Consider the following 57,671-nt stretch of genomic DNA (forward strand, 5'->3'; position numbering starts at 1 on the left):
CCTTTCAAATAAAAATTACCTTCTTCAATGGTCCATTTGTGGCTTGTTTCTCCAACAGATAAATCACTAAAGGTCATAAAATTATTAATCCCAGTTACAAATGTAGGCGACTGTAAAGCACTTGTGTACCAGCCTGCATCTGAAAAAGAATTGGGACTTTCATAGGTGTTATCAGAGCATCCAGCTATGATACTCGCTAATCCTAAAACGAATACTATTAAACTATTTTTCATTTTCTTTTCTTTAATTAGTTATCAATGCGGTGTTTGACGTTAATTCACTACTTGGAATTGGCCAGTACGAATGAATATTTGCATCAAAATTCTTAACAGAATTACCAAACTCATTAAAATTAGCATTTATTGGTTTAGTAGGACTTTCACTTAAATCGTGTAAAACAGACGTAAATCGTGTCACGTTTTGTCCTGTTGTACTACTTTTAAATATGTAATCAGTAGCATAATACCTTCTTGTAGACAATTCTTGCATACGTGTTTTGGTGATACCCCATCTACGCATGTCTATTGTTCGGGTTGCATTACCTTCAATTGCTAGTTCCAATGGTCTTTCAATATACATCAAATGGTTCATCAAACTCTGAGCTGTATAGGTAATATCATCGTGATCATTTGTAGGGTATTCACCAGAACCAATTGGTCCCAAGAGTTGAACTGCCGAACGTCTTCTAACTTTATTTACATACAACAAAGCTTGATCTAAGGCACTGTTATCTGTACCTCCCTTAATTAATGATTCAGCATACAACAAATAAATGTCTGCAAGGCGTATAATTCTAACGTTTATACCTGATCTAAAGAAACTTGTTGCTACTTGCTTTTCATTGGCAACAATATCCCAGTTACTATATTTTCTAAAATAAGAAGTTTCACTATTGTTGAAGGGTGTCGCATCTGCAGGAGTAGCTGACAAATAGTAAGGTGTGAACTCATCATCTACCAAGGCAATCGATTGTGAAGCTCTCAAACTATACTTTCTAGCTTTTATGGTTCCGTCTGCTGCCTTAGCGATATTTCTAAGATCTGTTTGATCTAATTTTTCGTTTTTGTAAAGCATTGTTAACCAAGACGAAGGTAGTACGGTTCTAAATCCTCCAACTGAACCAGATGCAAATTGTCCACCAATTGCCGATGATACTTGTTGAATATCATTGACACTGATACCACTTTTGTATTCTGTAGCATAATTTACTTCCAAAATCGATTCAGAGTTGTGCTCATCTCTAGATGTAAAATTACTTCCTATGTCAGTAGTCAAAGCAAATCCAAAATTTGTAATTACTTTTTTGAACAATTCTGCCGCTTTAACATAGTCTTTCTCATATAGATAACTTTGTCCTAACATGGCGTACACTGCTCCAGAGGTAATTCTACCTTTGCTCGCAGCACTCCAGCTTATAGGTAAAATATCTTTAGAATCTTCAAAATCTGCTAAGTAGAATGCTTTTACTGTTTCTGCAGGGCTCAAAGGTTTGTTGTATTCGTTTGCTGATTGTGGTACCGAATCAAACAAAGGCACAGATCCATTATTAAAACAGTTGTACAGGTAAAAATAGAACAATCCTCTTAATGCTTTTGCCTCAGCATACATCACCTTTGCAGCAGCAATATCGGTATCTTTTGTAAGCGTAGGTGCAATTCGCTCATAGGCAGCAATTACTTGATTGGCTCTAAAAACACCTCTGTACAAAGCACCCCATTTTAAATTTGATGGTGCGTAAGAGTTATTGAATATTTGTAAATAAGCAACATTGTCTGTTGTAGGCCTACCAAATCCAGGCCAAGAAAGGTCGCTGCGGTAGGTTTCATCTTTAATCAAAAGAACATTGTCTTCCTTTAAAGCATTATAAATAGATACTACGCCATAATAAAGATCTCCTGTTGTTTTCCAGAAAGTATCAGTTGTTGGTTCGTTTGGATTTGTTTGCTCCAAAAAGCTATCACTGCAGGCAGTAAATACCATTGCTATCGCAAGTGTAACTGCTATTTTTTTATATATTTTTATTTTCATTTTTCTAAGTTTAAATAGTAAACTACTTTTTTTTAAAGTTCTGGTATATTAAAACTCAAATTGCAATCCTGCTCTTACTTGTGAACTTATAGGGTAATTACCTCTATCAATTCCCCTAGTACTAAGACCATTATTCCCAACCTCTGGATCAAAACCGCTGTACTTAGTTAAAGTAACTAAATTTTGCGCTGCGATATACACTCTCAATTTAGAAATGGCTAATTTTTGCAACATTGATTTTGGGAAAGCATATCCAATTTGGATATTTTTCATTCGAGCAAAAGTTCCATCTTCCATCCAATAATCAGTATATCCTCTAAAATTGATATAATCGCGACCTCTATTAGCTGGAATATTTGAATTTGGATTTTGTGGACTCCAAGTATATACTAAGTCACGACTTGTTTCTGACTTATAAGCAGCAGCCTTACTTCCGTTAAGTACTTCTCCTCCTACCGAGGCAAACCATTGCATTGAAAAATCAAAGTTTTTATAGTTAGCAGAAAAATTCCAACCCAATTCAAAATCAGCTAATCCACTACCTGCATATTGGCGATCGTTCAAATCGATAATTCCATCACCTTTGTCTGGAATTCCGTCTCCATTTGAATCAACAGTCAATGCATCAACTAGTTTTATGTCACCTAACTGTGCCCCCAAATTAGGATACTTTGCTCTGTAATCATCCAATTCTGGTTGATTGTTGATCACCCCATCTGTTTTAATTAAGAAAAATGATCCTGCTTCATGACCAATTGCAATCGCCGAAACCAAATCTTCATTAGGAACACCCAAAACAACTTGACTGTTAGCTAAATATTGAATTTGAGAGTTTCCATTTAATTTGGTAACCTTATTTACGTTTTTAGAAAAATTCAAAGTTGTATTCCACTTTACTTTTTTCGAACCAGATTTATAACTCACTGCATATTCTAGACCCATATTTTGCATATCACCCACGTTTTGAATAAGTGTACCATTATTTGATCCACTCATTGCGCCTGTTGAGTTTGGCAATACGGTAGCCAATAATAAATCTTTCTTAACTGTTTTGTAAAGATCTGCAGTAAAAGTTAATTTATTTTTAAGGAAAGACATGTCGTATCCAAAATTGGTTTGAGAAGACGTTTCCCATTTTATATCTGGATTGGCATAATCTACCTGTGTAGCACCACTACCAAGCGTTTGACTTGTACCTGTACCCAACGGGTAATCTTGTCGCAATGTAATTGTACCTGCGTAGCTGTAATCTGGTAAACCTTGATTACCAGTAGTACCTTGACTTATTCTTAGTTTAAAGTTGTCAACGGTGCTCTTAATTGGTTTCCAAAAATCTTCGTCAGATACGTTCCACCCTGCAGAGAAAGAAGGGAAAGTTTTGTATCGATTATTTGATCCAAAACGAGAGGAACCATCTCTTCTTGCACTGATACTCAATAAGTATCTACCTTTGTAGTTGTATTGCAATCGTGCTAAATTACCAATTAAAGTATTTGTCTTATCAGATCCTGAAGTCACAACTGCCTCGTCAGACGTAGCATTGTTAATCACACCTATATCATTGCTAAAAAGATCAAATTTTTGAGCAGAAAACGTTTTAAATTTATATTGCTCTGCAGAATATACAGCCAAAGCACTAATATTATGGTTTCCAAAAGTCTTTTTATAGTTTAAGATTGCTTCTTGCGAAAAATTACTTGAATTCCCACTTGAATTATAGACCGATGATCGTATTTGAGCAGGAATAAGTGTACCTGTAACATCAAAAACTCTCACGTTTGGACTAACCGTTTCTCTATCGCTAGTGGTATATCCAAATCCAGATCTAGACGTAATTTTCAAACTCTTTGTTAGATCAAAATCTACAGTCAAATTTCCAGTAAAATTTGTTCCTTTTTGACTGTCTTTTCTATTCAAATAATTAATAAATGTAGTTGTGCTCACAGCATCATTACTAGTACCATTGGCAGCAGCTTCATCAACAACTGGTACATTTGGCAATAAATCTGCTTGATAAGGATGGTAAGAATACAAATAGGTTAACAATTGGCCAGGAACAATTTTCTTTTCATCAATACGTGCACTGAAGCCTGAACTTACTGTCCATTTACCACTACTCAATTGTGAATTTGCACGTAAATTGAATCTATCATAACCCGAGTTGATAACCGATCCTTCTTGATTGAAGTACGTCCCTACTAAACTGTATGTTGCGCCTTGCTTTCCTCCAGAAACATTAATTGTATGATTTTGAATAGGTGCATTTTGAACAAGAACTCTACTTGCAGCATTGGTCGAGTTGGTAAATTGCGATGTATTTTGCTCCAAAGGCGTAAAGGTGTTGTTAAAAAACGTTCCGTTAAGAAGTTGCGCTTTAACAAAACGGATATACAAATCTTCTTCAAAATTAGCTTTTGGTATGTCTGAATAGATGTGTTGAACGCCATAATAGCTATCAATCTTGATTTTCATCTTACCTTCTTTACCTTTTTTGGTCGTGATCAAAATAACACCACCTGCACCACGCGTTCCGTATATCGCGGCAGAAGAGGCATCTTTCAATACATCAATGGTTTCTATTTCGTTGTTACTTAAGTTAGGATTTCCGTCTTGTGGAATCCCGTCAACTACATACAAAGGTCCATTATACCCCAAAATAGAAGATAATCCCCTGATCGAAATATTAGACTCCGATCCTGGTTCACCCGAGCTAGCAGTTACACTCACACCCGTAATTTGCCCTTGTAAAGCTTGTCCCAAATCTGAGGTTGAATTCTGAATCAAATCATCTCCCTTTAATTGTGCAACAGCACCTGTAACCTCTTTCTTTTTTTGAGTACCATACCCAACGATTACGATATTATCAAGCTCATTTACCGAAGATTTTAGCTCAATATTAATAATCGTTCTACCTTCTACCTTTACATTTTTTGTTATAAATCCAATATAACTAAAGGAGATCACATCCGACTCTGATGCTCGAATTTGATAGTTACCATCTAAGTCGGTGATAGTACTTTTACCCTTGCCATCTTTTACAATGACACTTACACCAGGAAGAGACCCTCCATCACCTGATACCTTACCTTTGATAGTTAGGCCGTTTTGCGCTTGAACAACTCCAAGACTACAGAATAACATGGCTATTGCTATTCTAAGATCGAGTTTTCCACTGATTAATAAATTGATTTTCATATAATTTTGGTTACTTAAAGTTTACGACAAAGATTTAAATTAAAAGGATTTGAAAATAAAACAAATGGCTTTATAACTAGAACATATGTGTTATTTAATTTTGTTGTTTTTTAGGTGTAAAAAGGTATAATTCTTACAGATAGATAAAAAGAAAAGATAATTGATCACTATTCTAATAATTCTCTAAAAAAATGAGCTTTGAAACGATGGCTAAACTTGTAAAAAATGTTAGCAATAAAAACAAACCCCAAGCATAGAGAAAGTCAAAAAAGCAAGCTCACTTTTTACGTTACCGATACAAAATTCACCACCAGTACCGGAGTAGAAAACAAATCGAATGCCTTTACCTTTTTACTATAAATAAAGTACTGAATATAATAGCCGAAAAACTACAAGAGACTAAAGCATGTCCCTACCATAAATGTCCAGTATTACCCTTTACACTCTTGCAAAACCTAACTCAAAAAATGACTATTACAACATCAATCTTAAATATGATTATCAAACTAGGATATGCTGCTATGATCTGGCTTTGTCCTTACTTAGCTGTTGCCTTTAAAAAAGCTTTATTTTAGAAACACAATTGATAACAACTTAGGTCTAACTTTTACTGAACGGTATAATTTCTACCCTATGATTCCATTTTTTTTAAAAAAATAACATAATGGAAATTACTGACTATCAAACACCTACTTTTAAATCGTTATTTTTTTTGAATTTTATTTAAATTTATGCTTGCGCATTACACTTTTATCTCTATATTTGCACCCGCAACCACGTTATACTAACGACTGCAAAATGGCCTTGTGGCGCAACTGAATAGCGCACTTGATTACGGCTCAAGAGGTTACTGGTTTGAATCCAGTCAAGGTCACTTTACGGGACAAAGAGAAAAAATTCTCTTTTGTCCCGTTTTTTTTTAGACTTAACTCATTGTTAATCATGTATATAGACTCGATAACCTTGTTGATTCTAGTGGTTTGTACTTGCTCCCCACGAATTGTGAAATTTTCGGGATAAATTAAACCAATTAATTCCCTTGCGTCTGCTAAGCTAGCATCATTGTAGCTGTTGTTCAGTCTAATAAGATTTTCAATACCACTATTCAATAGTCCAGCTATACTTTGTTTATCGCTACTTATTTCAGATAATTCAGATTCTAACTTACTTATCTTTTCAGAATAATCAAGCTTCATCAGCCTGTAGTCTGACGGATCAATTTGCATTGTTGAAAGTAAGTCTCGCGCATTGCTTAATCTATTTTCATAATTTTTTACTTGTTCTAAAATTCGCCGCTTCATTTCTCTTGCATTATCCGTCAAATCTCTATGCGTTTCAATTAAGACGGCTGTATAGATTTTTTTCACTTCATGGAGTGGCTCATATGCTTTTAAATTCTCTACAAATAGCTCATTAGCAACTTCTGAATTTATACGATATTTGCATTCCGATACACAATGATAATAGTAATAGTATTTAGTGCGTCCTTTACATTTACTTCCCAATAATTTTTTCCCACATTTAGGGCATGTAAAGAATCCCCGTAAAGGAAACTCCTCTATAGTTTCAATCTTTGCTCGATAATTTCGGGATTTACCATCTAAAATATCTTGAACATTATAAAATAATCCTTCTGAAATAATTGCCTCATGCTGCCCTACTACAAACATACTTTCTTCATCTTTATACTTTGGAATAAAAATTTTTCCACAGTAAATAGGATTTCTGATTAGAAGCCAAAAATTACTTTTACCTCTTGTAAAACCTCTTTTTTTGGCCATAAGAAATATTTGTTCTGTACTGAATACACCTTTTGATAGTTCCTCGAATGCCCATCGCATTACTGAAGCCCTAGGTTCTATCTGACTTATATACTTTTGCCCATCTTCTTTAGATTTATTTGCGTAACCGAATGGAGCTATTCCCATATAGCGCCCTTCTTTCTTTGCTCGTCGCATACCATGAAATGTATTGAGGGCTCTACGATCATTTTCGACCTCAGGAGCCGCGAGGTAAAACGCCAGCATCATTTTATTTTCAGGAACCGCTAAGTCCAATGGTTGTTCCATTGCCTGAGGTTCTACTCCTAACTTTCGAAGTTGACTAATCATCTGATATGCATCACCCGCATTTCTACTAAACCTATCCCACTTTGTAAAAAGTATAAAATCCGTCTTATTTTTATATTTTTTTAAATTTAGTAGAAGTTTCTTCCACTGCGGCCTATTAAATGTTTTAGCTGAATGATCTTCGTAAATTACATCTCGTACCGCAATAAAATTAATATCACAATACTTCCGAAGAACTTCCTCTTGATTTCGCTGGGAATATCCTCTATCCGCCTGCTCGTCTGTACTTACACGTATATATAAATCAGCTACCTTTTTCATGTTTGTAAATATTTAGTTACCGCTATATTAGCTATTTTTTTCATAAACACCAAAATTGCTTCAGCTTCTTCAAGAGTAACACATATTCCCCCCGAATTAAGTATTTTCATGGTTTTTTTAGCAGTAATTTTTCCCTTTTCATTTAATTCATTTTCCATTATTACCCTATTTTTATTAACAAAAAAAGCCCGATAAGGGGCTTTTTATTATGTTGATACAATTATTTAAATTCTATATATATTTAAAATAAATCCTACTCCCTTGATTTCTCTTAAAAGAAGGTTCGTACTTAATATAGCCGTACTCATTTAATTCTTTGACACATTTATGATAAGTGCTTGATGCCGATATTTTTGCTATATGCATAATTTCATAGCTAAAAACCTGGATCGGACTGGTAAAACCCCTATCCCCACTATATTTTAACAATGCGGCATAAACACCGATATGCGTGATACTAATACGGTAATCCTTCTCAATAGCTGAAAAGAAATCTGATAAGGGTTTTAGACTTTCCATTATTTATCAAATTGAATTAGATTGCTTTCTTACTCTTTTCTTTACTTCCTTTGGTATATCAGGCTCTTCGTTATCTGCGCTTGCCCCTTGTTTTTTATTGCTCTGTTTAACAGAAGCCTTTTCGCCTTCCGACTGTTTTTCTACTTTAGCCTCTATATTGTCAATACGCTTCATGTTTGTATCGTATACATTCATTGTCTTGAATTGAGGATTAACTTCAATAAATTGCTTAACTTCCTCACCATCCTTCAAAAATGTAGCAGATTGCAAGTTTCCTCTCTTGAGAGAATCCATCAAATCTTCTTTGTATTTTGGAGTTTCTAGTTCTTTTATTGGCAGTTTCCTCAAGCTAGCCTCAAGATCGTATCCATAATTCTGATGGTACTGATTGAGTTTGAAATTCCCATTACTGTCCGTTTTCTTAAAATCCATTTGGAGCCAAGAATTATAAAGCTGTCCCTCTTTATTAGTTAGTTCTTTATTTACTGCTCGACCTTCCATTAGATTGTAAGCTTCCTTCATCGTAATATTACTTCCTTTATTAATATAGAAAGTTTGCCCCAGCGATTCTTTTGAATTGTCTTTCTGCAAATCAACCTTGTAAGAATTAAAAAAAAACATCTCACTCTGATCTGATTTTTTAAAGCTTAGTGTTGCTTTGGCACGATCAGCTCCATACAGCACTTCATGATTCAATGTGAAAGTAGAGGTTTGCTGCTGCATTTTCTCCTTTAATTCGCTGTCCAGTCCTTCTCCAAAACCAGTATACTTAACCTGGTTACGCAAGTATTCATAATTTTTCTCGTTCATAATTCTTATATTTAAATGATTACTATTTATAATTTAGGTAGCACCGTAAGCCGTAAAAGTTTTTCCTTTTTCAACCGAAGTTCAAGGTGCCTACTGCCATTGTTTTCCATAAGTTGGATTACTAAGTGTTTTCTACTTGGAATTGTAAACTTGGGTAGCGCAAAAACAGTGGTATTCTCTCTCTCCCCTTTTATTGAAGTTGGTTTATTATAACTGATTATTGGCACGATTTCTATCTCTTGCGAAGCGGTACGCTTTATCTTATTGCTGTCTCGGATAAAAAATCGTAACTGATCTAAATCATAATTTATTTTAGAACTGTTTACCACTCTTATCCTGTAATATAAGATGTCATCTCGTATAAAAATTCCATTTAATTGGAACTTTATTTCAAACTTTTTACTCATCGCACCAGAGATTTTATTATGATGGTAAAAAGCTAAATTAGAGTATTTATGTACCTCCTCTTCGTTCGCACCCTCCGCGGAAAAGTACATTTCTGGACTACCTGCCTTAGTTGTATGCAAACTGAGATTTAATTGCGGTGATTCTTCATCGTAGCTTATCACAAACGAATACAGCTTAGCATCTGCAGTGATGACCGTAAGGTTGGTTGGGATAAACCCTTGCTGTGCCGCTTTAATATGCAATACATTCTCTAGTCCTTTCGCTTTCTGTACTAATACATCTTGACTCCCTCTGTCTACGGTTTTAATAGTATAAGGAAATACGATAGTCGTAGTTTTCGAATACCCTATAAAAAGCGAGTCCGATGCTACTTCTTCAAAATAATTTCCTTCCGTTTGCTGCGCAGCAGCCAAATTGGAAAAGATCCATAAAAAAGCCACTAGCAATACATTAATTTTTTTCATGTTTTTAAGTTTTAGATTTTAATTAGAATCATTTTGTTTCTGGTTGCCATCGAGAAGCAATACTTGATAGCCAGCTTTTACAACCACTTTAACCAACTTAACTTTCTTGCTTAGTAGGCTTTTGGCAGCCTCTATTCCTGCTCCCGCAGCCTGCGCTCCCCAGGAATCGTCAAGAGTTCCCATTCCGATGCTCTGCATCGAACGATCTGCAGTTGTTTTTGCAACATCTCTATTAATAGTGCCTGGAATATAAATTCCATCCAATCCATCCATATCGTAGACTGAAAGTGCTACTGGAAACAAAGAGTTACTATATCTAATGCTATTAATTTTAATATTCAATCGCTCTCCTTGTAAAGAAGCTATTCCAAATAGAAAATGATCTTTTGGTATCGCGACTCCATTTATATAAATCGCATTGGTTAGCCTCAGCTTTACTGTCGCCCCAGTAACGATGGTTTGTGTTTCATGAATCACAGCCGATATCGTATTTTGCATATCGACCGTACTGGTATTTTCATCAAAAGAATAAAATCCATTACGCCTGGATTGTCCATCAGTGCCTAACGGATTTTCAGGACTGCTTTGTAATAAAGAAACCATCCCTTCCATCGTTTTGGTACTAATCGTAAATACTTGTCCCCGATTTTCTTTCGAAACTTTTCGCAGTCTCTCTTGCACTCTTTCAGGATGCTGAATATCAAGTATGTTTTCTAACATTCCACCGAGCTGCTTCAATTCAGGATCCTGCTCTTCTTTTCGTCCATCCATAGAACTTATCATGTATTCTAACCTATTAATATCTTCAGAATGCATTTCTGAAGTAGTGGGTTTTGCATATTGATTCGAACTAGGATTCTGTTCCTCAACTATAGTTGGGCTATTAATAGCCTTTTGAAGTGCTTCCAGTTTTTTATGAATCTTTTCTTCATTTGAATCTCGATAAACCGATGTATTTAATCCACCGTTTCCATTGGTATAACTACTTCCTTTAAAAGTGGTATCCGTATCGGTTTCCGTTCCAGCATCCTGAAAAGATTGGCTCAGGTAATTTGGATCATTTTTGATAAGTTCATCCAGCTTTGCCGAATCGATTGCAGCTTGTTCGTAATATTTCATCTTATCTAAGAAAATAGCTTCTCTCCCATTTGCATCTGGAAGCTTTGTATTAAAGCCTGTTTTTTCGACTGATTCTAAAGTAACGGCATCCATTTTACCTCCTCCTAGAATCCAAAATAGAGCTGTAATAAAGGGAAGGACCAAGAGCGGCAATACCATAAACATCTTGCGCTGTCTTTGCATTTTTAATGATTCTGTTTTTCGTTCCATACTATTGATTTTTAAATTGTGAGCGATAATAATTCTCTACGATAACAAGGCTGTCTAGTAATCCAGGGCGAGATCTTAGTATACTGTCCTGTATTAGCTTTCCGGTAGGACTACGTCCCAAACTATCCATGTACATCTGAAAACGAGCCATTCTTTCTAATTCAGTTTTACTTAATGATGTATTAAATGTTTTATTTTTAGTATCGAATGCTGCTGCAGTGGTAGACCTACTGATGAGACTGCGCTCTATCTTGTTTGAGTTTCCATTTAGGCCATCTACAATTAAATAAATGTTCCCTCCGACCGTAAATACTATAAAACAAAATAGGATTACGATCCAGCTTTTTGCAGATAGATGTGCAGTCTTCTGTTCCAGCCACTGAGCGCATTTATGCTGCAACAAAAAAATGACTTCGTTGCATCGTTCTAGTAGAAAGCGTTCTTTGTACTTGACACTTTCAGGATTATTTCTGCTGTTTCTTTTAAATGTGAATTTCATAATCTGTTTTTTATCATTTTCTGTTTTTTGAACTTAAATCTCTATTTTCAATAGTGTTCCACCGCTCAATTAAAAAACCATGTGGATTGTTGTCGCTTCTTGAAACATTGCGAAGATTGCCTTCCGTTATTAGACTTCGATAAGCAATACTTGTGGGTCTTATGATATTTTGAGTCGCATAACAACGGAACTGATAGGGATATTCATTGATGTTAATTGTTACACTATCCACAGCTATCGTTTGGCTGACATTACCGGATATAATCCCAGAATAATATCCGTTTTCCTTTAAATCGTCATATATTCTTTTTGCGCTATCATCCGCCAGATAAAGCGCCTTGGTTACATTTATTTGTATCACTTTATCATCGGGATCAAGACTAAAAAACAGTCTATGAAAGGTCTTTACATGATCCTTTGCTTCAACTGAAATATTATCCTTTCTATCCGATGCGAATGCCTCCAATGCTTTACCGTTAGCCAGTATATAAACCTTATCCTGCATTTGCGAAACCAGACTAAAACTTTTGTAAAGAGCAAAGCAACAGAGAATCACACATCCAATTATAACTAGCATCGTAAAGCCTCGAACATATCGAAAAGCCGTGTCAATATTTTTCATTTTACTAAACATGATATTTCAATTTAGAGATTAAGAATTGCCTTTTAATTTATCACCCATATGACTATTCTTGTCACTGAAGTACGGAGTGGAAATACTAGATCCCGACATGCTTTCAGACATACGACTTGCTGCATTTCCCATCGCATCCGCCATCATACTGGCACCAGTACCCACGCTACTTACTGCAGAATTTGTAGTATTACTAAAAATGGTGGTTACCTTTTGACTCAATGCTCCGCCACCGCCGGCATGAACTATGTAATTAGCTACTGAGGGAACTGTAAAATAACCTACAATCCCAATAATCATGAATACCAGATAGGCCATATCGGTTCTACTAAAAAAAGTATCTCCATAATCATTTACCTGAGTAATGTCCAGTTGTAACATCTTCTCCTGTATTTTACCGATGATACTACCAAAAATATTAGCAACAGGAAGCCACAGATAAATATTGATGTATCTTGCCAGCCAAACGGTCAAAGTATGTTGAAAACCATCAAATACAGCGATACCAAATACTAAGGGCCCTAATACGGAAAGAACCACCAGTTGAAATGTACGCAGAGTATCGATACAAAGTGAAGCTGCTTCAAACAATACTCTTAGTACTTCACTCATCCATTCCTTGACCGAATTGCGAAAATTAAACGATGCCTTCGCCATAGCAAATTTGACATCGTTTCCGATCCCTTCAAGCATTCCTTCATTATCAGGATTAGCATTGTCGTGTGTATATTTATACCATCTGTCCTGATCACCACTTCCTGATTCTCCTACATACATCTGCCAAGAGTTGCTACTTTTAATAGCTTCTTCTTTCTTTTGCAACAACAATCCAATAGCCTTGTTGGATCCTTCTACCATCGCCGCTGTTGCTGTAACGGTAGGTTTCATTACTCCGTTAATCAAGTCCAAGACCGAAGGAAAAATCATAATACAGAAACCAATAACAAAAGGCCTTAGCAGCGGATAAAAATCTATTGGTTCTGCACTGGCAATATGCCGCCACACTCTTGAGCCGATATACCAAATAGCTGCAAAACCAGCAATTCCTTGACCTACGCCCAATAAATTATTACATAAAGGCATCATCTCCTCGTAGAGTTGGTCCAGTACACCATGCAAGCTATTCATGTCGTCCGCTACACTTTGCGCCTGACTCGCAAAGGGCAATAGTATTCCTAGGGCAGTAAATAATACTTCCTTACTTGTCTTTGCCATATCATTCTTTGTTTAGTTATTTGCCTTGTAAATGTTACGCATTACACGCACATCATTATGCTCTTTTGCACGCTGGATCGCTAGTACAGTAGTATTGTTATTAAAGCTTCGCAGAAATAAAACTTTGTCCTGCATATCTGCATAAATCTTATCAATCGCGGTAAACCTCTCCTCATCATTCATTCTTAATGTATTAGCGCTAATAACCGTGATCAATTCGTCTAAATTGCGTAAGCTCTGTTGCAGCAAATTATCATATACTCTTGCGCAATAGGCTATTTCATCGGGACTGAAATTGCCACTCTTTCTAAATCCTTCAAATGCAGATTTGTATTCTTTTACTAAAAGCAATTGGTATTTCACAATGGCACCTACCCTTTTATAATTCCGTACCGTTGGACTTACTTGCATCAATGCATCAAGGAATGTTTCATGGAGGCTAAAATTACCCTGAGACAAATCTTTGATCGTGTTGTACCCTCCACTAACAATTTGATACCCTTTTTTCATATCACTAAGTATCTGTTTGAATTGCGCCAACTTCTCTATATTGAGAAGTAGTTGTTGCATTTCCTGTGATTGGGCTGAAACCCGAGGGGGGCAAAAGAAACCCATCAAAAGAACAGCTATAATTATTATCTTTTTCATTAGAAATTAGAATTAATACCATACATGCTACGACTTATTTTCAGATCATTCTTCTCTTTTGCTCTTGACAAAGCCAATAATTTTGTTTGCTTATTAAAGCTTTCACCAAAACTGTAATTTTCTAACATATTAAGATATAATGCGTCAATGCGCTTGATTCGCTCCTCTTCTTTCATTTCAACTTGTCCATTCATTACAATAGTCAGGAGCTCCTCCATATTAGCTTCACAATTTTCAATCAAACGATCTACTACTCTTTTGATATACGCTATTTCATCTCCGTGAAATAAATCGTCCCCCTGCACTTGCTTAATAATGAAACGGGAACTATGAATTATCTTTAGCTGTAGCGCAATAATATCGGCCACCTTGAAATAGTTTTTTATTTTCGGATTAACTGTTTTTAAAGAGCTGAAATAATTGCTGTGAAGATTAAATTCCCCTCGCTTGAAATCTCCTATTGTCGTTAGTCCATTTTTGACTACAGAATACCCCTTTTGTGCATAATCCGTATAGATCCTTAAAGCAGCAATTTGCTGCAGCAACACTTTTCTTTGCTTAGCTTGTCCCTGTAAATTATTGGTAAGCAAGCTTATAAATAGTAGATATAAAAATATATTTTTCATGGACTTATTATTTTAGTTAGGAATTCCGTAAAGCTTCTTAATCTTTTCTACATCATGCTTCGTTTTTGCTCTTTGTAAGCTGAGTTGCCTATTTTGACTATTGAACAGTCTAAGGTCATCATAGTTAGCATCAATTTGATCAGCGGCGGTATTGATGATTTCCAATCTTTTGGCGTCACTCATTTGGATCGTAAAAGAATCCAGAATTAGAAAAATCTGGTCTATGTTTTTTAGGCTCTCGTTTAATATACCTGAATACACTTTATGCATATACTCTAGTTCTGCCACATTAAAATGTGGGTCTTGTTTAATGAGATTCCAAGCTCTGTCATATTCATCTACTAGCCGTACTTGCTTCTGCGTAATATCCCTAATGCGCTGGTAATAACTAATTATTGATTTGACTTTCATCAACTCCTCGTAGTAATTCTTATACAAGTCCTTTTGCTTCTGTGTCCATTGAGAAATCTCTCCTAGTTTTAGTTTGGAAAGCGTATTCTCCAGTTTCTTGTGTGCATTTTGAAGCCAGATAGTTTTATTTTGCAACCGCTGTATTCGCAAGTCTATCGCCAAAATCACTTTTTTAATTGCGGCAGTTATCACTCCAACTATAGGCAAAGCAACGACTGCTGCAGGCCTTGCTGGACTACTGACAAGCAGTAGACAAAGCAAACACAAGCTTATTTTTCTCTTTGTTTTCATAATGCATTTAATTTAGGTTTGTTTTTCTCCTCTATTAGAGCGTTATAGTCTCTTTTTCATCCTTTTGCTTCCCCCCGTAAGTCAGCTGCTAATGCAGCGATTCCTTTTTGAATATCGCCTCCAAACATTTTCGAATAGGCTTGGACTTTTAGTTTTTCCGTTTCCTCGGTGGTATAAGCGAGATACTCTTCTAGCGAAACTTCTGTTCGGTAAACTTTAGATAGCATTCCTCCCAGTGAGATAAATACTTCCTTGTATTTCTTGTCTGGATCGTTGGATTTATTTACTGATAATACTAATGCTTTTTCCTTTTCTGTGAGGCCTAATAGTTCTTGAATTTGCTCAAATTTATTTTGATACTTACTCTGGTCCAGTAATATCTTGCAGTCACTATTATTGATGATAGCTTGCTTCACTACAGGTGACGAAATGATATCTTCCACTTCTTGAGTAACTACGATTGCCTCTCCAAAAAACTTTCGAACGGTCTTAAATAAATACTTAATATATTCTGCCATACCCTCCTTAGCAATAGATTTCCACGCTTCTTCTATTAGTATCATTTTACGAACCCCTTTTAGCTTCCGCATTTTACTGATAAACAGCTCCATTATAATAATAGTAACCACTGGAAAAAGAATCGGATGATCTTTAATATTGTCTAATTCGAATACTATAAATCGCTCTTGCAACAAGTCTAAATTTTGAGTAGCATTGAGTAAGTAGTCGAATTCTCCTCCTTGATAATACGGACGCAGTACGTAGAGAAAGTTATTTACATCAAAATCCTTTTCTTTTACCTTATCCCCTTCCAATACTTTTACAAAATCCTCTTTTAGAAAATCATAAAATGTATTAAAGCTGGGAAACAGTTGCGGATTTACAGCTAGTTTCTCATAATACAATTGTAAAGCATTCGATAAGGCTACATATTCAATCCGATTAAAAGTCTCATCGTCTTTTTTCCAAAGTGCCAAGAGCAAGGTCTTTATACTTTCTTTTTTCTCTGTATCTAAAGTATCGCCTTCACTGATATAAAAGGGGTTGAACTTGATTGGATTCTTTTCATCATAGGTGAAATAGTATCCATTGACCATATCACACAACCCTTTGTAACTATGACCTACATCGACAAGTACAACATGGGTTCCTTGTTCGTAATAGCTTCTAACCATATGATTGGTGAAGAAAGATTTTCCGCTTCCAGAAGGTCCTAGTATAAACTTATTTCGATTAGTGCATATCCCCATTTTTATTGGTTCATCGCTGATATCTACATGTACTGGCTTTCCAGTCAAACGATCTCCTAGTCTGATCCCAATGGGACTTAGTGACGAACGATAGCCAGTTTCCATATTTAGAAAGCAGCTTGCTTGCTCCACAAACGTATCAAAGCTATCATTCATCGGAAAATCAGCGGCGTTTCCAGGAATCCCAGCCCAATAAATCTGGGCTGCTCCCACTGTTTCTTGTTTTGCTGCTGCATCCATTTGTACTAACGCAGAAGAAACCTTGTTTTTAATATCTTTCAATTCTTCTTTTTGATCCGTCCAAACCAAGACATTAAAATGCGCTTTGACAGGGAGCCGTTGCTGACTAATGGCTTCATTAAGAAAATCATTTGTAGCATCGCGAGCAATTAGATTTTCCCTGCTATATGCTGATAGAGATTGTAGTCGCAGTCTTTTACTTTCTAACTTCTTCAAGGTTTTTTGGAAATCTTCTATAAAAATGTACTGATTATAAATGTGATTACACGAAAGTAACTGGCCTAGAGTAGAAGCAAAACCAATGCTAAATTTGGTCCTATCGGTTGAATACCGATCATAGTTAATTCTAGAACCACATAACGCAGGCAAATCGGCTGCATCTCCTAGAGTATAAATCTGGCAATGTTTGTCTCCCACCTGTAAACTATCCTTGAAAGCAATGTCATTTAATACAAAGGATTCCGGTTTCTCAGACAAGGAACAATAGCGTTCTATAATACCAATCTTTCTGCTGTGACTTCGTAGCTCATCATCGCTAAGACGCTGTAACTTTACAAATCCGCTGTCTTCCAATATTCGTCTGAATTGCCCTGTGCTATCGACAAAATCTTGACGCACTTGTTCTTTTAAGGTTTCCTCAGGGACAATTGAAGACCTAATTAAACTAGAAAATAGCGAGCTAGAAGTTTTTCTTCCCACTGGCTATTTAGTCAAAAAAATGTAGCAAGAATGATCAAGAAATGGACGCTCATTAAAGAATCGCTCGCTACAACGACTTAGAAAACTATGGTCGTCGTTGGCAAAATGTGGTTGATGTTTGCTGTCGATGAACCAGTCTTGCTTATGGAAAACGCTAAACTTTGGCAATAGCTTTATAGCTTTCACCCAAGCTTGGTGAAATGCCTCGTATTCTTGATCTGATAATGTAAATATCTCTGGTAGGGCTACTTTAAACACCACGGTAACATCTCCTTGCTTTGATAGAATACAGTCGTGTTCTATATCCATTATCGGTAAAACAGCTTCCATCCTCTTTTCCATCTTCATTTAAATTTAACTGATTCTTCATTCCTTTCACTGCAGCATTCGCATTTTGTAAATCCTTCTACTTTGAGTCTTAACTACCGTAGGTAATTGTCTTTTCGCTAGCTCTTTCATCATTCCGTGTTCTCCGTATTTGTGGCTCATTTTATAAATCTTTACAGCCATCACCGTTCCTGCTATACCAATAATTCCCAACGAGATAAAAGAGGGTAACCCGATAAAATACATCATCGAAAAAAGAATCATTAACACTACTATTCCTCCTCCAAAATACCAGATGTACTGCGCTTTTAATCCTTTAAACTCGATACTCTTATTAATTCCTTTATTTATACGATAGACGCTATTTCCCATATATACAAAGCTTTAAACTCCAAAAAAGGATTTGATTACGGTAGCAACAACAACTAGAAATACGCAGCTACCAAACCATGCCGCTGCTACTTTTCCGGTATCAGGATCACCTGCATTCCATTTTTGATAGACCTTAACTGCTCCAATTAGTCCAAGCAACGCCCCTACTGCATACATTAATTCCGTACCAGCATCAAAATAACTCCGAACCTTCTGATTCGCTTCGTTGATACCAGCAACACCATCCTGACCATAGCCGTGAGAGCTAAATAACAGCAATACCACAACGCAAACTCCAATAATTATTTTTTGCCGACTCAATCCTTCTAAATTCAATTTGCACTTATTCATAACACTTTGTTTTAAAGTTAAAATCATTAAAAATAATGTAGAGCATGCCGCTGTCTCAATTTCTCATTCTTGTCACACTAAGCCATACCGCACTGAAACGGACAGGGGCAATTCCTCCACATTGTAACATTGTTTTTACTCATTCCACAAGTCCTCCACCTCTAAATAACTTAAACTTATAGTATCTAGTTTTTCACATTCTGAAATAATCAGTTCACTGACTGAGGATCTAAAAGGAGAGTTTTTAATACTGGAGTATTCGGTAAATAGCAAACTGAGATGTCCAATAAATTCTGATTTGATAACTTCTCTTTGACTTGCAACTTTTACTAGATTTTTTAGCTTTTCGGCGAAAGTATCTATATCAAGAATAGTTTCTTCTGTTTCTCCTAAAGATGTTTGTTTGGAAGTACCAGTTAAAGTTTGCGGATGAACTACATCATAATGAATTTCTAAATCCTTAATTCTGCGCTTACGAATTTTCCGCTTTCCTGTCACAATTTCTGTGATGTCAAATAAATAATATCTAAATCCAATAAATAGATACCAACTGGCTAATAGTAGTACAATCACAACGATGTAATTGCCCCATGAAATGTTTGTAAACATAGCTTCTTAATTAAATGTTCAACTTCCTTTTTTTTCCTCAAACAAAAAATTGATGTTTGATTTCATAAGTCAAAAGAACAATTAGTTAACTTTACTCACAAGTACAACTTTAAGTTGTACCCTTTAGTACCCCTGATTAAAAGAGCTATATGATCTATTTTATATATTAAGAATTAATAGCTATTTATTTTAGTAATCATCTTCTCCAGCGTCTTAATAGCAACTGCTTTATCACGGTCTTCAGCATTGTAAGACTTGCTCCTTACAGATTGATAGGAGAGCTCTTTTTTAAACGGAGTAGATAAATAAGGAACAATACTTTTAAATACTTGACTCATGGAACGGGCTTTTATGACACGAGACTCATCTGCAGCTCTCAAAATAAGAGCAATCTGATCACACGATAAATCACACTCCATTTTAAGATTGGAATCAATTGCTATTGTGTCGCTTTGAGGAGTTGCAACGACAACAGCTTCTTCTTTGGTTTTTATTTGCTGTTCCAAGTAGCGAATTTCATGTTGAAACCAAGTGAATAAAACCTCTTTCAAGTGAGGTTCCTGGGGGTCAAACATTCTTTTCGGCTTACAATAGAGCTGCCCAAATTCTTTGTAAATAAGTAAAATAGCGGCCAATCTGTCGCCAACGGTATCATAGTGATCGAGCTGGAGCAGAATCCTATTCTTAAGATAAGCACTGTATTCCTGACAATTAAAATTAAAACATATGAGTATTTCATCTGCTGCCGAATATGTACTGCTTTTTACAACTTCTAGCGTATCAATAGCTAAGGCATTCAATAACTCCTTTCTATAGACTATTTCCCTATAGGTGCTCTTATTGCGATGCTCTGATGCTAATTTTTGATACAGTTTTGCCATAACAATTTGTAAAGGATTTTCTATTATAGAAGACATTACAGTGTTACTTTTAAACCCGTCCAACTTGGACAGTATTTCTCTTTTTGACACTATTTGATAGGTGATTGGAACACGTACATCCAAACTAAGATATTTGTAAAATCGATTTTCGACAAAAGATATTAAATCTTCTAAAACAGATGTAATGGTAACTCCAATATGACGAAGATGGGGTTCATTAAAATACTCATGTTGTTGGTTTTCAATAGTGCAATCTAAAAGATAAATAAAACTAGAGTGGTATTTCCGAACCAAAAGTCGAAACTGTCTCTTTTTTCGAATAGAAAAAACTTCTTCCTTGATTTGTATTTGAATCCTACGAGATTCTTTTTTAATATGAGTAACCAGTTCCTCGCTTTCAGCAATTGATATGGATTGTAGCACGCCTCTCTTGGGGTTAAGTTCCTGCACTATTAAACAATCGAACCATTCTAAGGGGTATTTTGTATGTATCATAGAATTGTTTTATTGGTTGTGAAAAACAATTAAAGAAGGCAGCGACAAATCTACTTGCTTAAACTACTACGGTATACTGACGGTGCTATTCCAACATGCTTTTTGAAAAAGGTGCTAAATGAAGAAGGACTATTAAATCCCAATTCCTCAGATAACCGATTGATAGTAATTTGATCATCATCAAGCCTATTTTTCGCTTCCATGATAAGGGTTTCTTCAAGAATTCTCTTTACTGGTTTACCTGCTGTCTGCTTGACCACTTTGTTCAGATACCCAGCCGTAACATATAAAACACCTGCATAAAACTGTACCCTGTGTTGCTCTTTAAAATGAATCGCTAGAATATTTAAAAACTGAATAGTCAAATTTTCATTTCTTGTAAAACTCAAGTGATAATCACTAACAAAATACCCATAAATGCATCGAAGTTCATACAAAAAGAGATTAAAACTAATACGCTGCAACTCGGTTGCTACATGCCGAATTGCTTTATCACTGTTCACTTGATACATCAACTTATAGATTAGCGATACCACCAAATAACTTTTAAGATCTAAACTCACCTTTCCAATACTTTTACCACTAAGAAAATAGAAAGCGTTAAGAAGGGCTTGCTTATTACAATTTTCTATCGCAAAGGCTGTACTGAACGAAAGGTAGAACAGTTTTAGCTGAGGATCCGTCTCTAAAATGACTAAAGCCCCCCCTTTAGAAAGTACCACTAAATCATGAGCAAATAACTCCAAAAAAACGTCACGAAAAGAAATTCTTAGGCTGCCTGATTTTATAAGTAGTACAGCCGTATTACTTATAAGGAAAGCTTTATGCCCCACTTTTTTAATCGTACATTCGTTTAGAATTTGAACATCTAAGCCTTTAACAGGAAGTTCATTTAAATCGATATGTAGTAAAGTCATTATCATAATTCACTCGTTTCAAATAAAAAAGAATGCTGGCAAACTAAAGTCGTACTAATCGTTCTTATTTGATTTTTCGACAACAATCAAAAAAATAAAGTACAGATTTAATAGGGTTACTACAAAAAGTAAATACCCCATCGTTTGAATACTCGCACTTTTCTTGCGACCGTTAAACCAATAGCCAACTATTTCATCATAGCTTAATAAATCTATAATGAAATAGAGACTAATAAGGTTAAATATGACCAACATTAAAGAAAAGTAAGTGGTTAGTTTCATCATTAACAAGATCATTTTTTGTTATAAAAAGATTATCCGATTATAAGTAATAACGCAGATTGGCAATTACAGAAATGAGTGAAGCCTGAAAAGGATGAAACCCTGATGCTACTTTTTTGTTCCCAACGGAGATTTCCCAATCTCGATCTTTATGCCCCCCTTCTGCATCAAGTGCGTATCTGGTAACTGAGGTAATTCCTAAAATCGTTTCCAATTCGAAGCTTGTTAGATTAGAAGAGTCCATTATTCCAGCTTCATATGTGGTAATGAAATCATACAATAGATTATACTCTGCTTCCCTATTTTGAATGAGAGATACAAAAAAACCGAGTAAACTACTTTCTGCCGCTTCGCTCAATGTACCTGAAGCTAGTGTTGATATAACCACAGTTTCAGGATTATTTATACTGATACTAATACCGTCCTCCGTAATCAATATATTGCTTTTACCTAAAACATCGGGAGCCTTTAACTTTGCTCCGATGTAATTTACTTGAGTCGCTAAATCTTGAATAGTTTTAGAATATCCATGAATCTGATAGTACTCCGAAAGCCAAAAACCATATTCTTTTCCAACTTCATCGTAAGGATTAGCATTATTTGCTGGACCAATTGTTTTCGATGTACTTGCTTGCGCAGAAACACTATTAACTTCTTCAATTGTATTTCCATATTCATCCGTAGAGCAGGAAATCATTACTAAAACAACAAACAAACCTAAAAATAAATTTTTCATAATTATTAGTTATAAAATGTGACTGAGAACAATATCTCCGTTCATTTACCCGGGTAAGCAGAACCTTTATTTAGCACGATGCTAAACTTTTTGCTTTTGAATTCGAAACAAATCTATATGCTCTAAAGTACCTATACAACAATATAGTGGTGGGTTTTCACGATTTTAACTATGGAATTTCACGAAATCCATACAGTTTTTTTAAACCAATAAAACACTATTTATCAGTAGATTATAGTATTTTTGAAATACACTTTGTTGAAAATATTCCAGTATCGATATCTTAATACATAAGGAGTGTTTCGCAACTACCCCAAATTTAATTGATGTGTTTATGAAGAGATTTTCTATACTACTGTTACTTGTACCCCTGTGGATACAATCTCAGAATACCTCGTTCAAAGTTCCAGACTCCATTCAAAATAAAGATTTTGCTTATTTGGAGGACCGAATAGATCAGTTTAAAAATGACAGTACCAGAGCTGCCATATACTTATTTACTTATATCAAAAAAGCGAAAAGGGAACACAACTGGCAGGAGCTTAAAAACGGTTATCAAAACTTAATGCACATGTCCCCTTCATCAATGCGGATAATTTACGCTGACAGCATGGTATATGCAGCAAAAAGGTCAAAAGATAATGCTGCAATAGGTAGTGCATTCTTGACCAAAGGAATAGTTTTGTTCTCCATTAAAAAACACAAAGAGGCATTAGATGACTATCTAATTGCTAATGAATATATAGCCAAAACAAATGATTTCTACCTGATTTATAAAGTGAAATATAACATTGCACAGCTGAAGAACAACATGGGGCTTTATGACGAAGCCATCTCTTTATTGAGACAATGTGTCACCTACTATAAAAATAATCATGATAGAGCATATCTAAATTCACTCCATTCACTGGGACTGTCATATAATAAAGTGGGGAATTACGGCTTGTGCTCCATAACTAACGAGGAAGGAGTCAAAGAAAGTGAAAAGCGTAGTAGTCTAGAAATGATTGCTTATTTCCAGCACTCGGAAGGTGTGAACCAATATTTTCTAAATAATTACCAAAAGGCTATTGATAATTTAAAAAGTACAATGCCTGAAATAGAAAGTAACAACGATTTTGCCAATGAGGCTGTAGGGAATTTTTACATTGGGAAAAGTTATTGGGAACTTAAAAAATATGAAAGTGCCATCCCATATTTTAAAAAAGTAGACCAAATTTTAAACAGTAAACAATTTATAAGACGAGATTTATTAGAAACTTTTGTGTTATTAATTAACTACTACAAAACAAAAAAAGATGATAATCTACATTTGTATTATATAGACCAACTACTTAAAGCAGATCATTTACTGCTTGAAACTAACAGTTACTTGGTTTCCAAAGTGAGCAAGGAGTATGATAATAAGAATATTTTGATTGAAAAACAAAAATTAGAGGGACAGGTAAATGGACAAAAATCCAACAACTTAATTTTCATAGTCCTTGTAACATTAATATTCTTAACTCTTCTTTTCGTAAGCTATCGCAACTTTAAAATCAAAAGTACATACAAAAAAAATTATGACGCACTAATGAATAAAAGCATCCAGCCTACAAAAGAAATCACCCCAATACAACATGCTGGAATAGCTGACATCAATACTGCAGCGGTTAATGAATTAATTAGGCAATTAGAAAAATGGGAACAGGGAAAGAAATTCCTAGATAAAGAAATAACCTTAGTAAAACTAGCCGCTACTTTTAACTCCAATACTAAATATCTTTCTCTTGTTGTGTACCATCACCGCCATAAGAAATTTGCTACCTACGTTAATGACTTGAAAATTGATTATCTGATCAACGCTCTCAAAGAAAGTAAACTTCTGCAACAGTATACAAATAAAGCACTGGCTGAAGAAATTGGATTTAGTTCTACCCAACGTTTTGCGAATGCTTTTAAGGCAAGAGCCAATATGCCTACAGCTTTTTATATAGCACAACTTAATAAAGAAGAATAGAAAGTAGTATTCTAAACAAGAGAATAACTCATGTTTTATACTCTAAACAACAGCATAAATTACTATTTTTACGTAAAAACTTAATAAAAAAAAATCATGAAAGATTTAATCGAAAAAATAAACGCAGAATTCGAAACATTTAAAACTGAATCCGAGTCGCTAACTGAAAAAGGTGTTAAAGCAGCTGGAGCAAGAGCTCGTAAAGCCACTTTAGAGTTAGAGAAACTATTAAAAGAATTTAGAAAAGTCTCTGTAGAACAATCAAAAAAGTAATATTTCTTTTTTGATTGTAAAAAAATCTCGTTTAAATAATTTTAAACGAGGTTTTTATACTTGTAATGCAAACTAAATTTTCGGAGTTATAATTCAACAACTTCAGCACTACTTTTCCATATTCTGTGGTACATTTTATTATATTCAAAGTTTAGCATTTCATTAAGTGTTTTAGTCGGCCTTGGTAAGACTGCCAATAATTTCTCTTACTAGCCTCATTAAGGAAAGAAGCTGCTACCATTTCCTCTGCGATATTATGAATGCTATGATATCATTAAACTTTTTTTTCACTGATACCTATATGCTCAGTAATTACAAAGAATTGTTGTCCTATCTTTCCTTGGGCTAAATTTTTAGGTAAAAGTCCATCATCCAACGCAAATTCTTTATCATCTATACGAATACGGCTATTCAACAGGTCATAAACTTGACTTAGCCTATGATCATATATTTCTTAAAATAAACTTAATTTTCCTTTGCTAACTTTCTTTTTAGTTTTACTTTCGCGCTTTATATTTACTTAATCTAAATAAGAATAAAATGAAAATTATTATTTTAGTTGCTGCTGCATTTCTATCAGTTCAGGCATTTTCGCAATCAAATTTAAAGGGTAAAATTACAGATCAAAATAATCAGACGGTCATCGGGGCGACTGTGCAAATTAAAGAAATAGGAAATAGTACGATTACAGATGTTTCTGGAGATTATTTGTTGTCTAACATAAATGGGGGAACTTATTCAGTTAGGATTGAAATGCTTGGTTATCAAACTAAAGTCAAGAGTTTTACGTTTGATGGTACTAGCTCAATAGTATACAATGTTACATTATCAGATGATATGAGCCGTTTAGATGAAGTTGTAATCTCTGCCAGTCGGCATTCTGAATATTTATCAGAAATTCCAGCTTCTGTAACGGTAGTTGGACAAGCTAAATTGCAAGACTTTGCTAAATCTACTTCAAATATTAGTGAAATACTAGAGTTTACAGTGCCAGGTTTAGCGATGTCTTCAGGTACTTTTTCTAACTGGGGACAAACATTACGTGGCCGATCTTTACTAGTTATGGTCGACGGTATTCCGCAGTCTTCACCTTTAAGAAACGGGCAATTAGGAATAAAATCAATTACTCCTAATGATATTAGTCGCGTGGAGGTTATAAAAGGAGCTACTTCTATTTTTGGTAACGGTGGTAACGGTGGTTTTATTAATTACATCACTAAAAAACCTAATTCTTTCAAAAAAATTGAAGGCTCCACCAATGTTTGGGGTACATCTAATCTCGCTGAAACAAAAGACGCATTAGGATTTGGAGTTTACCAATCCTTTCAAGGGAATTTAGATAAATTCAGTTATTATATTAGTGGGAGTTATGAAGAAACGGGTAATAAATATGATGCTAAAGGCGTTCCTCTTTTACCAACCTATGGATTTGATAATTCTAAAATATACAGTGCGTTAGGAAAGATTGACTATCAATTATCTGAAAATCAAAAAATAACGCTAGGAGGTAATTTTTATAAATCGGTGCAAAACTCTCCATTTATTCCTGTAGCTGCAAAAGTTGAAGTTTTTAATAAGGAAGGAGATTATACTATAACAGCTGGATATGGTAAAAAAGGGACTATTGTGGGAGAAAAAGCTAATGGTTCGATCCTTGGTAATGGACAATTAACCTATAATTTAAATAATATATTTTCTGAAACCACAGACTTTCAAACTGATTTGTATTACCAAAATACGGAGAACATTTTCTTTTATTCTGATAAGTTTGAAAACGGAGGTCAATCGGTAATAAACGCAGAAAAATATGGCTTAAGACCAAATTTTATCACGAAGTTGTCAGACAACAAAGCGGCAGATATTACACTTACGTATGGTGTAGATTTACTTAGAGATAAAACCAATCAAGGGCTATTGGATGGTAGGTTATGGGTGCCTAATATCGAAATGACTAGCTGGGCGCCTTACGCACAATCTACACTTAAATTTAATGAAAAATGGGTTGTCAAAACAGGTTTGCGTTATGATGATATTAATATGGATATTGTTGATTATAGTACTTTGCCGTATTCCGCTAAGAGTGATGGTAACTTTACCCCGTCTGTAGACGTACAAGGTGGTAAATTAAACTTTAATAATCTCGCCTTTAATTTTGGTGTACGCTATATTGAGCACCAAGAATTTATACCATATATAAGTTATTCACAAGGTTTTTCAATTGCAGATTTAGGTTCTGTATTGCGTTCTGCAACAGCAAGTAATATTAATGATATTCAGTTAGAAGCTGCAGTAACTAAAAACTATGAATTTGGTTTTTTATCTAGATTTAGTAACCTGAAGTTGGAGGCTGTTGGATATTACAGCACCTCTAGTTTGGGTACGGGAATTGTATTCGTTGACGAGCTAAATACATTCCAACCTTCAAAACAACCACAACGCATTTATGGTGCAGAGGTTGCTGTAGATTATTTTACACCAAACGATAAATGGCAATTTGGAACCTCTTATTCGTATGTTGAAGGTACAAAATATAATGTAGGAGATGAAAATAACTTAAGCTATTTGGGAGGTGATGTAATCTCTGCACCAAAATTGACTGTATATGCAAACTGGAAACCGATACCAAAAGTAAGTACTTCTATTAGAGTTACCAATTCCGGAGACAGAGAGAGGTTTGATCCTTTTTTAAATGCAAAAACTAACAATTATGAATTTAGACATACTGAGTTTCCAGTAAGTGGTTATACTTTAGTTAATCTTTCTTTAGCATACCAGTTAGAACCTAACTTGTCTGTATCCTTAGCGATAAATAATTTGTTAAACGAATATTATCTACCTGCAAGATCGCAATGGGCATCCCCATTAAAAACATTCACAGGAGCTGGCGAAGGCGCTAATGCTAAAGTAAGTTTACAATATAATTTTTAATTTCTGATTGATGGCTTTAGGGAATATAGTGCGTAAATTTCATCTTTGGGTAGGTATTACATGTGGTTTAGTAGCTTCGATTTCTGGCATTTCTGGTGCTATGTACGTGTGGCAACCAGAACTCAGCGCGGCTCTTAACCCAGAGCTATTAAAATTGAAAAACATAGATAGTTTAGAGGAGGCCGTTTTTTTAAAAACGGCAGCCTCTTTAACAGCAACACACTCAGATAGTATTAGTAAAATGTTCTTGCCGTATAGAGAGCAGCAAACAATTTCTATTGAATTTAAAAACGGGAAAACCAATTATTATAATTCAGAAAATGGGCAGTTTTTAGGAGAGAGGTCAGCTTCAATTGTGTTTTTTGAAAATTTGTTAAAATTTCACCGTACCCTTTTAATTCCAAAAATAGGAAAGTATGTGACTGGAACAAGTACCATTATTTTCCTTCTAGTGATATTGCTTTCGGGTATCTATATTTGGTACAAAACCTATAGTGCTACCCTTAAAAACGGTTTTAAAATTAAATGGAAGAGTAAGAAAAAGAAATTCAACTTCGATCTTCACAAGGTATTGGGCGTTAGCTTTTTTATCCCACTTTTGACAATTGCCTTTACAGGTGCCTACTTTACCTATAATTCCTATTATAAAAAGGCGCTATCAGTGCTAGATAGTAAAACAATTCTTAAACAAGAAATACAAAACAGCAATCCCACTTCCTTTGCAGCGATTTTGTCGAATTCCGATAAAAGTTATGCCTTGCGTGCCATATATTATCCTAACGATGCAAATGATAACTATAGATTTAGGTATATTGAGAGTAGATTTAAAACGCAAGGACTTAGAAAAACCAAAGAACTGACGGTCAGCACAAACCTAAAAATAATCTCTTTAACAGATTATAAGAATGATGCTACTAGCAACCGTGTAGCAGCACAATTTTACCCTGTACACATTGGTGAAATTGCAGGACCATTTGGTAGGATTCTTGTTTTTATTGCTGGACTTATTCCAATTACATTGTATATAACTGGCTTTAGGATATATCTTTTCAAGAAGCGCAGGAAAAAGAAGTTTCTGGTTGACGGCAATTAAATATCGTCATTAATATTCAGAACAAAAAGGTTTTTTTTAAAACAGAAACCGCCCCAAAAGTTAGTCGGTTAAATTAATTTAGATTTTTGAATGAGTTCAGTGCTGTACTGGGCTCCTTCCTTTTAAAGTAAGTCTAATTTAAAAATTTTATAAATATTGGATTAAAATTGTTTTTCTTTGAATTTTGAGCCCGAAGTTTGTTGCTATCTCCCGCAACAAGGCTTCCGCCGATGAGTTCAAAATGCGAAGCAAGATTTACCGTAGCACGAAAAACACGGGCAATAGCTTTAGGATTGTCTTTTCTGAAATTGGCAATGGTATTGTGATCTGGAACCAAGCTTTTCATTAGCCAAATAAGTTCGATATTCCGAACGCATTCTTTCTCCAAAACCCTGGAAGAACGCATCCGATTGAGATATCCGTAAATAAAAAGTTTGAGTAAATACGCGGGATGATAAGCCGGTCGACCATTTTCAACAAAGCTAAAATCAAAACCAAAATCAGCTAATTTTAAACTATCCACAAACAAGTCAATGAGTCTAACTTGATTGTCTTGTGCGATTGCCTGTTCCATGGAAGAAGCAAAAAGGGGAATTTGACTTCTATCGCTTCCAATGATAAATTTACTCATAAATCACTTTTTAAAAATACGTAAGTACCTAATAATCAGTACTAAATACAGTAGAAAGCAAGGAGTTATACAAGTTTTGGGAGTGATTTTTTTAAGATAATTGAATAAAAAGAAGGGAGGTTTTTAGACAGTTTGACGTGTCCCGGCTTGCAGAAGTGGCGAACTTCGTGACCGATTATTTTCGGCTAAGGTAAATGTTCTTGCGAAAGATACACGTGAATTTACCACATATTTCGCCATTTTTGTAAACCGCTGTGTGTGCCCTGCATGAGCAGGAAGCAGATTGTAAATCGTTTGTTCACGATTCGAAATTAAACATTTTGAATTAGAAAACAAATCCTACAGTCTGATATTTTTCCAGAGGGTGCAAGTCCCTTATGAGCGGATTGAAAACCCGAATCATTAGTACGTCGCAAGGTGGTTTATCGTGAGGTATGCACTGAAGGCAGCGAAACGACAAAATCCGGTACTGACGTACAGGAACGTCATATGAGGCAAGTTAACGAGGATAAGCGTCCACAGCAACGTAACGTCCGAAGATTATCAAAATCGTTGATTTGTAGATGACGCAGGAATCGGAGGAAGGAAGAAGCTCTTACCGGGGGAGGTCTTGACAACTACGAGTTGGTTAGGTCAAGAAGTCAGCAGAAGTCATAGTACTTGTGGCAACGAGTTGCAAATAGAAACTGCATAGGTCTCACAATCAAGGAAGGACAGAACGCATTGAGGTTCTTAATTTTCAACGGAATGACGCAAGTTATAGCCCTGAAAAACAAGAACAGGTTAACCGATTAAAACAACAAAATGATTGCACGAGTAGTACATCCTTACAATCTTCAAAAAGCATTGGAACATGTTATTTCCAATCGAGGCAGTGCAGGCGTTGATGGCGTAAAAGTCAGCCAACTCAAAGAAGGTTTTCCGAAACGAAAACCACAACTGCTAGAAGATATTGCAAACGGAAACTACTGCTCACAACCCATTTTGGGAGTAGAAATTCCTAAGGGGAACGGCAAAGTCCGTCTTTTGGGAGTTCCTACCACTACCGACCGAGTGTTGCAACAAGCCGTATCGCAGGTTATAGCACCATTATTCGAAACCGAGTTTAGTAGCAATAGTTTTGGATTTCGCCCCAACAAGAATGCCCGACAAGCCGTTGGACAATCACGGGACTACATCCATCAAGGGTTGAACCACATTGTGGACATTGACCTCAAGAACTTCTTTGATGAAGTAGACCATTGTTTATTACTGAATTTAGTCTATCGAAAAGTGAAATGTAAAACTACGATGCGACTCATCCGAAAATGGTTGCGTGCGCCAATACAAATCAAAGGAAAACTACAGAAAAGACGCAAGGGCGTTCCGCAAGGAAGTCCACTCAGTCCGTTATTGTCGAATATTCTACTCCATGAATTGGACAAAGAAATGACAAGACGCAAATACAAATTTGTACGTTATGCCGATGATTTTAGTATTTATTGTACGAGCCACAACGGGGCAAAAGCGACAGCACAAGCACTTGTTAAATTCTTGAAAACAAAGCTCAAACTGACCATCAACGAGGAGAAAAGCGGGATAAAACGTCCTGTTCACTTCACGATTTTGGGATTCGGATTTGTGCCAACTTACAAGAAAGGAAGCAAGAACGATTATCAATTGGTAGTGGCAGAAAAAGCATGGAAGAAACTAAAAGAAAAGCTCAAAAGCATTAGCCGTAAAACCGCACCAGTCAAACTAGAAGACCGTATTGCCAAGATAAACGAAATTCAGCGAGGATGGTTAAACTATTTTCGGGGAACAAGTATCATGGGAAAATTACGTGACATAGATGGCTGGTTAAGAAACCGACTTCGGTACTGCATTTGGCACGACTGGAAAAAACCCGAACGGAAAAGGAAAAACCTCATACGACTAGGAATTGACCAAGACCACGCCTATGCATGGAGTCGGACTCGAAAAGGTGGTTGGGCGATTGCTCAGAGTCCAATTTTGGGGTCTACCATCACTTTGAAGCGCTTAAAACAAAAAGGGTATCAATCATTAACCGATGTTTATATCGAACTTAACCCATCTCTTTGCGAACCGCCGAATACGTGACCCGTACGTTCGGTGGTGTGAGAGGCGCAGTCCGTCCTATTCGGGGCGGACCCGTCTACTCGATTGGCAAAAGTATTATTTGCGCACAATCCAATTTTCGATTTCAATTCCATTTAATCTTTCGAAATCTTTGATGTTTTCAGTTACTAAAATTAATTTATTTTCTACTGCTGTAACACCAATTAATAAATCAAATTCATCATTTTGAGGTTTGCCAAGTTTATTTAAGCGAACTTTTTCTTCTGCGTATTTTTTTATAGATCCAAAAATTGGAATTATTACAATTCCTTTTAAAAAAATATCTACAGCTTTATGTGATTTAACTTTATCAAGACTATTTTCAGCACCAAATCGTAATTCTAAAACAGTTATTTCAGAAATATAGCAATTTTCGACACCCTTTGCTTTTAGCATTTTATCAACTTCGAATTTTCCACGTAGAAAATGTACACAGATATTGGTGTCAAGTAAATATTTCATTAGAATTTAATTTCTTTAGTTCTAAATTTTCTACTTGATTTTATTTCTGTATTTATTTCATCAGAGGTTTTTTCGCTAGAAAATGCACCAAAAGATTTATAAAAATTATTTTCTTTACTTTTATTTTCTGCTTTTAAGGATTTCGTTAACTTTTCAATCAACTCAAGTTTACTCATAGAGTTTAAACTCTCGAATAATCCGAAGTAATTTTCTATAATATTTTTGTCAGTAAAAGTCATTTTCGTGTTGTTTTATTCAAAGATATGATTTTTTCCGCTTTTGATCAAATATTTTTGCCAACGTCAGTTCCTCTAAAAACCCTTGAGAGTTCCTATCTAAACTTAATTTTGAGGTAAATATAACCCATTTCCCGAACAATAATTTCGACTTTTAAAAAATGCGCTCACATTTATTTCAAAATTTACAACGGCGTAAAAAGCTTTTAAATGAGTTTTATTGAGCCAATAAAACAAAGCCGTACGTTTTAAGTACATTTTCAACATATTTAGGTCAACGAGATTAAAAATGCGCTTGAGATTGTAGGCGGTAAAAATCAATCCCACATCAGCACTGGCGTGTTTGATGGATTTTTTAGTCATGATGTAATAGAAGTCCCATTGTCGTTTAATCACGCCATATGGATGCTCGACAATGGCTTGGCGCCGTCGGTAGATTTCATAATTATTTTCAATTCTGACCTTATTTTTATAAATTAAATCGGCATGTTGGGAACGTTCAATAAGTCGGCCTCTTGCGTTTTTGGTACACTTTTTAAAAAGCTCGCAACTCAAGCAAGCACTGGTTTTATGATGCTTCATTTGAGTCACCGACTTTCCGTTTTGCAATGCACATTTTACCCAAGGGTTTTGTAAAAATACGGCATTATGGTTTTTTGAGTAGCAACTGGAAATGAGAGAAACTAAAGATTTTACAAGAAAAACTAAAGGTACAACCCCAAATAAAAGTAACCAAAGAATCGAAAATTAGAAAGTGTCAATGCTGTAAAACGGGCAATTTACACACCATTCTACTGTTTGACCAGCGAGGTCCGCCTGCTTGGTATCTTGGCAGTAGCCAAAAATCAATTGCCTGTAAAAGTTAACTTTATGGGTAAGGGCACTTATGTTCAAAAGTGAAGGAAAACACGAGAAAACCAACCAGATTATCCCTCAAAGAAAAGAGGACAATTTGTCCTCTTGAATTACCTAAACTTGTTTATCGATATCCCCATAGTGGCGGAAGTAGAGCGGTTCCGTTCAACCGCAGTTTCATTGTTGGCTTTTCAAGCCCAACGAGCATCTATGTAAAAGCAGTAAATTGAGCCTCAAAATAATTACTAACTGCAGTACAGTTTTGGCTGTCTGCTAATACTTTAATGATATGAGTACTCAAATTACTACTAGTCCAAAAGTATATATTGGTTTGGATATACACAAGAAAACATGGACAGTTTCCATTCAGACCGATTTATTTTTCCATAAAACGTATTCTATGCCTTCAAAATCTTGTGATTTAGAGCAATATGTAACTAATAATTTTCATAATCATGAGGTTTATTTAGTTTATGAAGTAGGTTGTTGTGGGTTTTCTGTAGCTCGCTATTTTTTAAATTTAGGATGGAATGTACTAGTGGTCAATCCAGCTGACGTGAAAACAGGAAATAAAGAACGCTATCAGAAAACAGATGCTTTGGATGCCAAAAATTTATCCAACCAGTTGAAATCTGGCACTTTAAAAGGAATCAATATCCCTACAGAGGATGAGGATCAGTTCACTAGTTTGGCACGCCATAGAACACAGGTTACAAAAAAATTGAGGACAACTAAATTGCATATCAAGAGTTTATTGTTGTTTCACGCAATAGAAATCCCCGTAGAATATGATAATTCGAATTGGTCTAATGGTTTTATAGAATGGTTAGAAAAGGTGAAATTTAGTACTACTTGTGGAGATTTAGCTTTACAAGGAAAAATTAGAATGTATAAATTTGTAAAAACAGAATATTTAGAAATTGCCAATCAAATGCGAGCCTATTGTCGAAAAAGCCACAAAGAAGATTACAATTTATTGAAGAGTATTCCTGGTATTGGGGGTTATCTAGCCTCTGTTATTATTGCAGAATGTGGTGATTTGAGGCGTTTCAATACCGAGGGACAATTTGCTAGTTTTGTTGGAATTGTTCCTGGAATACATAATAGCGGTGGTAGCGAGAAATGTTTGGGAATAACTCCTCGGAGCCGAAGTCAATTACGAAGCTACTTGATTGAAGCGGCTTGGATGGCTGTGAGGAAAGATCTTGAAATGCAACAGTATTATAGAAAACATCAAGGAAAAAATGTAAAAAGCATCATCGTAAAAGTAGCACATAAAATGACTCGAAGGATATTAGCAGTTATTAAGACACAAACCCCATATAAAATTAATAAAAACATAGTTTTAGAAAAATCAATAGCATAAAATTAAAAAATAAGAGTAGCGAAAATCAAAAAATAACTTTCTTAAAAGTCTCACAAAATGACAAGAAAAAATAGACTGCAAAGCTAAGGTGGTAGCCACGCTAAAGCGTGGGCTACATAACGAGCAGGCAGCTATTTTATTATTCTTACAACCACACAGGTGCTGGTGGCTATTGATTTAGACCACAAATAGGAGCCTGAGCTTTAAGAATTTAAAGGGAAAATATGATATAAAAGAGGAAAAAAAAATCGTGGCATTATTGAAAAAGTTAGAATAACTTTTTCTGTCCAAAACCTACGGCGGACAAAAAGTTGTTTCCAACTTTTCCAACAAGCCGTTGGAACGGCATTTTATACTCGAAAATCACCCACATATCGCTCAGAGAAAAAGTTGTTGATAACTTTAATTGCTTTACATAGGAACCTTAGCTGTTGGCAGTAGTTATTTTTTTATAGTTCGTAAATTTAACATCAAGTTTTTACCTTTTTCTGTTGTATTCCATATTAAGTTTATTTGTCCAGATTTATCTGTAGTAGTTTCCAATTCAATTAATTGTAGAGCTGAAAATTGAATTTTTATAGTTTGAAAATCTTGGTCTCTTATATAGCTTATTCCAGAATCTACAAAATTCTGAATTGTCTCGTATATAACTTGTGAAAGTTTTTCTTTTACTTTTGAATCATTGGGTTTCTTTAAAAGATATGGTGATATTAAGGCAAAAATTTCTCCCCAAGTTAATTTTTTAGACCAATTTGAGTTAACATCTTGATGATATTGATCATTCCAATAGGTATGTTTCCCTGAAATTTCGATTAAATCTTCAATTTCTGCAAGATTAGCTATATCGAGTTTATTATCATTTGTGGTAATTTGTGACTTTAGCTCTTGATTCTCTTTTCGTATTTCGTTTAACTCAACATAGACTTCTGGGTTTGATGTCGAATTTGCCCTTATCCATCCAATTGCTGGATATCTTTTAATTGTTTTAGGTAGATTTAAGGCTACTAAACCAGGTAGTTCTTCTGCATTTGTCCAAAACCTAATTAATCTATTTGTAGACACTTTTAATTTGAAATCCTGTAATTTCTGCCTTAAATCTGAATTTTTTTCAGATTTTCCCATAGGGATTTGATCAGGATTTGAATGAATAAAAGCAATCACTTTTATGTTTTTAGTAATTGCATAATCATATTCCATTTCTGTATAACTTATACCTTCCGCAGAAATAGAGCCATATCTTCCGCCAATGATTAATATATAGTAATCACAATCATCAATTACTTTTTTAATAAATTCAAATTGTTCTTCATCAATTGCAGGAAAAATTTCCATTCCTGCTGGAATACAATCTAATTCCATTATTGTTTGAATAACTTTTGCTCTTTCATTTTTTAAATCAGCATAAGTAGAACTTATGAAGACTTGATACCTTTTATCCATTGTATTATTTTTCTCTCTTTTCGGGTATAATTATTGCCAACGTCAGTTCGTCTAAAAACCCTTGGAAGTTCCTATCTAAACTTAATTTTGAGGTAAATATAACCCATTTCCCGAACAATAATTTCGACTTTTAAAAAATACACTCACATTTATTTCAAAATTTACAACGGCGTAAAAAGCTTTTAAATGAGTTTTATTGAGCCAATAAAACATAGCCGTACGTTTTAAGTACATTTTCAACATATTTAGGTCAACGAGATTAAAAATACGCTTGAGATTGTAGGCGGTAAAAATCAATCCCACATCAGCACTGGCGTGTTTGATGGATTTTTTGGTCATGATGTAATAGAAGTCCCATTGTCGTTTAATCACGCCATATGGATGCTCGACAATGGCTTGGCGCCGTCGGTAGATTTCATAATTATTTTCAATTCTGACCTTATTTTGATAAATCAAATCGGCATGTTGGGAGCGTTCAATGAGTCGGCCTCTAGCGTTTTTGGTACACTTTTTAAAAAGCTCGCAACTCAAGCAAGCACAGGTTTTATAATGCTTCATTTGGGTCACCGACTTTCCGTTTTTCTTGGAATACCAATTACCCAAGGGTTTTGTAAAAATACGGCATTATGGTTTTCTGAGTAGCAACTGGAAACGAGAGAAACTAAAGATTTTACAAGAAAAACTAAAGGTACAACCCCAAATAAAAGTAACCAAAGAATCGAAAATTAGAAAGTGTCAATGCTGTAAAACGGGCAATTTACACAACATTCTACTGTTTGACCAGCGAGGTCCGCCTTCATGGTATCTTGGCAATAGCCAAAAATCAATTGCCTGTAAAAGTTAACTTTATGGGTAAGGGCACTTATACTCAAAAGTGAAGGAAAACACGAGAAAACCAACCAGATTATCCCTCAAAGAAAAGAAGACAATTTGTCCTCTTGAATTACCTAAACTTGTTTATCGATATCCCCATAGTGGCGGAAGTAGAGCGGTTCCGTTCAACCGCGGTTTCATTGTTGGCTTTTCAAGCCCCACGAAACCTTAGCTGTTGGCAGACGTAACAATATGCACAATACTTTCAAATTTTCTTTTTTTTAAATAGTTCTGCTTAATTATTTTACTATCCAACCTTTTTCAGCAAAACTATTTTTTGTAAAAGAATTAGGACTCATTTTAAATTCCAATTGTTCTTTTATTTCTATTAACTTTACATTGTCGGGTTCAAATAATAAACCTTCTTCGCAAGTCTTTAAAGCCCTTTCATCATCACGGATATTGTTACGAATGTTTATAGCTTTACCAAAACAAGTAATTGCATTTGAATGAATTTCCATTTTTGACAAATTTTCACCTGTGTAAATCGCCTGCTCATAATGTTCATTTGCTTTTGTTCCGATTTCATATCTCTTGTTTTTGGAGTGGTAAAAACTTGTTTTAGTAGCTTGTACAGTATATCCTTGAGCAAGTCCAAGATGAATTCTTTGGTCTTTTGAATTTAATTTAAGCGCTCTTTCAAAATAATTTATACTTGATTGAATAATTTCTTTAACATCATCTTTCTTCCCTATTCTACTCTTATATTCTAAATAACCAAGTTCAATTAATACTTCTAAGAATTCATTGTCAATTTCTATTGCAATTAAAAATTCTTTTTTTGCTTTACTATATGAGTCTTTAAATATACCATTATCCTCTATTTTCCCTTTTATCAAATATAAAAATGCGAACTTACTATTTTCTTTTAACAGTTTTTCAATCGAACTTATAGCTGAATCATAATTATAATATGCATTAGAAAGAGCTTTTATTGCTTCTCCCGCTGCAACTTTTTCTTTATGGTTTTTAGCTTTTGACCTTGTAAATAGTTTAACGCTTTCCGAATTATCGATACTAAATTTACTTTTTTCTTGGATGAAATTATCGTATTTCTGAATAATTTCTATTTCATTTTCTAAAGATAAATATTGTTTAGAGTAAATTTTTGCTAAATGTGGAATTGTATATCCTATTTCCCCGCTATCAGTTTTTTGCGCTAAACATAAAGAAGTTTTAGTAAGTTTGGGAATTGAATGTAATCCAATTTCATCACTTGAAAAGCCACTTATATATAATAAATCTCCTAAGGATAATAGTTCTTCTCTTTCAGAAAGTGAAAAAATAAATAATAATGTTCTTTCAGCAATTGATAATTTATCAATAGTTCCTTGAAAACAAAATTTAAGAATATCTTCATATGCTTTTCCGCTTTTTAAATTCTCAATTACATTTTCTATTGGTGTTCCTGTTGATAGTTGATGAGTTATCAATTGACCTGCTAACGGCATACCTTTGGTATAACTGTATAATTCATTTGTATGGTTTCCATACAACTCAATAAATGAATTATCATTTTTTCCTGTAAATAACTTATATTGAGAACTCAAAAATTCTGGAAATTCTTTCTTTTCTTCAAATCCGTTTAGATTAATTCTTGACATAAAGAAATCTCCCAAAGTTTCTCTTGTAGTTAGAATTGCTTTAGATTTTATAGGAAAATGTTCAATAAACTTAATTAAATCATTGTCATTTAGTGTTTCTAAATTATCAACAATCAAGAGAACTTTATTACTTTTTAAGAATTCTAAAACAACTTCTTCAACTTCATAATTGTCATTTTCTTCTTCAAGTCCATTAGTGGTAATGAAATCATATATATCTTCCAATAAATCGGTATAGTTTGAAATAAACTCTGTTAAATCTTTAATACCTTCTGGGGTGTATTTATTTCTTTTAGAACTTGTCCAAATAATAAAATCAAAGTTATTTTTATAATCTTTATTTTCTATAAGTTTAGTTGCGAAATAATGAACAAAAGTTGTTTTTCCAATTCCTCCAATTCCATCAATTTGAATTATTCTATTATTAGTGTTTTCTAACTTTTCATTTAATTCGTTTAAGTATTCCCTTCTACCAATAAATTCATTATACATTATTGGTTGATTGCTTATGTTTTCAATGACTTGAAAATGATTGCTTTTCAACTTATAGAATAAATTATCTGCTTTTATTGAACGTGTACCTCTACGGCAATAAACATCACCTTTTTGAAAAATAGTTATGTTTTTACTTTTATTGTCTTTCCAATTAGATTTGCTATACTGTCCATCTTTTTTAAAAGGTGATATTGTTTTATTAGGAAAAATATAAACTATAAAAAAATAATTATTATCTATTTCAATCGTATTAGTAATAAATTCTATAGAACCGTCTATAAAATTGTCAAGGATATTTGAAATATTTGCTTCATCAGTATCATTGTCACTTCTATCATCTAAACCTATCCATTCAAAATTGTTATTTACTCCGTAAATAATATAACCCCCTTTTGAATTTGAAAAAGCTGCAAAATCTTTAGAAATTTCAATTTTTGATTTTGCATCACTAATCGTAAATATTTCCTTATAGTCTAAATCTGCGCTTTCAGACTTAATGTTTAGATTTTTTATTTCTTCAATTGTTGTTTTACTAACGAATTTTAATTTATCTATCATATTTCGATTTAATTATACTTAATCACGTATTTTTTAGTAAGTTCTGATTTTCAGTTATGTCTGCCAACGTCAGTTCGTCTAAAAACCCTTGAAAGTTCCTATCTAAACTTAATTTTGAGGTAAATATAACCCATTTCCCGAACAATAATTTCGACTTTTAAAAAATACACTCACATTTATTTCAAAATTTACAACGGCGTAAAAAGCTTTTAAATGAGTTTTATTGAGCCAATAAAACAAAGCCGTACGTTTTAAGTACATTTTCAACATATTTAGGTCAACGAGATTAAAAATGCGCTTGAGATTGTAGGCGGTAAAAATCAATCCCACATCAGCACTGGCGTGTTTGATGGATTTTTTGGTCATGATGTAATAGAAGTCCCATTGTCGTTTAATCACGCCATATGGATGCTCGACAATGGCTTGGCGCCGTCGGTAGATTTCATAATTATTTTCAATTCTGACCTTATTTTGATAAATCAAATCGGCATGTTGGGAGCGTTCAATGAGTCGGCCTCTAGCGTTTTTGGTACACTTTTTAAAAAGCTCGCAACTCAAGCAAACACTGGTTTTATAATGCTTCATTTGGGTCACCGACTTTCCGTTTTTCTTGGAATACCAATTGCCTAAACGTTTTGTAAAAATAAGTTATTATGGTTCTTTGAGTAGTACTTGGAAACGTCAAAAGTTCAAGCTTTTACAGGATAAATTAAAAGTAAAAGTGCTATAAAAAGTAGAGAAGAAACCTTTTCTACCAAAATATCCTTGTTGCAAGATAACTAATTTACATCGAATAGCCATTTTTGACTAGCGCGGTCCGCCTGCATGGTTTCTTTTGGCAGTAGCCAAAAATCATCCAGATAGCTAAAGGGACTGCAAAAAATAGTTTTGTGGGTAAGGGCACGTATGCTCACACGTGAAGGAAAACACGATAAAAACAGCCTAATTTATAGCTCAAAAATAAAGAGGACACCAGATCCTCTTGAAATCCTCCTGACTCTTTTACGATAACCCCATAGTTACGGAATCTCTGCGGTTCGTTCTACAAAGGCCTCATTGTTGGCTTTTCAAGCCCACGAATCCTTAGCTGTTGTAGGCCGTTTTTTTTCAATTCGACAATAAATACCAAAGAAAAACAATCGTTACAATTAAAGTCGATACAATGCTGAGTAGCGAATACCAATTTGTTCTGCTTATTCTTCTACCATGAGATTCAAATTTATCAAAATTTTGAGTTGTAATTGATGCTTCAAATCGGCTTTTTTCCATCATTTCATATTCAATAAACATCAAAAAGCATAAATTGATAATTGGTATAAGAACGGTTTTTACAGAAATTGAATTTTCAATTTTAGAAAGCGCAAAAAAACCAGCAATTAAAATATTTTTAAAAGTAAAAAGTTTGTCGTGAATTCTGTCGAAATGTTTGAGAAGGTTTTTTAAACCTTCGATTTCTGTTCTTTCAAAATTTTCATCAATTCTTTTGTATTCGCTTTGGGATTCTTCAGAATCAAAATCTTCCATAAGTTTATTTCGTTTTTAGCAGTTTACAAATGGCACTACAACGTCAGTCTGCAAAAAATCCGTCGTTTAGTTCTTCAAAAGTAATTAAATTGTTTTAATAAAAGAAAGAAAAGTTGTATGTTTAATAATGCCACACATCAAAGGAATCCAGCGCACTCAGGTAGTTTTTCCATACCGAAACTTCGGGATTAGAACGTAGGATTTCACTAGACATCTATTTATTGGCACGGAAAGAATTTCCGCTATCGTTGGCTTTTGTGTAAACCTATTTGAGGACAAGACGGTTTATGTACACGAGCGAGACGCTCGCGCCAGGGTTCACTACTTCGACAGGTCGCTATCGCTCGGTTTTGGCTATACAAGCTCAACGAACCCTTATCTGTTATACGCAGGTTTTTTATTTAGGTTTCAATTCAATAACTTTTTCAAGCGCAATATTCACAATTTCCATTAATGAGTTTGTTGAGCTTGAATAATCTAATTTTTCAATGAGATTATTAAAAAAAACTACTTCTTTTGAATATTGTTTTGTTTTAGTAAGTTTTAATAATGCTTTTGAAATATAGATTTTAACTTTCTCAAATTGTTTTTCATAAGAGCCTAAATTTTTTGCAAAAGTTTCCCCATTTTCCATTGTCATTACATTTTTCATATAACACAAATCTGCTCCATTTCTTGTTCCTCGTTGACAATTAAAAGCATTTCGAATTAACATTTCATAATTCATCGCTTCCGTGTAATTATTCACAGACATTTTAAGATTTTTTAAGTTTCATTAATCTGGAAAATAAAGCTGTATGTATATCATATTCCAACTTTCCCATATCATCCAATCCTTTATTTGTTTTGGTATCCATTCCTTGACTTTTCAAATCTTCTATTCTTTCACTTTTCAACTTCTCTAAATAATCTGCTGCAGCTTTTAAGTCAGCAAAGGACATTTCTTTTAAATCACTCATTTTATAAATTCATTTATGTTATTGTAAATGTAAAAACAATAGAAATAATTTATAAAATTTCTTCTTATTAATTATCAATGAGTTATCAACATCTTTTCGCCGATTCTGCGTTAATATTGCACCTAACTAATAAATAACATCCGGAAGTATCCCTTTTCTTTTAAGCTTTACCATAACGCATGCAATTTTTTTAAGCTTATAAATAAAAGTTTTTCTAATTATTAATACAATATCCACTTTTAGTGATATCTTGAAAAAATTACAAATGCTTAAAAGTAATCCACTAAACTTTTTTCCCTTTGCCTATTTTTTCATATATGAATATCGCGTTCAATAGGATTCAGTATGATATTTAAAGACATTTATGATACAGTACTACTTATTTTATTTTCTAATAAGAATTTAGAAAAAAACTCCACAATAACTTCAACTTTTGGAAATACTAAATGTTTATATTCTTTACCAGTGTACTTATTTTAAAGGCTCAATTTTCACCACCTCAGAACTTAACGCTTTAGTACCACTTTCATTCATAGTTTGTTTTACAATAACTTTAATCTTATCATATTGAGGAGTAGGGAACCTCATCAGATCTGAAATATTCTTAAATCCGAAAGCCTTTGCCAATAAAGTTAAATGACGAGTTGCATACTTATGTGATTCATTAATATTCTCTACATTACCAACAAAACTGCGAACTAATCCCATACCGGTACTTAATTGTTCCTGTGAAATTTTTTTCTCTACTCTAAGTCTCTTTATATGATTTATCAAGTCAAAATCAAATTGTGATATGGTATATTCTGTAATTTTTATCATTAATCTTATAAATTTTAACACCTATATATTGGTGTATTAAATAATTTTGCTATATTTGTTATAGCGAATTGATAATTAGCCTTTTTGGCATAATTAAAACGATGTTTTCTCGAGTCAAAACGACCAATTTTACTATCGAGAGTATCGTGAAGTCGCTCCATGTCATAAAGTTTCTTACTTTTGCAAACGGCATGCGAGCGGTTCTCACGTAAGCTTTAGATAGTACCTTTTTAGTCGAAAGATTTTAAAGATGGGTTTGGTCGCCCTTGACTCTAAAGTGTGAGGCCGCTCCTTGCTTTTTTGCAAGTATTCTTCATACCCGAAATACATCGTTCCATAACCATAAACCTATAAATTATGAGAACGAAATTTTTATGTATTACTCCATGTATTCCACCTTAATTAACTACTAATATGTAGCTTGCCTTTAGCCGCCACTTACTGAAAAAAAAGGCTACTTAGCTTGAGATACACCCTTACAAGAGCAGCTTAATTCAGCAGTACTTTTATGTACAGATGAGTGAAATCCTGAGCAGCTATAAAATGAGATTTATGAGCTATCATAATCCCATAATTATAAGTCACGGTAAACCTCAAGTACACTTAGCACTTAGATTTAAGCATTAATCTTTCAAACTCGCACTTTAAAAGTATTGTCTTTATTTCTATTTTCCAAATGGTGAACTTAAGTTTTCAGAATATGTTTCGGGACGGGGAGCAAAAGGTCTCGTATTAGCAAAAAGGCACAATGGGCATTTCTCAAAAGAATGTTGGCTAAAAGCATGCTATTATCCTTATAATCAAATGTAAAACAACAGACATGGGTTTGTAATTTATTAAACCTAAACACCTGCACCGAAATATCCTTTGAATACAATGGACATAGTTTAATTTGAGTTAGTTATCATAAGGTGCAGGATGTTTTTAGTGAGTTTTTTGAATAGAATTGAAAAAAGACAATAGAGAACAGATAATCCATAACCTACAAAAATTGCATTGATGAAATACTACAAACAAATACAAGCTACATTGATAGTGGCATTAATAGTAATAATTTGCCTTTGGCTTTATGGCTGCGGCAGTTTTTAAACTTGCAAAAACTATTACAACAATCCAAAACCGAAAACCGATAACAGAAAAAGCCTATGCCTTAATAAAGTAACAAAAAAACAAGTCCCTTAGCGGCTCAACACAAAAAAAGTCCCCTAACTCGCCGGCAAGCAAAAGTAGAGGACCATAGTAAAACAAAACTCACATTTCACCTAACCAAGAACCAAAATTATGAAAAATAATTCATTAATCAAGGAGGTAAGGACAACGGTGTATTCCTTTATTTTAGGAATTTGCCTGTTCTCCTCCTCTGCCGTAGCCAATAACCACCTACTCTTTTCAAATTTTCAGCAACCTACCCAAAAAATTAGTGGTACAATCACTGATGGTATTGGCCCTATGCCTGGAGTTACTATTACCGTTAAAGGAACGTCCACTACTACTATCTCAGATTACAATGGCCAGTATACGATCACGGCCTCTCCTACTGATGTTCTTGTCTTTTCGTTCATGGGATTCAAGTCTGTAGAAGTAGTTATTAGTTCGCAAAAAACAGTTGACATCCAACTCAAGGAAGATGCTACCGCTCTTCAAGAAGTACGAGTCAATGCTGGTTACTATTCTGTAAAAGAAAAAGAGCGTACGGGAAGTATTGCTAAAATTTTGGCGAAAGAAATTGAAACGCAACCGGTAACTAATGTTCTGGCTGCCATGCAGGGAAGAATGGCGGGAGTTAATATTACGCAAACAACTGGTGTTTCTGGTGGGGGGTTTGACCTACAAATTCGGGGACAAAACAGCTTGAGGTCCGACGGTAATAGACCGCTATATATTATTAATGGTGTCCCTTATTCCAGCGATCCTGTGGGGTTTGGTGCTACCGCTACCGTAATGCCCTCCTTAACGAGTCCGCTCAACAATTTGAATCCTGGCGATATTGAAAGTATCGAAGTCTTAAAAGATGCTGATGCCACAGCGATATATGGTTCACGTGGTGCCAATGGCGTCATACTTATTACAACCAAAAAAGGAAAGAAAGGCAAAACTACGTTCACCACCAACTATTCTAACGGAATTGGGAAAGTGACCCGCTTCATGAATTTGATGAATACTGATCAATATTTAGAGATGCGTCGTGAAGCTTTCTCTAATGATGGATACACGACTTATCCAGCAAGTGCTTATGAAGTTAATGGTACATGGGATCAAACTCGAAATACCAATTGGCAAAAAGTACTGACTGGTGGTACAGCTAACTTCATGAATTTGCAATCCTCTGTTTCAGGAGGTAATGAGCAGACTCAGTTTATCTTCAATGGAAGCTATAGCAATGAAACAACCGTTTTTCCTGCTAATTTTGGTTATAAAAAAGGAAATGCACGTATTAATTTGAATCATTCCTCCGAGAATAAAAAATTTGGCATCAACTTTTCTGCAGGTTACACGGTACAAGATAATAACCAACCCTCGACAGACTTAACCACCATTTCGCGAAAGCTAGCACCCAACGCACCTGCTTTGTATGATGCAGCAGGAAATCTCAATTGGGAGAACAGCACTTGGGAAAATCCGCTAAGCCATCTGAATGGGAAATCCTTAAGCAATACCTCTGACTTAGTTGCCAATGCAGTCTTATCTTATCAACTTCCATTTCAATTGGAATTTAAATCTAGCTTTGGCTATACGGATTTGAAACACAAAGAGAGTAGCACTTTCCCTTCTACTATTTATGATCCTGCCTATGGTTTAGGCAGTGAATTTTCTTCCTTATTTACAAATACTACAACGCGCCAATCTTGGATTATAGAACCTCAACTCAATTGGCATACTAGTTTTGGAAAAGGCAAAATTTCCATATTGGCAGGTGGTACTTTCAATCAACTCAACGGGCAGCAACTGGTTTTAGCAGGAGAAGGATTTACTAGTAATAGTTTGATTTATGACTTGGCTTCCGCCTCAACTGTTACCATCATGAGCAGTGGTGGTACAGAGTATAAATACCAAGCCTTTTTTGGACGTGCTAATTTTAGTTGGTCTGACCAATATTTCTTGAATGTAACGGGTCGACGAGATGGATCAAGTCGTTTTGGACCAGGAAACAAGTTTGCTACTTTTGGGGCTGTAGGTGCCGCTTGGTTGTTTTCTAAAGCATCTTTTATAAAAGACAGTAACGGATCGTTTTTGAGTTTTGGAAAACTTCGTGCTAGTTATGGAACTACGGGAAGTGATCAAATTGGAGATTACCAATATTTAGATACGTATAGTTCCAATGGGAATCCCTACCAAGGAACGGTAGGGATTGAAACCACACGACTCTTTAATCCCGACTTTGGATGGGAAAGCAACAAAAAGTTTGAGATCGCTACTGAACTCGGTTTTTTTAAAGATCGGATTTTTGTGACTGCCGGATGGTTTCGTAATACTTCATCTAATCAGTTGGTTGGTATTCCCTTGCCGGGGACCACGGGCTTTAGCAGTATTCAGGCTAATCTTGATGCTAGTGTACAAAATAGTGGTATAGAATTGACGTTGCGAACTGTGAATTTTCAAAAGAAAAATTTTGGATGGAGTAGCAATTTCAATATTAGTGTTTTAAAAAATAAATTACTTCGTTTTCCTGATTTAGCCAGTTCTACTTATGCCAATCAGTACGTTATTGGTGAACCGTTGAATATTGTAAAAGTTTATAACTATACAGGTCTAAATTCAGTAACTGGATTGTATGAGTTTGAGGATTTTAATGGCGATGGTCTTTTTTCTGCTAAAGACGATAGGCAATATTTAGTAGATTTAAATCCTGATTTTTATGGTGGTTTGCAAAACCAACTCAACTATAAAGGTATTCAACTCGATTTCCTTTTTCAGTTTGTCAAACAACTCAACTACAATTCGGCTTCGTCACTTGGCTTGCCTGGTAGTAGGAACAATCAAACAACAGATGTACTGGATCGCTGGCAAAACCCAGGAGATTTAGGACCGTTTCAGCAATACAGTACTGGAGTGAATACGGCGGTTAGTAGTGCTTTTACCCGATATCGTGACAGCAATGCTACTATAAGCGATGCCTCTTATATCCGTTTGAAGAATGTTTCCTTGAGTTATACGCTGCCTTCTTATTGGCTAAAAGGTGTTACTTGTCAAATTAATTTACAAGCGCAAAACTTACTCACTTTTACGTCCTACAAAGGCGCAGATCCAGAGTTTAGAACTAGAGGAGTATTGCCTCCTTTGAAAATTATTACCACTGGCGTTCAATTAACTTATTAATCTAAAAACTAACTGTTATGAAACCTATATTTAATCCAAAAAGTTTTTTATTTAAAATTCAAAAAAAGCGTATCCCTGTTATTTTTATGGGGTATAGCCTAGCTTGTATACTGTTACTAAGCGCTTGTGATAATTTTGTAGAAACGGATCAACCATCCTCACAACTTTCTACTCCTGTAGTTTTTGAAAGTCCAACTACCGCAACTGCAGCTATGGTCGCTATTTATGCCCAATTACGAAGTTCTACTTTATTGACTGGTTCCCCTCTTGGACTTTCCAATCAAATGGGTCATTATGCCGATGAACTAACTTTTTACGGTGATTCCGAAAATTCTACATTTGGATTGTATACTAACAGTTTGCTGGCATCCAATGAAGCCGTTGCAACTTTATGGGCCAGTAGCTATCGGGTTGTTTATAATACTAATGCTATGCTGGAAGGTATTGCAGCCTCTAAAAGTTTATCCCAAGACAAAGCAAATCAGCTGACAGGTGAGGCACTATTTGTGCGAGCATTAGTCCATTTTTATTTGTTGAATCTTTATGGCGAAATTCCATATATAACTACTACTGATTACAGACAAAATAGAGTTGCCTCTCGCCTACCAGTGGCTAAAGTTTATGAACTAATTATTGCTGATTTGGATAAGGCTTCCAGCTTGCTTCCTGAAAATGACGAAAGCGGAGAGCGGGTGCGACCGGACCAATATACTGCCCAAGCGCTACTTGCCAGAGTTTACTTATTTGATGAAAAATGGGCCGAAGCTTCTAATGTGGCTTCTGCAGTACTAAACAATACGGCAACTTATGCATTACAGGATGATCTCAATACCGTTTTCATGAACACCAGTAGCAGTACCATTTGGCAATTTTCCCCGTTTTTTTATGGTAGTGCAACAGAAGAAGGCAATCTCTATATTTTTACAGCTGGTCCTCCCCCTTTCACGGCTTTAAGCGATGCTCTTTTAAACTCTTTTGAGCCGATGGATCAACGCAAAATCAGTTGGACAACTGCTGTGAGCGACGGAAGCACGACTTGGTATTACGCCAGTAAATACAAGGACAATTCATCTGTTTCATTTTCTTTTGAATATTCCGTTGTTTTTCGATTAGAAGAGCAATATCTTATTCGTGCAGAAGCGAGAGCCCGTGCAGGAGACTTGATTGGTGCAAAAGAAGATCTAAATATCATTCGGAATCGAGCGGGATTACCAAATACGACAGCCATTTCGCAAGATGAAATCTTAAATGCTTTAGTACAAGAACGGCGAGTAGAATTATTTACCGAACACGGACATCGTTTTTTTGATCTCAAACGCTACGGAAAGCTAGATAGCGCTTTGAGTAACAAGGTCGGTTGGAATACCACTGATGCCTTATTTCCCATACCCGAAACAGAACTGCTATTGAATCCCAATTTATCTCCTCAGAACTTAGGATACTAATTCATCTTTTATGATAACTAGAAAAAAATATCAATCTCTGGGTCGCTCGTCTTCTCTTGTAAGACTGATACGCTTGTTACTTTTATCTAGCTCTAGCCTTTGTATGGCTCAGCTAAATCCTAAAAAAGCTGTAACAGCAGCTGATTATGCGCTTTGGGGAAAACTGACTCCCCAAAAACTCTCTGAAAATGGTACTTGGATTAGTTATAGCAGTAGCTATTCCTCGCATCAAGACACGTTGTTTGTAAAGAATACAGCGACCTTAAAAACTCATTTTTTTCCGAAAGGACAACAAGGCAAGTTTAGCACCGAAGCTGTTTTTGCCTATTATTCAGCTCCGAATACCTTAGCAGTTTTTAATTTACAAACAGCTCAAATTACAATTTTGGAAAGTGTGAACGAATACTTTTTTACGACAGATGATCAATACCTTATCGTTGTTTCTGACTCTAAAAAGGATCAAAAAATACTTATTTGTTCGCCAAATGGGCACATACTAAAAACAATTGATTCAATAAATACTTATTCTTTTAATACTGATAGTACTGTTCTTGCCATCACTTCTAAAAATAATACAGAGTCAATCGCTCAATTGATATTCTTGAAGGAGAATTTTAGAACTCTAAAAATTATAAATAGCCCAAAGGAAAACTTTAGTAAAATGAAATGGAATAAAGGTGGTACTGCATTGGGTTTTTACGGTAGTTCATCAACAAATTCCCTCTTAAATCCTAAACTATATTACTATTCGGTTAGCGAGAGTAAATTACACTTTTTTGATTCTAATACCCATCAAGAGTTCCCCAAAGACATGCTACTGTCAACTGATTCCGAAGCCCTAACTTTATCTGACGATGGTAATAAAGTATTTATTCAAACCTATAAAAAGACAGTCATTACTAAAGATACAGCTATGGTTTGGAATACTAAAGATCAATGGTTATACATACAACGACCACTAATGGAAAATTATACGTATAATGGTGTTTGGTTCCCAAAAAACAATCGTTTTTCACAAATTACCAATCATGCGATTTCTGGGATAATGCTGAACGGTTTGCAAAATGTAGCATTACTATTTGATTCAAGAATCAATGAAGCACAGTTCAAGGAGTATAGAGAATTAGATTACTGGTTGATGGATCTCAAGACTGGTAAAAAGAAACTTTTTTTAGAAAAATACGCTAATGATGGTACGCTGTTAGCATCACCAGAAGGAGATTATTTTTGTTATTTAAAAGATGGAGATTGGTGGGTATACAGCATTAGCAAAGCTTCTCACACAAATATTACACAACATATAAGGTTCGAATTCTATGAGAAAAAGTATGTTTCAGGTGATAAAACCTATCCATTTGGATTCGCGGGTTGGAGTAAGGATGAACGTTCTTTATTACTTTATGACGCCTTTGATGTTTGGGAAATTACACCAGATGGAAGGACTGCCAAAAGATTAACCAATGGTAGGGAAGATAATATCGTTTATAGAATAGTTTCGCAGCAACCTTCTCAACAAAAAACGAGTAACTTCAGTGGTTTCACGAGTGGTTATTTCAACTTAGACGATAACCTATATCTAAGTGCGGAGCGCACTGACTTTAGTGATAGCGGTTATTCGGTATGGAACCGCAAAAGAGGTACTCAATCCCTTGTTTTTCAGCCTAAAAAAGTTGATTATTTGACTACTGCCAAAAATGGTTCTTCTTTTATGTATTTGGAACAAACTTTTGACCAATCACCCGCTCTCATGTTCAAAGCTGGAATGTTAGCATCACCAACTGTCGTTTACCAAAGTAACTTACAGCAACAGCATTATCTTTGGGGAAAGTCAAAAGCAATAACTTATAAAGATATTTCTGGAAATCATCTAAAAGGAGTTCTCAATTATCCCGCCAGTTATGACCCATTTAAAAAATATCCCATGATCGTTCGTTTATATGAGAATCAGGCACACAACTTGCACAAATATATCAATCCATCGCTTTACAATTCGGCTGGATTCAACGTGAGTAACTTAACTTCGCAGGGCTATTTCGTACTCTACCCAGATATTGTTTATCAAGTAGGTCAACCTGGACAATCTGCTTTGGATTGTGTTTTAGCGGCTGTAAATGAAGCTCTTTCAACAGCATCTATCGCACCGACACATATTGGGCTTATTGGTCATTCTTTTGGCGGATACGAAACTAACTTTATTGTAACTCACAGCAATCGTTTTGCAGCAGCTGTTTCCGGTGCGGGAATTTCAGACTTTTACAGCCTGTATTTACGAACAAATGGAATTACGGGCAAGCCGAATTACTTTCGATTTGAATCACAACAGTTCAGGATGGGTACTTCTTTCTTTGACAATAAATGGGGATATCTGAATAATTCCCCTTTGTTTAATGCTCAACAGATGAATACTCCTCTTTTGTCCTGGACTGGAGAATCTGATACACAAATAGATTCTTCTCAAAGTATGCAATTTTTTATGGCGTTACGAAGACTTCAAAAAACGCACACCTTGTTAGTATACCCCAATGAAGAACATGGATTGGAAAAGAGAATTAACCAGCAACATTTGACACAGCAAATTGAAAAATGGTTTGCTCATTATTTAAAAAAAGGAGATTTGTTATAATACCTAACAGATCATAATTCTAAAAAACAATGCGGTTTCTTTCTGTAGAAACCGCATTGTCATTTACTACTGCTCTTATTGGCAGCTAGTCCTACATTTTAATTGTTTTTATAAAGCGGTACATTACAAGTAGCAGCATTAGGAGTAGTTTTACCCCATAATCGTACTTCCTCCGTTCCGACTGTACAAAAGTCGCCAACAATATCTGAACACATGTTTGATATATTACAAGCCGATGAAGGGCTTGTATGTGTATATCCTTGTTTCAATGCAAATGCTTTTGAATTTTTATTCATCGTATTTGAACTGAAAGCGCCAGTTACGGCTACTGCAATGACTGCCATTGGCATAATCATTTTTAAAATTTCTGTTTTCATAGTAATAAATTTAAAAATTAGGATCTACTCTTTTAACAGGTTTTCGATCTTATCCCTGATAGCCGGCCGGTTATATTCTAGTACATAAGTCATAGTACTCTTTATTTGTTCGAACTGCTTTTGAATAGGTGATTCAATTGATATACAACCAAATGTGTTCCTAGAATCGCATATAGTTTTTTATTATGAATATTAAAGCTTTTCATTTTTTCTTTGCCAATGTTGTAGATTGGAAAACTAAAAAGATAGCTGTTGTTGGCTAGGTCATACACGTCAATAATGGTGGCGGTTTCCCAAAGTTCTATTGCTTCATATTTACCAGGTAATGCAGAAGCTACAAATAGCAAATTATCATAAACAGTCATTGTTTTGTTAACAATAAAAGGAGGGGCTGTCATTTTACGTTCTTTTGACTTAGTCAAGTACTTTACTTGAATCTTAGCCCTACTGAATGTATCTATTGTTTTACCACGTCGTACTTCATTTAATGATTCGTTCACTACCATAAATTGGTTGCGGTACTTGTACAAGTACACGACTTTTTTTGTCACAGGATCGTATTTAAGCATTCCATCAGTGCCAAATACTCCATCGATTTGCTTTTGTAAGAGACCAGGTTTGAGATGCATTTTGTTCCTTTTTTCGAGTTCAAACAGTCCTAAAATATTCTCTCCGTTCTCAGGAGCAAAAGCACGAAATACAATTGATTTGGTATTTATCGGCTCTGCTTGTGTAAATCGAATCCCAAGAGGCGCTTGTAGTTTGGCTTGCCAATTTGCTGTGTTTCCAATATACAGGCAAGGAACTACTCCATCAAATAAATAGAAAGAAGAATCTAGCACTCTTGTCTCAACACTACGAAAAGTAAAATCAACTTTATCTAAATCAATTGTATGTCTTTTTTCAAATTTTAAAAGTGTATCAAATTCTGTAATTTGGAACGGTGTGGTGTAGTTTCCAAGGTAGATCCGCTTTTTACTAATACCTGCAAAATAATACGAATTAAATTTTAAATCAAGTTGTTGAATTTCCGTTGCTGGATAAGGAGGAAACCTTCTAATAAAAGTATTTCGATGATGGATAATCGTCTCCGAAAACAGAAAAAGAACCGACACGATTATAGTACTACAACCAAATAAAAAAGAACTCAAAATTAAATGTCGATACCGTTTCTTTACACTAGCTACTTTTGTTTTAGATGTTGCAAGAATGATACCTATCAGTGCTAAAAAAATGAAACCAATATTAAAAACAAGATGTTCCGTCCATCCCAAATCTTCCAGAATTCCACCACAAGAACAAGGAACAAAAGGACTGAAATTCAAAATAATGATTATGTATGTCGTAAACATAGTCATCAAACTAAAAGCTGCATAAAGCCCAAAAAGACGCCATTTTGGAAAAGATAAAAGTATCGATATTATCAACTCTACAATCACAACTCCCCAGGAAGCCCAACCAGCAAAAGCACTTAATAACGGAGATTGTCCCAATTGAACTTGAAAATTTTCAAAATCCAATAATTTACTCACTGCAGCATACACAAATAGCAGTATGTACAACAGACAAATTATCTCAATGATTCCATTCTTTATTGTTGCGCGTAATTTCATTGCTTTTCCTTTTTGGGTTAAACCGAATGAAGTTTAAATGTTCTCAACTTTGAAGTTTCTCTGGATCTAGATTTTAAAGTTTCAAAGTGTTGACGCTTATTTAAAACAATCATTCTTAAATACTTACCAAAATTACATTCCTTTTTTTCGAAACATGCTTTGAAAATCAAGCCAAAATATTTAAAAATCAAGCCAATTTTCGAATAAAGGATAGGAATAACTATTACTAGAACCGAACATGATTAAACCAAAAGAATGCCAAATAAACAGGATCAGTTTACTTGGTATTCTTTTGGTTTCTATTTAATGACCCCTTCTACTTCGTGGTTCCACTCAACGCATTTAGTTTTTCACTTAGTTCTATCAATCCGGCTTTTGAGAGACACTCCCCTCCTAGCGACCGCAACTCTTCCAAATTTTCTTCTGGAACACTGGTCAATAAGTTTGATGCTTTATCATCTACTTTAATCAATAATCCACGTTCGATAACATGGTTTAATAACAATACATTTTTACGGGAGATTTTCAAATCAATCTTCACCAGCTCATTCATGCCAGGGATACTAAGGATAGTATCAAAAACCTGGGCTACATCATTTGTTGTTAGCATAATCTTCTCGTTTTAAATTAATATTTCAGTACTCCAAAAATAAGAAGCTTACTTCAATTTATCCCAGTCAAAATATGATGAGGATTGGTCAAGGGATTTAGCTTTTTTACTTTAGTAAGCGGAATCTGAATTATGAACCTGATAAAATGTATGTTATGAATTTCAGCAACAATAACTTTTCAATAGAGCAAGCCAAAGCAATAGATCTAGTTGATTACTTAAAGTCCTTGGGTTTTGAACCTGAAAAAATTAGGCACAACGACTACTGGTACCTTTCGCCATTTAGGGATGAAAAAGAAGCTTCTTTTAAAATCAATCGTAGATTAAATCGCTGGTATGACCATGGCTTTGGAAAAGGTGGAAACTTGATTGATTTTGGTATCGAATATTACAAGTGTAGCATTCCTGAATTACTACGCAACTTAAGTGGTAATCTTTCTCTTCAACAGCCACTACTTTCCTCTTTAGAAAATAGTGTTCAGCAAGAACCTAAAATTAAGATTGTGGAAGTAAATACACTGACTTCGTATTCGCTATTACGCTATCTCGAACAGCGTACTATCCCAGTTGCAATTGCTCAACAGTTTTGCAAGGAAGTTCACTATAGTTTAAATGATAATACCTACTACGGAATTGGATTCAAAAATGATTTGGGAGGCTATGAAATTCGCAATCCCTATTTCAAAACAACAGCTTCACCAAAAGGAATAACCACCTTCGAAAATGGCAGTAATGAGGTAGTCGTTTTTGAAGGCTTTTTTGACTACTTATCCTTTAAAGCGATGACCAAAAACCTTCCTGAAAATAGTCAGGATTTTGTCATTCTAAACTCTGTTTCTTTTTTCGAAAGAGCACGACCATTTATGGAAAATCATGAAACCATTCGGCTATATTTTGACCAGGATGAAACAGGTCAAAGTTATACCAAACGTGCACTTTCTCTGAGTACTAAATACAAGGATGAAAGTACGCTTTATCGAAACTACAAAGACCTCAACGATTGGTCAGTGAATTTCGGAAAATCGAAAAAGAATAATTTGAGGCATAAAAACAGTTAGCTACTATCCCACTTCTCATAGGGAATTAGTACTACCGCATGCAATCCCCTAAAAACAACTTTAATGATCGAAGGCCATTACAAGTAGTTAAAAGATTGCCACGTTCCTGCAATCGGCCAGATGTCCGGTTGTTAAACAACCGAGTCTGGCTGCTTATCACTCGGGACTCGTGGGCAGTGAAACTGAAAAGCAAAAAAAGGCCTAAACACAATAAAATGAAGTATTGCAGCTCCGCAAGGACAAGTTAAAAATATTGAATTAATGAGTAAAATGAAAGATGATGGAAAAAGGAAATTCAAACCGAACACGCATAATTGGGCTGCGTCTAACAACCGCCGAATATGCAAAAATAGAGCGCAAATGGAAAGCCAGTACCTGCCGAAAGCTGAGCGATTATATACGTAGAAGTCTTTTTGATAAGCCTATTGTAACTACCTACCGAGACGCTTCGTTGGATGAATTTATGTTGCAAATGCTTCAGCTGCGAAAAGAGCTAAATGCAATAGGTAATAACTTTAATCAGGCTGTAAAAAAGCTTCATATTCTACAGCAGATTCCTGAATTTAAAAGTTGGTTGATTCGCTATGAACTAGAAAGTAAAATTCTTTTTAATAAGATTAATGAAGTTAAAAAATCCATTCAAAAATTTGCAGAATTATGGTTACGGTAATCAAAACAGGTCACTCTATTCATCGTATTTTAAACTACAACGAAAACAAAATCAAGGAAGGAGTGGCAGTATTTATGGGAGCAGGAAATTACCCTATTGACGATGCTAATTTGGCAATAAATATAAAGCTGAATCGGATGTTAAAACAAACTGCCTTAAACGAAAATGTGACACGGAATAGCGTGCATATTTCTCTGAATTTTGACCCTTCAGAAACATCTTTATCTAAAGAAAAACTAATGGCTATTGCGCATACTTATATGGAGAAAATTGGCTTTGGCCAACAACCTTATTTGGTCTATCAACATCATGATGCGGGGCATCCTCACATTCACATCGTCTCCATAAAAGTGAGGGAAGATGGAAGCAGAATTGATACCCAAAACATTGGTCAAAACCAGTCAGAAATAGCCAGAAAAGAAATAGAAATTTCCTTTGGCTTAGTTCCCGCTGAACGCCATAAAAGAAAACAAGATTATGAACTAACGCCAGTTGCAACTAGCAAAGTGTTATACGGTCGTACTCCCACTAAAAGAGCTATTACTATGGTGCTCGATGTGGTGCTAAACCAATATAAATACACCAGCCTTCCAGAACTTAATGCAGTCTTGCAACAATACAATATACTGGCTGATCGCGGTAGCGAAAATTCGAGGGTGTTTGCCAACAAGGGTTTATTATATCGCATTCTGGATCAAAATGGAAATAAGGTTGGAGTACCCATTAAAGCGAGTGACTTATACAGTAAGCCAACGCTTAAATTTCTAGAAGAGAAATTCATTCAGAACGAACAGCGTCGAAAGCCTCATAAGCTAAGGGTCAAAAACACGATTGATCTTCTATTACTGAGTAAGAAAACGGTCAGACTTCCAGAACTAATAAAAAGATTAGAGAAAGAGGGCATCAAGGCTGTACTTCGTCAGAATACCGATGGTTTACTTTATGGTATCACCTATGTTGACCATAGAACTAAATGTGTTTTTAATGGTAGCGCATTGGGAAAACAATACAGTGCTAAAGCAATTCAAGAGCGTTGCGGAGCAGAATCTGCTAGTCAAAATAAAACAACTTTTAGAATTAAAAATTCTAGGGAGGGTCAGCGTCAATGGGATTCTCAAGATTCTATTTTAAAAGAGACTTCGACCGTACTCCCTATTAGCGATTTAGGAAAAGTTTTAGATCAATTACTACAGCCAGAACAAGCATTCGATTATTTACCGAAGCAGTTAAAAGGAAAGCGCAAAAAGAAGAAAAGAAAAGGACAATCTGATAATCAGTAAACTATTAAATTATGGCTATGCAAACTGGAGAAAACGACCAAGCCTTGAGGAAAATATTAGATATGACTCGGCTTATCAGCATCCTACTTTTAGGATTGCATTTTTACTATTACTGTTACTCCTCTTTCAAATTCTGGGGATTCAGTAGTGCATTTAGCGACCAGATCTTAGGCAATATATATAAGGCTGGTTTGTTTAGTAATTTTCATAAATCAAAGTTATTTGCCGTAGGATTTCTTTTCATTTCTTTATTGGGTGCAAAAGGTAGAAAACAAGAGAAACTAAATTATAAAACAGCTTTTGCTTATAGTAGTACTGGACTACTAATCTACTTTTTAAGTTCGCTTTGCTTGCTACTGAAAATTAAGATAACGGAAGTAACGATTTTATATATTTCAATTTCTTCAGTTGGTTTTTTACTAATTCTTTCTGGTGGCACCATACTTTCTCGAATTATCAAAAACAGACTCAACAGCAAAGATATTTTCAATAAAGAAAATGAGACTTTCCCACAGGAAGAACGGCTACTTGAAAATGAGTTTTCGATCAATCTTCCAGCGCGCTATCATTTGAAAGATAAAGTACGAAACAGCTGGATTAATATTATCAATCCTTTCCGGGCTTTGATGGTTTTAGGATCTCCAGGATCTGGAAAATCGTATTTTGTAATTCGGCATGTGATCACCCAACATATCCGTAAAGGATTTACCATGTTCGTCTATGATTTTAAATTTGATGATCTTTCCAAAATAGCTTATAATACTTGGCTGAATCACAAACACGAATATCCTATAGCTCCTAAATTTTACATCATCAATT

Annotated in this window: 49 protein-coding genes, 1 tRNA gene and 5 pseudogenes (2 of these 55 only partly in view); 18 read left to right on the plus strand and 37 right to left on the minus strand. The window is 34.9% G+C overall.

The window, feature by feature from the left end; translation table 11 throughout:
- The 3 genes in view from FFWV33_RS15365 to FFWV33_RS15375 are tightly spaced (at most 48 nt apart) and all read right to left on the minus strand, a layout consistent with a single transcriptional unit that may run on beyond the window.
- Positions 1–233, minus strand: the start of a protein-coding gene (locus tag FFWV33_RS15365; protein WP_108741726.1) for a hypothetical protein. Its footprint begins 1,345 nt before the window's first position; the window shows 233 of its 1,578 coding nt (coding positions 1–233); its start codon is at positions 231–233; the stop codon falls past the left edge of the window.
- Between the two features lie 10 nt (positions 234–243).
- Positions 244–2,028, minus strand: coding sequence for a RagB/SusD family nutrient uptake outer membrane protein (locus FFWV33_RS15370; RefSeq protein WP_108741727.1), 1,785 nt, complete (start codon positions 2,026–2,028; stop codon positions 244–246).
- Positions 2,029–2,076: 48 nt separating this feature from the next.
- A complete protein-coding gene (locus FFWV33_RS15375) occupies positions 2,077–5,223 on the minus strand; it encodes a SusC/RagA family TonB-linked outer membrane protein (RefSeq protein ID WP_108741728.1) in 3,147 nt (1,048 codons plus the stop codon).
- A gap of 225 nt (positions 5,224–5,448) precedes the next feature.
- On the opposite strand from FFWV33_RS15375, the gene FFWV33_RS19690 reads away from it, so the two are divergent.
- Positions 5,449–5,583, plus strand: coding sequence for a hypothetical protein (locus FFWV33_RS19690; protein ID WP_281261789.1), 135 nt, complete (start codon positions 5,449–5,451; stop codon positions 5,581–5,583).
- Positions 5,584–6,023: 440 nt separating this feature from the next.
- A tRNA-Arg gene (locus tag FFWV33_RS15380) sits at positions 6,024–6,097 on the plus strand.
- Here FFWV33_RS15380 and FFWV33_RS15385 read toward each other — a convergent pair.
- From FFWV33_RS15385 to FFWV33_RS15475, 19 genes and pseudogenes are all read right to left on the minus strand, one after another.
- Positions 6,063–7,613 carry a recombinase family protein gene (locus FFWV33_RS15385; RefSeq protein ID WP_108741729.1) on the minus strand — a complete coding sequence of 517 codons (1,551 nt, stop codon included), beginning with the start codon at positions 7,611–7,613 and terminating at the stop codon, positions 6,063–6,065. The genes FFWV33_RS15380 and FFWV33_RS15385 overlap by 35 nt on opposite strands.
- Positions 7,610–7,771, minus strand: coding sequence for a hypothetical protein (locus FFWV33_RS19335; protein ID WP_159086048.1), 162 nt, complete (start codon positions 7,769–7,771; stop codon positions 7,610–7,612). The genes FFWV33_RS15385 and FFWV33_RS19335 overlap by 4 nt, the downstream gene beginning before the upstream one ends.
- A gap of 73 nt (positions 7,772–7,844) precedes the next feature.
- The gene (locus tag FFWV33_RS19565) at positions 7,845–8,132 is read right to left on the minus strand and encodes a hypothetical protein (RefSeq protein ID WP_074722156.1); all 288 of its coding nucleotides are present in this window, start codon (positions 8,130–8,132) and stop codon (positions 7,845–7,847) included.
- Between the two features lie 6 nt (positions 8,133–8,138).
- Positions 8,139–8,942, minus strand: a complete 804-nt coding sequence (locus tag FFWV33_RS15395; protein ID WP_108741730.1) for a hypothetical protein — start codon at positions 8,940–8,942, stop codon at positions 8,139–8,141.
- Positions 8,943–8,968: 26 nt separating this feature from the next.
- Entirely contained in the window at positions 8,969–9,814 is an 846-nt protein-coding gene (gene traN, locus FFWV33_RS15400) for a conjugative transposon protein TraN (protein ID WP_108741731.1), read from the minus strand.
- An 18-nt stretch (positions 9,815–9,832) separates the two neighbouring features.
- Positions 9,833–11,143, minus strand: coding sequence for a conjugative transposon protein TraM (traM, locus tag FFWV33_RS15405; protein ID WP_108741732.1), 1,311 nt, complete (start codon positions 11,141–11,143; stop codon positions 9,833–9,835).
- Between the two features lies 1 nt (position 11,144).
- The gene (locus tag FFWV33_RS15410) at positions 11,145–11,642 is read right to left on the minus strand and encodes a hypothetical protein (protein WP_108741733.1); all 498 of its coding nucleotides are present in this window, start codon (positions 11,640–11,642) and stop codon (positions 11,145–11,147) included.
- A gap of 13 nt (positions 11,643–11,655) precedes the next feature.
- Positions 11,656–12,264: a conjugative transposon protein TraK gene (gene traK / locus FFWV33_RS15415; protein WP_245891541.1), complete on the minus strand. Its 609-nt coding sequence runs from the start codon at positions 12,262–12,264 to the stop codon at positions 11,656–11,658.
- Between the two features lie 30 nt (positions 12,265–12,294).
- The gene (gene traJ / locus FFWV33_RS15420) at positions 12,295–13,491 is read right to left on the minus strand and encodes a conjugative transposon protein TraJ (protein ID WP_108741735.1); all 1,197 of its coding nucleotides are present in this window, start codon (positions 13,489–13,491) and stop codon (positions 12,295–12,297) included.
- A gap of 12 nt (positions 13,492–13,503) precedes the next feature.
- Positions 13,504–14,139, minus strand: coding sequence for a hypothetical protein (locus FFWV33_RS15425; RefSeq protein WP_108741736.1), 636 nt, complete (start codon positions 14,137–14,139; stop codon positions 13,504–13,506).
- Complete coding sequence (locus FFWV33_RS15430) at positions 14,139–14,765, minus strand: hypothetical protein (RefSeq protein WP_108741737.1); 627 nt, start codon at positions 14,763–14,765, stop codon at positions 14,139–14,141. Before FFWV33_RS15430 ends, FFWV33_RS15425 begins: the two co-directional genes overlap by 1 nt.
- A 12-nt stretch (positions 14,766–14,777) precedes the next feature.
- Positions 14,778–15,467: a conjugal transfer protein TraI gene (locus tag FFWV33_RS15435; protein ID WP_108741738.1), complete on the minus strand. Its 690-nt coding sequence runs from the start codon at positions 15,465–15,467 to the stop codon at positions 14,778–14,780.
- Positions 15,468–15,523: 56 nt separating this feature from the next.
- Positions 15,524–17,959, minus strand: a pseudogene (locus tag FFWV33_RS15440) (TraG family conjugative transposon ATPase).
- A gap of 72 nt (positions 17,960–18,031) precedes the next feature.
- Positions 18,032–18,355: a DUF4133 domain-containing protein gene (locus FFWV33_RS15445; RefSeq protein WP_108741739.1), complete on the minus strand. Its 324-nt coding sequence runs from the start codon at positions 18,353–18,355 to the stop codon at positions 18,032–18,034.
- Between the two features lie 12 nt (positions 18,356–18,367).
- Complete coding sequence (locus tag FFWV33_RS15450; RefSeq protein WP_108742576.1) at positions 18,368–18,706, minus strand: DUF4134 domain-containing protein; 339 nt, start codon at positions 18,704–18,706, stop codon at positions 18,368–18,370.
- A gap of 135 nt (positions 18,707–18,841) precedes the next feature.
- Entirely contained in the window at positions 18,842–19,315 is a 474-nt protein-coding gene (locus tag FFWV33_RS15455; protein ID WP_108741740.1) for a hypothetical protein, read from the minus strand.
- A 173-nt stretch (positions 19,316–19,488) separates the two neighbouring features.
- Positions 19,489–20,691 (minus strand): hypothetical protein, encoded by a 1,203-nt coding sequence (locus FFWV33_RS15460; RefSeq protein ID WP_108741741.1) that lies wholly within the window; start codon positions 20,689–20,691, stop codon positions 19,489–19,491.
- A 50-nt stretch (positions 20,692–20,741) separates the two neighbouring features.
- Positions 20,742–21,614 (minus strand): helix-turn-helix domain-containing protein, encoded by an 873-nt coding sequence (locus FFWV33_RS15465; RefSeq protein ID WP_108741742.1) that lies wholly within the window; start codon positions 21,612–21,614, stop codon positions 20,742–20,744.
- A 316-nt stretch (positions 21,615–21,930) separates the two neighbouring features.
- The gene (locus tag FFWV33_RS15475; RefSeq protein ID WP_108741744.1) at positions 21,931–22,626 is read right to left on the minus strand and encodes a hypothetical protein; all 696 of its coding nucleotides are present in this window, start codon (positions 22,624–22,626) and stop codon (positions 21,931–21,933) included.
- A gap of 334 nt (positions 22,627–22,960) precedes the next feature.
- On the opposite strand from FFWV33_RS15475, the gene FFWV33_RS15480 reads away from it, so the two are divergent.
- The 4 genes from FFWV33_RS15480 (at position 22,961) to FFWV33_RS15495 (ending at position 28,919) form a co-directional block, all read left to right on the plus strand.
- Entirely contained in the window at positions 22,961–24,625 is a 1,665-nt protein-coding gene (locus FFWV33_RS15480) for a helix-turn-helix domain-containing protein (protein ID WP_108741745.1), read from the plus strand.
- Positions 24,626–24,721: 96 nt separating this feature from the next.
- Positions 24,722–24,898: a histone H1 gene (locus tag FFWV33_RS15485; RefSeq protein WP_108741746.1), complete on the plus strand. Its 177-nt coding sequence runs from the start codon at positions 24,722–24,724 to the stop codon at positions 24,896–24,898.
- A 540-nt stretch (positions 24,899–25,438) separates the two neighbouring features.
- Positions 25,439–27,826 (plus strand): TonB-dependent receptor, encoded by a 2,388-nt coding sequence (locus FFWV33_RS15490; protein WP_108741747.1) that lies wholly within the window; start codon positions 25,439–25,441, stop codon positions 27,824–27,826.
- 10 nt (positions 27,827–27,836) lie between these two features.
- A complete protein-coding gene (locus FFWV33_RS15495) occupies positions 27,837–28,919 on the plus strand; it encodes a PepSY-associated TM helix domain-containing protein (RefSeq protein ID WP_108741748.1) in 1,083 nt (360 codons plus the stop codon).
- 160 nt (positions 28,920–29,079) lie between these two features.
- Here FFWV33_RS15495 and FFWV33_RS15500 read toward each other — a convergent pair.
- Positions 29,080–29,493 (minus strand): annotated as a pseudogene (locus tag FFWV33_RS15500) (transposase); the annotation flags it as partial.
- Positions 29,494–30,354: 861 nt separating this feature from the next.
- Between FFWV33_RS15500 and ltrA the strand changes: the two are divergent.
- Entirely contained in the window at positions 30,355–31,650 is a 1,296-nt protein-coding gene (gene ltrA, locus FFWV33_RS15505) for a group II intron reverse transcriptase/maturase (protein ID WP_108739491.1), read from the plus strand.
- Between the two features lie 75 nt (positions 31,651–31,725).
- On the opposite strand, the gene FFWV33_RS15510 is transcribed toward ltrA, so the two are convergent.
- The 3 genes from FFWV33_RS15510 to FFWV33_RS15520 form a co-directional block, all read right to left on the minus strand.
- The gene (locus FFWV33_RS15510) at positions 31,726–32,130 is read right to left on the minus strand and encodes a PIN domain-containing protein (RefSeq protein ID WP_108741749.1); all 405 of its coding nucleotides are present in this window, start codon (positions 32,128–32,130) and stop codon (positions 31,726–31,728) included.
- The gene (locus FFWV33_RS15515; protein WP_108741750.1) at positions 32,130–32,369 is read right to left on the minus strand and encodes a hypothetical protein; all 240 of its coding nucleotides are present in this window, start codon (positions 32,367–32,369) and stop codon (positions 32,130–32,132) included. Before FFWV33_RS15515 ends, FFWV33_RS15510 begins: the two co-directional genes overlap by 1 nt.
- Positions 32,370–32,471: 102 nt before the next feature.
- Positions 32,472–32,948: a transposase gene (locus FFWV33_RS15520; protein WP_159086049.1), complete on the minus strand. Its 477-nt coding sequence runs from the start codon at positions 32,946–32,948 to the stop codon at positions 32,472–32,474.
- A gap of 17 nt (positions 32,949–32,965) precedes the next feature.
- On the opposite strand from FFWV33_RS15520, the pseudogene FFWV33_RS15525 reads away from it, so the two are divergent.
- Both FFWV33_RS15525 and FFWV33_RS15530 read left to right on the plus strand, forming a co-directional pair.
- Positions 32,966–33,232 (plus strand): annotated as a pseudogene (locus FFWV33_RS15525) (transposase); the annotation flags it as partial.
- A gap of 278 nt (positions 33,233–33,510) precedes the next feature.
- Complete coding sequence (locus FFWV33_RS15530; RefSeq protein WP_108741752.1) at positions 33,511–34,587, plus strand: IS110 family RNA-guided transposase; 1,077 nt, start codon at positions 33,511–33,513, stop codon at positions 34,585–34,587.
- Positions 34,588–35,028: 441 nt separating this feature from the next.
- Here the strand turns inward: FFWV33_RS15530 and FFWV33_RS15535 are convergent, their stop codons facing one another.
- Together FFWV33_RS15535 and FFWV33_RS15540 are read right to left on the minus strand one after the other, a co-directional pair.
- Positions 35,029–36,027, minus strand: coding sequence for a DUF4062 domain-containing protein (locus FFWV33_RS15535; RefSeq protein ID WP_108741753.1), 999 nt, complete (start codon positions 36,025–36,027; stop codon positions 35,029–35,031).
- Positions 36,028–36,108: 81 nt separating this feature from the next.
- Entirely contained in the window at positions 36,109–36,585 is a 477-nt protein-coding gene (locus FFWV33_RS15540) for a transposase (protein WP_108741754.1), read from the minus strand.
- 37 nt (positions 36,586–36,622) lie between these two features.
- On the opposite strand from FFWV33_RS15540, the pseudogene FFWV33_RS19570 reads away from it, so the two are divergent.
- Positions 36,623–36,871, plus strand: a pseudogene (locus FFWV33_RS19570) (IS91 family transposase); the annotation flags it as partial.
- A gap of 268 nt (positions 36,872–37,139) precedes the next feature.
- On the opposite strand, the gene FFWV33_RS15555 reads toward FFWV33_RS19570, so the two are convergent.
- Entirely contained in the window at positions 37,140–39,557 is a 2,418-nt protein-coding gene (locus FFWV33_RS15555; RefSeq protein ID WP_108741755.1) for an ATP-binding protein, read from the minus strand.
- Positions 39,558–39,665: 108 nt separating this feature from the next.
- Complete coding sequence (locus tag FFWV33_RS15560; RefSeq protein WP_108741756.1) at positions 39,666–40,142, minus strand: transposase; 477 nt, start codon at positions 40,140–40,142, stop codon at positions 39,666–39,668.
- Between the two features lie 37 nt (positions 40,143–40,179).
- Here FFWV33_RS15560 and FFWV33_RS19575 point away from each other — a divergent pair.
- A pseudogene (locus tag FFWV33_RS19575) lies at positions 40,180–40,368 on the plus strand (IS91 family transposase); the annotation flags it as partial.
- 296 nt (positions 40,369–40,664) lie between these two features.
- Here FFWV33_RS19575 and FFWV33_RS15570 read toward each other — a convergent pair.
- The 4 genes from FFWV33_RS15570 to FFWV33_RS15585 form a co-directional block, all read right to left on the minus strand.
- Positions 40,665–41,081: a hypothetical protein gene (locus FFWV33_RS15570; protein WP_108741757.1), complete on the minus strand. Its 417-nt coding sequence runs from the start codon at positions 41,079–41,081 to the stop codon at positions 40,665–40,667.
- A gap of 397 nt (positions 41,082–41,478) precedes the next feature.
- A complete protein-coding gene (locus FFWV33_RS15575; protein ID WP_108741758.1) occupies positions 41,479–41,835 on the minus strand; it encodes a hypothetical protein in 357 nt (118 codons plus the stop codon).
- 1 nt (position 41,836) lies between these two features.
- Positions 41,837–42,040, minus strand: coding sequence for a hypothetical protein (locus FFWV33_RS15580; RefSeq protein ID WP_108741759.1), 204 nt, complete (start codon positions 42,038–42,040; stop codon positions 41,837–41,839).
- 471 nt (positions 42,041–42,511) lie between these two features.
- Positions 42,512–42,859 (minus strand): helix-turn-helix domain-containing protein, encoded by a 348-nt coding sequence (locus tag FFWV33_RS15585; RefSeq protein WP_108741760.1) that lies wholly within the window; start codon positions 42,857–42,859, stop codon positions 42,512–42,514.
- Between the two features lie 1,281 nt (positions 42,860–44,140).
- Here FFWV33_RS15585 and FFWV33_RS15590 point away from each other — a divergent pair.
- The 3 genes from FFWV33_RS15590 (at position 44,141) to FFWV33_RS15600 (ending at position 51,244) form a co-directional block, all read left to right on the plus strand.
- A complete protein-coding gene (locus FFWV33_RS15590; protein WP_108741761.1) occupies positions 44,141–47,176 on the plus strand; it encodes a SusC/RagA family TonB-linked outer membrane protein in 3,036 nt (1,011 codons plus the stop codon).
- 17 nt (positions 47,177–47,193) lie between these two features.
- The gene (locus FFWV33_RS15595) at positions 47,194–48,621 is read left to right on the plus strand and encodes a RagB/SusD family nutrient uptake outer membrane protein (protein WP_108741762.1); all 1,428 of its coding nucleotides are present in this window, start codon (positions 47,194–47,196) and stop codon (positions 48,619–48,621) included.
- Between the two features lie 103 nt (positions 48,622–48,724).
- Positions 48,725–51,244 carry an alpha/beta hydrolase family protein gene (locus FFWV33_RS15600; RefSeq protein WP_159086051.1) on the plus strand — a complete coding sequence of 840 codons (2,520 nt, stop codon included), beginning with the start codon at positions 48,725–48,727 and terminating at the stop codon, positions 51,242–51,244.
- A 98-nt stretch (positions 51,245–51,342) separates the two neighbouring features.
- On the opposite strand, the gene FFWV33_RS15605 is transcribed toward FFWV33_RS15600, so the two are convergent.
- The 3 genes from FFWV33_RS15605 to FFWV33_RS15615 all read right to left on the minus strand — a co-directional run bounded on the left by FFWV33_RS15605 (position 51,343) and on the right by FFWV33_RS15615 (position 53,844).
- Positions 51,343–51,621: a DUF6520 family protein gene (locus FFWV33_RS15605; protein WP_108741764.1), complete on the minus strand. Its 279-nt coding sequence runs from the start codon at positions 51,619–51,621 to the stop codon at positions 51,343–51,345.
- A 101-nt stretch (positions 51,622–51,722) separates the two neighbouring features.
- A complete protein-coding gene (locus FFWV33_RS15610; RefSeq protein ID WP_108741765.1) occupies positions 51,723–53,234 on the minus strand; it encodes a DoxX family protein in 1,512 nt (503 codons plus the stop codon).
- A 316-nt stretch (positions 53,235–53,550) separates the two neighbouring features.
- On the minus strand, positions 53,551–53,844 hold the full coding sequence (locus tag FFWV33_RS15615) for a hypothetical protein (protein WP_108741766.1): 294 nt from the start codon (positions 53,842–53,844) through the stop codon (positions 53,551–53,553).
- Between the two features lie 155 nt (positions 53,845–53,999).
- On the opposite strand from FFWV33_RS15615, the gene FFWV33_RS15620 reads away from it, so the two are divergent.
- The 4 genes from FFWV33_RS15620 to mobC form a co-directional block, all read left to right on the plus strand.
- A complete protein-coding gene (locus tag FFWV33_RS15620) occupies positions 54,000–54,902 on the plus strand; it encodes a toprim domain-containing protein (RefSeq protein WP_108742577.1) in 903 nt (300 codons plus the stop codon).
- Between the two features lie 280 nt (positions 54,903–55,182).
- Positions 55,183–55,572, plus strand: a complete 390-nt coding sequence (locus tag FFWV33_RS15625) for a plasmid mobilization protein (RefSeq protein ID WP_425433137.1) — start codon at positions 55,183–55,185, stop codon at positions 55,570–55,572.
- Positions 55,560–56,852 (plus strand): relaxase/mobilization nuclease domain-containing protein, encoded by a 1,293-nt coding sequence (locus FFWV33_RS15630; RefSeq protein ID WP_108741768.1) that lies wholly within the window; start codon positions 55,560–55,562, stop codon positions 56,850–56,852. The genes FFWV33_RS15625 and FFWV33_RS15630 overlap by 13 nt, the downstream gene beginning before the upstream one ends.
- Before the next feature lie 17 nt (positions 56,853–56,869).
- Positions 56,870–57,671, plus strand: partial view of a conjugal transfer protein MobC gene (gene mobC, locus FFWV33_RS15635; RefSeq protein WP_108742578.1) — the start only. 1,181 nt of this gene lie beyond the right edge of the window; the window shows 802 of its 1,983 coding nt (coding positions 1–802); the start codon lies at positions 56,870–56,872; its stop codon lies off the right edge, out of view.

The sequence above is a fragment of the Flavobacterium faecale genome (genome assembly GCF_003076455.1).
Classification (GTDB): Bacteria; Bacteroidota; Bacteroidia; order Flavobacteriales; family Flavobacteriaceae; genus Flavobacterium; species Flavobacterium faecale.

What these genes read in the sequence shown, in the direction of transcription:
- FFWV33_RS15370 (WP_108741727.1), bottom strand. Translation starts at nt 2,028, where the DNA reads ATGAAAATAAAAATATATAAAAAAATAGCAGTTACACTTGCGATAGCA.
- FFWV33_RS15375 (WP_108741728.1), bottom strand. Translation starts at nt 5,223, where the DNA reads ATGAAAATCAATTTATTAATCAGTGGAAAACTCGATCTTAGAATAGCA.
- FFWV33_RS19690 (WP_281261789.1), top strand. Translation starts at nt 5,449, where the DNA reads ATGTTAGCAATAAAAACAAACCCCAAGCATAGAGAAAGTCAAAAAAGC.
- FFWV33_RS15385 (WP_108741729.1), bottom strand. Translation starts at nt 7,613, where the DNA reads ATGAAAAAGGTAGCTGATTTATATATACGTGTAAGTACAGACGAGCAG.
- FFWV33_RS19335 (WP_159086048.1), bottom strand. Translation starts at nt 7,771, where the DNA reads ATGGAAAATGAATTAAATGAAAAGGGAAAAATTACTGCTAAAAAAACC.
- FFWV33_RS19565 (WP_074722156.1), bottom strand. Translation starts at nt 8,132, where the DNA reads ATGGAAAGTCTAAAACCCTTATCAGATTTCTTTTCAGCTATTGAGAAG.
- FFWV33_RS15395 (WP_108741730.1), bottom strand. Translation starts at nt 8,942, where the DNA reads ATGAACGAGAAAAATTATGAATACTTGCGTAACCAGGTTAAGTATACT.
- traN (WP_108741731.1), bottom strand. Translation starts at nt 9,814, where the DNA reads ATGAAAAAAATTAATGTATTGCTAGTGGCTTTTTTATGGATCTTTTCC.
- traM (WP_108741732.1), bottom strand. Translation starts at nt 11,143, where the DNA reads ATGGAACGAAAAACAGAATCATTAAAAATGCAAAGACAGCGCAAGATG.
- FFWV33_RS15410 (WP_108741733.1), bottom strand. Translation starts at nt 11,642, where the DNA reads ATGAAATTCACATTTAAAAGAAACAGCAGAAATAATCCTGAAAGTGTC.
- traK (WP_245891541.1), bottom strand. Translation starts at nt 12,264, where the DNA reads ATGAAAAATATTGACACGGCTTTTCGATATGTTCGAGGCTTTACGATG.
- traJ (WP_108741735.1), bottom strand. Translation starts at nt 13,491, where the DNA reads ATGGCAAAGACAAGTAAGGAAGTATTATTTACTGCCCTAGGAATACTA.
- FFWV33_RS15425 (WP_108741736.1), bottom strand. Translation starts at nt 14,139, where the DNA reads ATGAAAAAGATAATAATTATAGCTGTTCTTTTGATGGGTTTCTTTTGC.
- FFWV33_RS15430 (WP_108741737.1), bottom strand. Translation starts at nt 14,765, where the DNA reads ATGAAAAATATATTTTTATATCTACTATTTATAAGCTTGCTTACCAAT.
- FFWV33_RS15435 (WP_108741738.1), bottom strand. Translation starts at nt 15,467, where the DNA reads ATGAAAACAAAGAGAAAAATAAGCTTGTGTTTGCTTTGTCTACTGCTT.
- FFWV33_RS15445 (WP_108741739.1), bottom strand. Translation starts at nt 18,355, where the DNA reads ATGGGAAATAGCGTCTATCGTATAAATAAAGGAATTAATAAGAGTATC.
- FFWV33_RS15450 (WP_108742576.1), bottom strand. Translation starts at nt 18,706, where the DNA reads ATGAATAAGTGCAAATTGAATTTAGAAGGATTGAGTCGGCAAAAAATA.
- FFWV33_RS15455 (WP_108741740.1), bottom strand. Translation starts at nt 19,315, where the DNA reads ATGTTTACAAACATTTCATGGGGCAATTACATCGTTGTGATTGTACTA.
- FFWV33_RS15460 (WP_108741741.1), bottom strand. Translation starts at nt 20,691, where the DNA reads ATGATACATACAAAATACCCCTTAGAATGGTTCGATTGTTTAATAGTG.
- FFWV33_RS15465 (WP_108741742.1), bottom strand. Translation starts at nt 21,614, where the DNA reads ATGATAATGACTTTACTACATATCGATTTAAATGAACTTCCTGTTAAA.
- FFWV33_RS15475 (WP_108741744.1), bottom strand. Translation starts at nt 22,626, where the DNA reads ATGAAAAATTTATTTTTAGGTTTGTTTGTTGTTTTAGTAATGATTTCC.
- FFWV33_RS15480 (WP_108741745.1), top strand. Translation starts at nt 22,961, where the DNA reads ATGAAGAGATTTTCTATACTACTGTTACTTGTACCCCTGTGGATACAA.
- FFWV33_RS15485 (WP_108741746.1), top strand. Translation starts at nt 24,722, where the DNA reads ATGAAAGATTTAATCGAAAAAATAAACGCAGAATTCGAAACATTTAAA.
- FFWV33_RS15490 (WP_108741747.1), top strand. Translation starts at nt 25,439, where the DNA reads ATGAAAATTATTATTTTAGTTGCTGCTGCATTTCTATCAGTTCAGGCA.
- FFWV33_RS15495 (WP_108741748.1), top strand. Translation starts at nt 27,837, where the DNA reads ATGGCTTTAGGGAATATAGTGCGTAAATTTCATCTTTGGGTAGGTATT.
- ltrA (WP_108739491.1), top strand. Translation starts at nt 30,355, where the DNA reads ATGATTGCACGAGTAGTACATCCTTACAATCTTCAAAAAGCATTGGAA.
- FFWV33_RS15510 (WP_108741749.1), bottom strand. Translation starts at nt 32,130, where the DNA reads ATGAAATATTTACTTGACACCAATATCTGTGTACATTTTCTACGTGGA.
- FFWV33_RS15515 (WP_108741750.1), bottom strand. Translation starts at nt 32,369, where the DNA reads ATGACTTTTACTGACAAAAATATTATAGAAAATTACTTCGGATTATTC.
- FFWV33_RS15520 (WP_159086049.1), bottom strand. Translation starts at nt 32,948, where the DNA reads ATGAAGCATCATAAAACCAGTGCTTGCTTGAGTTGCGAGCTTTTTAAA.
- FFWV33_RS15530 (WP_108741752.1), top strand. Translation starts at nt 33,511, where the DNA reads ATGAGTACTCAAATTACTACTAGTCCAAAAGTATATATTGGTTTGGAT.
- FFWV33_RS15535 (WP_108741753.1), bottom strand. Translation starts at nt 36,027, where the DNA reads ATGGATAAAAGGTATCAAGTCTTCATAAGTTCTACTTATGCTGATTTA.
- FFWV33_RS15540 (WP_108741754.1), bottom strand. Translation starts at nt 36,585, where the DNA reads ATGAAGCATTATAAAACCTGTGCTTGCTTGAGTTGCGAGCTTTTTAAA.
- FFWV33_RS15555 (WP_108741755.1), bottom strand. Translation starts at nt 39,557, where the DNA reads ATGATAGATAAATTAAAATTCGTTAGTAAAACAACAATTGAAGAAATA.
- FFWV33_RS15560 (WP_108741756.1), bottom strand. Translation starts at nt 40,142, where the DNA reads ATGAAGCATTATAAAACCAGTGTTTGCTTGAGTTGCGAGCTTTTTAAA.
- FFWV33_RS15570 (WP_108741757.1), bottom strand. Translation starts at nt 41,081, where the DNA reads ATGGAAGATTTTGATTCTGAAGAATCCCAAAGCGAATACAAAAGAATT.
- FFWV33_RS15575 (WP_108741758.1), bottom strand. Translation starts at nt 41,835, where the DNA reads ATGTCTGTGAATAATTACACGGAAGCGATGAATTATGAAATGTTAATT.
- FFWV33_RS15580 (WP_108741759.1), bottom strand. Translation starts at nt 42,040, where the DNA reads ATGAGTGATTTAAAAGAAATGTCCTTTGCTGACTTAAAAGCTGCAGCA.
- FFWV33_RS15585 (WP_108741760.1), bottom strand. Translation starts at nt 42,859, where the DNA reads ATGATAAAAATTACAGAATATACCATATCACAATTTGATTTTGACTTG.
- FFWV33_RS15590 (WP_108741761.1), top strand. Translation starts at nt 44,141, where the DNA reads ATGAAAAATAATTCATTAATCAAGGAGGTAAGGACAACGGTGTATTCC.
- FFWV33_RS15595 (WP_108741762.1), top strand. Translation starts at nt 47,194, where the DNA reads ATGAAACCTATATTTAATCCAAAAAGTTTTTTATTTAAAATTCAAAAA.
- FFWV33_RS15600 (WP_159086051.1), top strand. Translation starts at nt 48,725, where the DNA reads ATGGCTCAGCTAAATCCTAAAAAAGCTGTAACAGCAGCTGATTATGCG.
- FFWV33_RS15605 (WP_108741764.1), bottom strand. Translation starts at nt 51,621, where the DNA reads ATGAAAACAGAAATTTTAAAAATGATTATGCCAATGGCAGTCATTGCA.
- FFWV33_RS15610 (WP_108741765.1), bottom strand. Translation starts at nt 53,234, where the DNA reads ATGAAATTACGCGCAACAATAAAGAATGGAATCATTGAGATAATTTGT.
- FFWV33_RS15615 (WP_108741766.1), bottom strand. Translation starts at nt 53,844, where the DNA reads ATGCTAACAACAAATGATGTAGCCCAGGTTTTTGATACTATCCTTAGT.
- FFWV33_RS15620 (WP_108742577.1), top strand. Translation starts at nt 54,000, where the DNA reads ATGAATTTCAGCAACAATAACTTTTCAATAGAGCAAGCCAAAGCAATA.
- FFWV33_RS15625 (WP_425433137.1), top strand. Translation starts at nt 55,183, where the DNA reads ATGGAAAAAGGAAATTCAAACCGAACACGCATAATTGGGCTGCGTCTA.
- FFWV33_RS15630 (WP_108741768.1), top strand. Translation starts at nt 55,560, where the DNA reads ATGGTTACGGTAATCAAAACAGGTCACTCTATTCATCGTATTTTAAAC.